Genomic DNA, 54,482 nt, shown 5'->3' with positions numbered 1-54,482 from the left:
CGAACGCGGGACCGCGCTCGGCCGGGTCCTTCGGGAACGGCACGTGATGGAATTTCACACCGTGCGCCTCGGTCATCGCCGCCAGATCCGGATGGTTGCCGATCACCGCCTCGATGGTGGCGGGCAGCTCGCCGCTGGCGGCGCGTCCGAGCAGGTCGTGCAGGCAGTGTCCGTCCTTGCTGACCAGCAGGACCGCGCGGCGGCGCTCGCGGGAATCCAGCAGTTGCCATTCGGTTTCCGGACCCAGGTCGGCCGCCACCCCGGCGAACCGGTCCCGCAGTTCCTCGATCGAGAACGGCACCGTCGCGGCCTTGATCGCCTGACGCGTGAAGAACCACCCGGTGTCGAGGTCGGAATGATAGCCCGCCTCCACGATCGAGCCGCCGAACTCGGCGATGAACGACGTGATCCCCGCGATGATGCCGGGGCGATCCAGGCACCCCAGCGTCAATACATAGCGGCGGTCGTCCGTAACGGGTGGAGCGGAACTCATGCCCCCATCCTCCCAGGTGCGCTGCGGGGGATTTGCCGCGGCGTCGGAAATGCGCCGCACCGTTCCAGGCTGCGGGAGTGCCGGTCATCGACCCGTGGGTCTGGCGAACGGGATGGATCAGAGATCGTAAAACGGGTCGGCGTAATGGAATTCGCCGACTATTTGCGAGTCGTAGGCCGACAGCGAGCGGACCTGGAAATGGCTGATCCAGGCGGGCTCGTCGGGGGTGATGCCGAGGCGGGCGGCGGGGACGAAGCCGAAGCGGGGGTAGAACTCCAGGCTGCCGAGCAGGCCGACCAGCGGTTCGTCGAGGGCGTCGGCGGCGCCGAGGGCCGCGTGCATGAGTGCCGAGCCGACGCCTGCCCCTTGATGGTCGGCGAGCACGCCGATCGGGCCGAGCGCCAGCACCGGGAACGGGCCGACCGTGGCCCTGGTCAGGCACAGGTGGCCGACCACGCTGTCGTGCTCGATCGCCACCAGCGAGAGCGTCGGGATCCAGCCCTCGTCGCTTCGCAAGCGGTCGATGAGGCCCACCTCGGGCGGATCCGCGCTGCCGCGGTCATCGGACGCGTCGGTGCCATCGGAATCGATGGCGGTGGCATAGTGCGGTGCGAATGCGCTGCGATGCACCGCCGCGATCGCAGCGGCGTCGTCGGCGCGTTCGCGACGGATCAGCACGGTCGTCTCCTCCCGAACGAAGTAGGGCCCATCCGCACACGTTAGTCAGTCGGCCGTGGCGTCACGCTCTCCGATGCGCCATCAGCTACGAGTGTGCGTGAAGCGCCTCCAGGTACGCAACGGAATTCGCCCACGGAACCGGTCTGGCGTTCGGTGTGCCAGACTCTCACCCCATGGCAGAATCCGCGTCGCTGACCAGGTCGGAAGTGGCCGCAATGATCGACCATACGCTGCTGGCCCCGGAGGCGACTCCCGCCGAAGTCGCCGCGCTGGTCGAGGAGGCGCGCGGGTTGGGCGTGCTCGCGATCTGCGTGTCGCCGTCCATGTTGCCGGTGCTCGCGCCGGGGCTCGTGGTCGCGACGGTCGCCGGATTCCCGTCGGGCAAACATCATTCGCTGGTGAAGGGCGCCGAGGCGCGGCTCGCGGTGGACCAGGGAGCGGGCGAGGTCGACATGGTGATCGATGTCGGCGCGGCGCGTGCCGGGGATTACACGGCGGTGCTCTCCGACATCGTCACGGTGCGCGAGGCCGTCGGCGATCGAGCGCTGTTGAAAGTGATCATCGAATCCGCCGCGCTGTCGGATCAGGCGATTGTCGAGGTGTGCCGGGTCGCCGAGCGCGCCGGAGCCGATTTCGTGAAGACGTCCACGGGTTTTCACCCCGCCGGTGGCGCCAGCGCCCACGCGGTGCGGCTGATGGCGGAGACGGTCGGCGGGCGGCTCGGCGTCAAGGCCAGCGGCGGAATCCGCACCGCCGAGGCCGCGGCCGAGATGATCGCGGCGGGCGCGACCCGGCTCGGGCTGTCGAAATCCCGTGACGTGCTCGACGGCTTTCCGGCCTGACCCACCCGGAATCTGTTCGGCGGTCTAGGCATTCGGTCCACCCCGCGGCGTGTCCGGCGATCGGCCCGAATGCCTTGCGGCCACCAGGATTCAGCAGCGCGCCCCGGAACTGTCGCCCGCGGACTCCAGCTGGGAGTGTCCACCGGCCAGCTTGACGTCGACGCCGGAATCGGTGACCTTCAGATCCGTCGCCGACATGCCGAGCGGATAGCTCTGCAGGCTCCGGGTGAAGATATCGACGATGCTCTGCGCCAGATCCGACGGCACTCCGATGCCGAGCAGTTGCGCCGACATGGTCTCCACCTCCACCGTCCCGTTCTGGATCTGCGGCTTCAGCTGAAGCTCCGCCAGACCGCCGAGCACGGCCAGGGTGAGCATGCCCGAGCTCTCCGACGAGCTCACCCCGGTGACCAGACCGCCGAGCGTCTCCTTGATGCCCTCGTTGCTCCAGGTGACGTCGGCGGAGGAGCTGCCGATCGTGCTCCCGTTCCGGTCGGCGACGTCGACGTCCCGGAAGACGGCGTGCACCACCATCCCGACGGCTGGGCCGAATCTGGTGTCGTCGCTGTTCACCCGCACCGAAGGCACCTTGCCGTCGATCCAGGTGACCAGCATCGGCTTGGGACCGAAGCTCACATCGATCTTCGACCCCATGTCCTTCTCGAATTGCGTGCTGATACAGCTCGCCACCGAGTGCCTGGCGTATGCCTCTCCGCCGACCAAGACCGTCGCGAGCAGAATCGCTACCACGGTCAGGGCGATCAGCAGGGCCCGCCGGTTGATCGTCGAGGTGGACGGCGTGTTCGTACTCATGGTGGCGATTCTTCCCGACCTTTCTGTGCCGTTTCTGTGGAGGCATTGAGGGGTTCGAATGTGACATGCAGCACAAACGCCGAGCGTAGCCTGGTGCGCATGGCTGGCGATGCGGCAAGCCGCGCGATCGGATCCGCGGAACAAGGATGGCGTGTTCTGCGCCGATGGGCCGGGCGGCACGCCGGTTTCTTCACCACCAGGCAGGCCCTGCGCACCGGGTGCGCGGCGCGGGTGCGGGACGGGCTCGGCGATGGTTCGGTGACCAGGGCCGGGACGGACGGCCTGCTGCGGCTGGCCGGATGGCCGGAGGGCCCGCTGGACGAGTACGCGATGTGGTCGGCCTGGTTCGACGGGGCCGCGGTCGTCTCCCATCACAGCGCGGCCGAGTTGCACGGCCTCGGCAGGCTGCGCCCCCGGTTCCTCCACCTGTCGGTGCGCGCGGGCCACCCGCAGGCGCCGCCGCGGTTGGTGGTCCTGCGCCGCGCGCTGACCGGCGCCGAGGTGGAATCGGCCGGTCCCTTCCTGGTGACGACGCCGGTGCGCACGGTGCTCGACCTGGCCGAGGCCGGTATCGGGCAGGCCGCGTTGAACGAGGTGGTCGCCGACGCGGTCGCCATCGACCGCTGTGCGGGCCGGGAGATCAGCGACGCCGGTGCGGGACTGGCGCCACGCGCGGCCAGAAGGGTGTATCGCGCGCTCGCCGTCGCGTGACGGCGATCAACCCATGCCGACCGGCGCCACGGCCGACCACGGCACCGACAGCACGTTGTCGCGCAGGCGGCGGCGGTAGTGGCGGATCGGGAAGCCTTCCTCGCGCAGCGACCGCGCGGCGGCGCGCCAGCGCACCCGGGGACCGTAGGGAGCCAGCGGCGCGGCGCGGGCCCACGCGCGGTCCGCGGCGGCGAGCAGCGCGTGGATCGGCTCGCCGGGGACGTTGCGGTGGATCAACGCCTTCGGCAGCCGTTCGGCGAGATCGGAGGGCCGCTCCACGGTGAACGGATCCCAGGCCAGCGTGAGTGAGCGCGGGCCGTCCCGGTCGAGCAGGACCCAGGCGCAGCGCCTGCCCACTTCGTCGCAGGTGCCGTCGACCAGCAGACCGTCCGGCGCCAGCCCGGACCGGATGGTCGACCAGGCATCGGATACGGCCGATTCCGGATATTGCCGCAACACATTGAACGCGCGCACCAGAACCGGTCGCAGCCCCGCCAGTTCGAATCCGCCGCGGGCGAAGGTCACGCCGTCGCGGCCGGGCACCACACGCTGCGGATCGATCTCCAGACCCACTACCCGCACGTCGGCGCGCACCATGCGCAGCCGCGCGGCCAGCTCGAACGTGGTCCACGGGCTGGCGCCGTACCCGAGGTCGACCACGAGCGGATCGGCCGCCTCGCGCAACCGGGCGGCGACGAATTCGTCGTTGATCAGCCAGCGATCGCTGCGGCGGAGGCGGTTGACTGCGGTGGTGCCACGGGTGATGGTGCCGACCGGTTTGGTCAGCGGGTGGGGTGGTGTTCTTCCAGCCACTGAACCGTGAACTCGGCCTCGCCGCGGAACAGGTCGACCAGGTTCACCAGCATCAGCTGCTCCAGGCGCGGTCCGACCATGGGGATGAAGACCTTCGCTTCCGAGGAGAAGCGCATGGTGCAGCCGGTTTCGGTGGGGAAGAGGCGGATGGCGCCGCCGAGGTTGCCCGGCCCGGCCGGAATCGACGCCGAATACTTGCCGGTGATCTCGTCCGCCGCGTAGGGGCCGTAGCTCTCCTTGCGGGTGATCACCATGTCCTTGCGCAGCACCGTCTGCGCGAGCTCCGGCAGCATCTCGCGGGGCAGGATGTGGTGCAGTTCGATGTCGATGCCGCCGTCGCCCGCCTCCAGCTTGACCACCTCGTTGCCGGGGGTGTATTTCCGCATCTCTTCGATCCGCGCTTCCCAGTAGTCACGGTTCGACAGCGCCGCGTACAGCTCTTTTGTGGTGTGCAGCGGATAGCGGGCGGAGTAGTCCAGTCGGCGTGCCATGGGCTCACAGGTTACTGGGTCCGGTAACAGGTACCTCGGCGGGCGGGTGGTGTGCGGAGATCACACAAACGCGGTTACCGGCAGATGTGGCCGGACCCGGTGTCGGCTTTGCGGTGCGGATCAGTGCGACGCGATCCACTTCTCGGTGAATTCCGCCTCGTTCTTCAGCAGCTCGGTGAGGTGCTCGTCGATCGCCTTCTCGATCTTGCCGCCGAACAGCGGAATCTTGACCTCGATGGTGCCCTCGACCGTGACGGCGGCGCCGGAGCCGTCGGCGGACAGCACGATGGTGCCGCGCACCTGGGCGGGCGCGCCCTCGACGCGCGCTTCGAAGGAGGCCGTGTCGCCGTTCCAGTGCTCGACACGGGGGATGACCAGGTCACCGGGGCGTACCGCGGTGATCGCGGGCGGCAGCTTTTCAGCGGCGATGGCCTGCACCATCTCGACGTCCACTCGCTCGCCGCTGACGGTGACCGACTCCAGCCGGGCATTGGAGCCGCCGACCTCGGTGATGCGGTCCTTCCAGTACTGCTCATCCGCGAAGGCCGCGCGGACGGCGGCGGGGGAATGCGAGTAGCGGGCCGTATACGCCAGCGGTGTAGCCATGGGTCCACACGCTACCGTGCGGCGCGCGAACTACACGAGCGGTGGCATCGGACCTGCTCGCGTAGTGCACCGCACGCTACCGTGTGGCGTGCGAACTTCACGTTTGGTGCTGTCGGATCTCCTCGCCGACACCGGCGCGCGGCTGCGCGAGGACGTGCGGCTGGCGGAACTGACCACACTGCGGGTGGGCGGACCCGCCTTGGTCGCCGAGTGCGCGACGACCGAAGCGCTGGTCGCGACGGTGCGCGCGCTGGACGCCGCGGGCGTGCCGGCGCTGCTGCTGGCCGGCGGCTCGAATCTGCTTGTCGGCGATGACGGTTTCGACGGCGTTGTGGTCCGGGTCGCCACCACCGGCGTCGAGATCGGCGCCGACGGCGTGGTCGCGGAGGCCGGAGCAAACTGGGACGACGTGGTGGACGCCACAGTCGCCGCCGGATTCGGCGGGCTGGAATGCCTGTCCGGCATTCCCGGTTCGGCGGGTGCGACGCCGGTGCAGAACGTCGGCGCGTACGGCGCCGAGGTGGCGAACCTGCTGCGCCGAGTGCGTCTGCTGGACCGCGCCAGCGGTGCGATCCGCTGGGTGGCGCCGGAGGAGCTCGGGTTCGGCTATCGCACCAGCGTGTTGAAGCACCGCGACGACGCCGTGGTGCTCGCGGTCGATTTCGCGTTGCGCACCGACGGTTCCAGCGTGCCGCTGCGCTACGGCGAACTGGCCACCACGCTGGGCGCCGAGGTGGGCGAATCCCGGCCCGCGCCGCAGGTCAGGGACGCGGTGCTGCGGCTGCGCGCGGGCAAGGGCATGGTGCTCGACCCGGCCGACCACGACACCTGGAGCGCGGGATCGTTCTTCACCAACCCGGTGGTCGCCCAGGATCGGGTGGCGCAGGTTCGAGCCGCGATCGCCGCGCATGTGGGCGATGTCACGGTGCCGACCTACCCGGCGGTGGGCGGAGTCAAGTTCTCCGCGGGTTGGCTGATCGAGCGGGCGGGATTCGCGAAAGGGTTCCCCGGCGCGGAGGCACCGGCCCGGTTGTCGACGAAACACACACTGGCGCTGACCAATCGCGGCAGCGCCAGCGCGGCCGACCTGGTGGCGCTGGCCAGAACAGTGCGCGACGGCGTCGCCCACCGCTTCGGGATCCGTCTGGAGCCGGAACCGGTAACCGTCGGCATCGCACTGTGATGATCCCTACTCCCGACTGGATGCGACCCAACGTGACATCTGGTTTCGTGAGCACAGGGGTAACTCACCGGGTACGCCCACAACTCGAGGAGTACCCAACGTAGGACCTGAACGTACGCCCTGCGCCACCCAACTAGTACGGCCTGAAGACGCGGAGAGGCGGGGGAGCGAGGAGGGGGAGCGAGAGCGACGCCACACGCTGCGAGGACGGGTCCGGCCTTGCGCCGCGCGTAAATTCGACACAGTGAGCGACCGACAGATGATGCCCCGCGCGGCGGCCGCGGCGTCGGCCGTGCTGCTGGTAGTCGTCGCCCTGGTATGCGGATGCACGATCGACCGCGGCGCGGCAGGCGGCCGCGACGACGGGCCGATCGCCAAGGTGACGTTGGTTCCCGCCGACGACGCCGCGAACGTCAACCCGACCGCGCCGGTCTCGGTGTCGATCAGCGACGGCACGATCGACCAGATCGCGCTGACCAACGCCGCGGGCAAGCAGGTCCGCGGTGAACTCGCCCCGGACAAGCGCGGTTACACCATCACCGAGCCGCTCGGCTACGACGCCACCTACACCTGGTCGGGCACCGCGGTAGGGACCGACGGCAAGCCGATTCCGATCGAGGGTTCGTTCCGCACGCTCGCGCCGAAGAACACGGTCCCCGCGACCATCAATATCGGCGACAACCAGGAGGTCGGCATCGCCGCACCGATCATCCTGCAATTCAAGTCGTCCGTGCCGAACAAAGCCGCGGTGGAGAAGGCGCTCACGGTAACCACCGACCCGCCCACCGAGGGCGCGTGGGCTTGGTTTCCGGACGACGGCGGTTCGCGGGTGCACTGGCGCCCGAAGAATTACTGGGCACCCGGCACCACCGTGCACGTCTCCGCTCGGCTCTACGGCCTCGACCTGGGTGGCGGCAATTACGGCTATTCCGATCTGACCTCCGATTTCCGCATCGGCCGCAGCCAGATCGTCAAGGCGAACGCGCCGAGCCACCGCATGCAGGTGGTCCGCGACGGACAGACCGTGTTCGATTTCGCGGTCAGCTATGGCGAGGGCAACGAGCCGCGCAACGTCACCCGGTCCGGCATTCACGTGGTCACCGAGAAATACGAAGACTTCATGATGTCGAATCCGCCGTATTACACCAATGTCCGCGAACGCTGGGCGGTCCGCATTTCCAACAACGGCGAATTCATCCACGCCAATCCGGAATCGCTTTCCGCACAGGGTTCGGCGAACGTCACCAACGGCTGTATCAATCTCTCGCCCGCCGACGCACAGGTCTATTTCCCCACCGCGCTCTACGGCGATCCGGTCGAGGTGACCGGGACGTCGATCCCGCTCTCCGCTGCCGACGGCGACCTCTACGACTGGACCATCGACTGGAACACCTGGAAGAGCATGTCGGCGTTGCAGGGCGCACCGTCGGCGGTGGTGTCGGCGACGCCGGTGCCGCCGCAACCGGCCGGCGGCCGCTGAGGTGCCGGCGGCGCCTGAGACACGGTCGTAGCCGCAGCACACGGCGCGGTCAGTTGAGATATTTGGCACTGCCGACCGCGTTGGGCTCCTGTTCCCGTTCGATGTGGTGGTCGGCGGCGCGTTCGGCGCGGACCGCATCGTGCCGTTCGGCGAGCAGGTCGCGGATCTCGATCAGCAGTTCGATCTCGGTGGGCTCGGCCGCCTTGGTGGTGCCGAAGCGGTTCTTGATCGTCTTCATCGGCAGGATCAGCACGAAATACAGCACGGCCGCGACCATGACGAAATCGATGGTCGCCGTGATGATCGGCCCGATGGCGATGAACGTGGCGGGCTTGGAGGCAATCAGCTGCACGCCGAGGCCCAGCTCATTGGTGCTGCCGAAGACGGCGAGCAAAGGATTGATGATGCCTTTCGTCACCGAGGTCACCACGGCGGTGAACGCGGTGCCCATGACGACGGCGACCGCGAGATCGATGACGTTCCCGCGCATCAGGAAGTCTTTGAATCCTTTGAGCATGAGCCGAACCACTCCCATCCGATGTCCTGCGTTCGGTCCCCCGGATGCTAACGGCTCGGGTCGGCCTCCTAGCCGCGACGGGCGAATCGACCCGGGTCGGCCTGGTCGCGCGGCTTCACGATGATCTGGTCCAGGTTCACGTGCGGGGGCCGCGACGCCACGAAACCGACGATCTCCGCGATGTCCTGGGCGACCAGCGGGTCGATGCCCTCGTACACCTTCGCGGCGCGCTCGGCGTCGCCGCCGAAGCGCACCAGGGAGAACTCGGTTTCCACCGCACCGGGGGCGATTTCGGTCAGCCGCACCGGCTGTCCGAGCAGCTCGCCGCGCAAGGTTCGGTGCAGCACGGCCTGCGCGTGCTTCGCTGAGGTGTAGCCGGATCCGTTGTCGTAGGCGGTGAACGCGGCCACCGACGTGATGGTGACGATCAATCCGTCACCGGAGTCGATCAGCTTCGGCAGTAAGCCCTTCGTGACGCGCAGGGTGCCGAGCACGTTGGTCTCCCACATCCAGCGCCAGTCGTCCAGGTCGGCCTCCGCGACCGGCGCCAGGCCCTTCGCGCCGCCCGCGTTGTTGACCAGCACGTCGACGCGTTCCACCGCGTCGGTGAACGAGCGCACCGACTCCTCGGAGGTGACGTCGAGTTCCACTGCGGTGCCGCCGATCTCGTCGGCGAGGCGGTGCAGCCGGTCGAGCCTGCGGGCGCCGACGTAGACGTGATAGCCCTGCGCGGCCAGCTGCCGGGCGGTGGCCTCTCCGATTCCCGAGCTGGCTCCGGTGACGACGGCGGTGCGAGTACTCATGCCCGTGATCCTAAGTGCGCGATGTTTGCCACGGCCGAGCTGTCGCCGGGATCACGGTTAGCCTGAGTTCCATGCCTATTCGGGATGTGCTGAGCGCGGACGGAACGACCATCGTCTACCGGGTGAGCGGGCCGGAGGGCGCCCGCCCGCTGGTGCTGCTGCACGGCTGGTCGGCGAATCTGCGCTGCTGGGGCGCGGCCGCGGACGACCTCGCCGCGCACTTCCGGGTGGTCGCCGTCGACCTGCGCGGCCACGGCTACTCCGACGCGCCCGCCGCGGGCTACGACGATCCGAAGAATTGGGCCGCCGACGTCGCTGCGGTGCTGGCCGCCGAGGGCATCGCGTCCGGCGCGGTGTTGCTCGGCTGGTCCTACGGCGGGATCGTGCTGTCGGATTACCTGACCGCCTACGGTACGGATGCCGTCGCGGGGGTGGTCTACAGCGGCTCGATGGCGAACATCGGCCCAGGTGTGCCGGGTGCGGCGACCGGGAGCCTGATGCGTGAGGCGATTCCCGGCGTGTTCGACGAGAGCGCGGGCCGCGCGGTGCGGGCCTTCGGTGCGTTCGGCAATGCCAACACCGGGCCGGGACCGGACAAAGGGCCGGACGCCCAGCGGCTGTTCGGGGCCAGCCTCGCCACGCCGCCCGCGGTGCGCAAAGCGCTGTTCTACCGGACCGTCGACAACACCGAAACGCTACGTACGCTGGACATTCCGGTACTCGTCCTGCACGGGACCGAGGACAGGGTTGTCCCGATCGAGAACGGCCGCTACATCGTCGACACGGCCCCGGACGCGCGCGCGTCGTTCTGGGACGGCGCCCAGCACGGCCTGTTCATCGAGGATCGCCCACGGTTCGTCGCCGAGGTGAGCGCGTTCGCCGCTGACCTGTGATCCCGGGCATCTGCTGTGTGATAGCTCTCACTTGGTGCGGTCAGGGCGTCTGAGACCGGCACGGCGCCGTGCACTATGGAGGTGTGAGTCAGCGCCTGGACCTACGGCCGAACCGTATCGCCGTGCTATCGGTGCACACCTCACCACTCGCCCAGCCAGGGACCGGCGACGCGGGCGGTATGAACGTCTATGTCCTGCAAACAGCCGTTGAGCTGGCTCGACGCGGCACCGAGGTGGAAATCTTCACCCGCGCCACCGCCTCGAACCTCCCGCCCGTCCAGGAGGCCGCACCCGGCGTGCTGGTGCGCAACGTGGTGGCCGGACCGTTCGAGGGGCTGGACAAGCAGGATCTGCCCACGCAGCTGTGCCCGTTCACGGCGGAGGTGCTGCGCCAGGAGGCCAGGCACCTGCCCGGGTACTACGACCTGGTGCACTCGCACTACTGGCTGTCCGGTCAGGTCGGCTGGCTGGCCAGGGACCGCTGGCGGGTACCGCTTGTGCACACCGCGCACACGCTCGCGGCGGTGAAGAACGCCGCACTGGCCGAAGGCGACTGTCCGGAACCGGCGACCCGCGAGATCGGCGAGAAGCAGGTGATCGCGGAGTCGGATCGGCTGGTCGCCAATACCGCCGAGGAGGCCCGTCAGCTGGTCGAGCTCTACGGCGCCGACGCCGAGCGGATCGACGTGGTGCCGCCCGGCGCGGATATGACCTGCTATCGCCCCGGCGACCGGACCGCCGCGCGGGTGGCGCTCGGGCTGGCCGCCGACGAGCGGATCGTCGCGTTCGTCGGCCGCATCCAGCCGCTGAAGGCGCCCGACGTGCTGGTGCGTGCCGCGGCCGAAGTGCTGCGCGAGGATCCGGAGCGCGCGCTGCGCGTCCTCATCGTCGGTGGACCGTCCGGCAGCGGCCTCGAGCGACCCGACGCGCTGATCGAGCTGGCCGCCGAACTGGGCATCGCCGACCGGGTCAGCTTCCTGCCTCCGCAGCCGCCGGACCGGCTGGTGCTGGTCTATCGCGCCGCCGACCTGGTCGCGGTACCGAGCTACAACGAGTCCTTCGGCTTGGTCGCCATCGAGGCGCAGGCCAGCGGCACCCCGGTGCTCGCAGCCGACGTCGGCGGTCTCGGCACGGCCGTGCGGCACGACGTCTCCGGCCTGCTCGTCTCCGGGCACCGCACCTCGGACTGGGCGAACGCGCTGCGCCGCCTGCTCGACGACCCGGATCGGCTGCACCGGATGAGCGAGCGAGCCGTCGCGCACGCCGCGAACTTCTCCTGGGCGCACACCGCCGACGGTTTGCTCGCCAGCTACTCCGCGGCGCTGGCCGGTTTCCGCGACGATCGCGCGGTGCTCGGCGGTCGTGGCCTCGCGCACAGCGTGTTGCGCGACGACGCCCACGACCCGCTCTCCGTCGAGCGCAGTAGCCTGGCCGGCGAACGGACGGCCGCTCTCCTCGGGGAGAGCAGCCAGGCCAGGTCGCGGGCGCTGTGGCGGCGCCGGATGGGAGTACGCCGGTGAACGAGGTACAGGCGACCGCGCAGCTCATCAACGAGACGCTGCGCGAGAGGGAGATCGAGTACACCCGCCCCGGCGACGAGACTTTCGTCGTCGTGCTGCCCGGCGAGCGCAAACTCAAGACCACGGTGATGCTCACGGTGGGCAAGCACGGGATCCGCGTCGAAGCGTTCGTCTGCCGCAAGCCGGACGAGAACTTCGAGGGCGTCTACAAATTCCTGCTGCGCCGCAACCGCAGGCTCTACGCCGTCGCCTACACGCTGGACCGGATCGGCGACATCTACCTTGTCGGCCGGATGGCCGCGCACGCCGTCACCCCTGACGAACTGGATCGGGTGTTCGGCCAGATCCTCGAGGCGGTCGACGCCGATTTCAATGTGCTGCTGGAACTCGGTTTCGCCGAATCCATTCGGCGCGAATGGAAGTGGCGCGTCTCGCGAGGCGAGTCGTTGCAGAACCTGCGCGCCTTCGAGCATCTGGTCGACTCGGCCGACAAGCCCTGAGCCGGTCGGTCGCCGGAACCGGTGCGCGGGCTCGGGTCCTGGGTGACAATCTCCGGTGGCTCGGATCGGCGAAGGGGCACGGCGTTGACAGTTCTCGCTCTGGATATCGGCGCGACGAAGTTCGCGGCTGGGGTAGTGCACCCCGGGTATGCGGTGCGCGATGTGCGGCAGGTGGACGTGCCGCGGACGGGCGTGTGGGACGCCTGTCGCGGACTGCTGCTCGAGGTGGCGGGCGCGGAGCCGGTCGTCGCCGTTGGGATCGGTTCGGCCGGGCCGGTGGACGTGCGGACCGGTGTGACGGGGCCGTTGAACATCCCCGAGTGGAAAGCGGGATTCCGGATCGTCGCCGCCGTGCAGGAACTGTTCCTCTCGGCCGCGATTCGATTCGCCATGGACGGCGCCTGCCTGGCGTTGGCCGAGCACCGCGTCGGCGCGCTGCGCGGCGTACCCGACGCGCTGGCGATGACCGTGTCGTCGGGGATCGGCGGCGGGCTGATCGCGGACGGCAAGGTGCTGCTCGGGCGCACCGGCAACGCCGGGCATGTCGGGCACATCGTCGTGCCGGGCTGGGACACGCCGTGCGGCTGCGGCGGAGTCGGCTGTGTCGAGGCGGTCGCGAGCGGCATGTCGTCGGTGCGCTGGGCGCGCGAGCAGGGGTGGCCGGGCGGCACCGGCGTGCAGCTGGCCGAGGACGCCCACGCGGGCGACCGGATCGCCATCGCCGCACTGCATCGGGCGGGCACGGCGCTCGGCACGGCCATCGCCTCCGCCGCCGCTCTCCTGGACATCGACCGAGTGGTGATAGGCGGCGGCTTCGCGCAATCCGGTGCGCCGCTGTGGGATCCATTGCGCGCCGCGGTTGACCAGCACGCCCGGCTGAACTTCCTGCGAGAACTGCGCGTGGAGCAGTCCCGCGTCACCCACGGCGCCACGCTGGTGGGTGCGGGCGTGCTCGCCATGGAGCAAGCGGTCTGACTTCGCACTCCTCCCGTCCGGCCCGTCGGGGCCGTGGCGGGGAACCGATGGGACCTGGCCGAGCGCGCATGGGAGGATGACGGCATGACGTACACCCTCGTGCTGCTGCGCCACGGCGAAAGCGAATGGAACGCCCTGAACCTGTTCACCGGCTGGGTGGACGTGCACCTGACCGACAAGGGCATCGCCGAGGGCAAGCGGGCCGGGGAGCTGCTGGCCGAGCACGGCATCCTGCCCGACATCGTCTACACCTCGCTGCTGCGCCGCGCGATCTCCACCGCGAACATCGCGCTGGACGCCGCCGACCGGCACTGGATTCCGGTGGTCCGCGACTGGCGGCTCAACGAGCGGCACTACGGCGAACTGCAGGGCAAGAACAAGGCCCAGATCCGGGAGAAGTACGGCGACGAGCAGTTCATGCTGTGGCGTCGCAGCTACGACACCCCGCCGCCGCCGATCGACCCGGCCAACGAGTACAGCCAGGAGGGCGACGCGCGGTACGCGGGCATCGACGTCCCGAAGACCGAGTGCCTGCTCGACGTGGTGAACCGGATGGTCCCGTACTGGGAGTCGACCATCTCCAAGGACCTGCTCTCCGGCAAGACCGTGCTGGTCGCCGCGCACGGCAACTCGCTGCGCGCGCTGGTCAAGCACCTCGACCGGATCTCCGACGAGGACATCGCGGGCCTGAACATCCCCACCGGCATCCCGCTGCGCTACGAGCTCGACGAGAACCTGCGCCCGGTGCGTCCGCACGAGTACCTGGACCCGGAAGCGGCGGCCGCGGGCGCCGCCGCCGTCGCGGGCCAGGGCGGTAAGTAACCTCCGAAACGCGAACCCCAACGCGCTGCCACTCGATCGGGTGGCAGCGCGTTGTCTTTCCGTTCGCCGACTGTTCGGGACGGGTGTGCGCCGACGACACGCCGGATGGGTGAACGCCAGTCGGCGGTGGCGCCGTCTACGGTTCCTGCTGTGAGGGAGGATTCCGGCGACGAGTGTGGGTAGCGGTCGCTGTGACCAGCACAGAAAGCGGCGGTGTTCGGCATCGGTCAGGTTATGTGAACTGTCATTCCGAACAAAGTTGGTGTTACCCGCTGTTGTTACCGACAAGTAGGTCGGTACACTCTCGTCCGTTCGACCAGCCGAGAGGTGGATCACGTCCAATGAAGCACGCGTTGCGGGCCACAGTGGCGGCACTAGCCGTTGCCGTGCTCGCCCCCTTCCTCACCAGTGGCGCCGCCGCCGTGCCGTCGACCGGCCCCGACGGCGGCCTGGCCGGAGCCGCTTGGGCTTCCACTCAGGACGCCATCCAGCAGTACCCGAACATCCACATCCAGTGGGACGTCCCCATCACGATGAGTGACGGCACCGTCCTGAAGGGCAATGTCTACCGGCCCGCGGAGGCCTCCGGCCGCCCGATCGACACCCCGACGCCGACGGTGGTCAACCTGACGCCCTACACCAAGCTGGTGTCGAACCTGGCCGATCACGCGCAGTCCATTCCCGGCCTGTCCGACGCGCTGATCGAGCTGTTCCGGCAGATCGATATGAGCGGCACCCCGCTGTCCGGCGTCACCGACCTCACCAAGGCGTTCGGCGGCGGCGAACTGCGCAACTTCACCGTCGACCGCCAGCTGATCAAGAGCGGCTACTCGCAGGTGGTCGTCGACGTGCGCGGGACAGGCTTCTCCCAGGGCACCTGGGACATGCTGCGCGGCCGTGAGCAGCAGGACACCGTCGAGGTGATCGACTGGGCGTCGCGCCAGCCGTGGTCCAACGGGCGCATCGGCATGAACGGCATCTCCTACTCCGGGATCACCCAGGTGCAGGCCGCCGAGAAGCGCCCGCCCGCCCTCCAGGCGATCTTCCCGGTCGTGCCGGGCAGCGACCTGGTCAACGACGTGCTCGCGCCCGGCGGCGGCTTCGGCTTCAACTTCATCCCGCTGTGGCTCACCGCGATCAACGGACTCAAGCTGATCCCCGACCTGGCGTCCGTGCTCACCGGGCAGCTCGACACCACCTGGCTGGCCGACCGCGCCCGAGACCCGTTGACGTTCATGGACGTCCTGCTCAACGTCTACACCACCGCGCGGATGGAGGATCTCGACCCGCGCGCCAAGGAACTGCTCACCGACGGCTCGCGGCCGCGCCAGGACTGGCTGGGCGATCCCAGCCGGATCCAGACGCCGACCTTCGTCACCGGCGGCTGGCACGACCTGTTCGCCTACTCGGAATCCAAGATCTACAACGCGATCGCGCTGCCGCCAGGGCGGAAACAGCTCCTGATGGGCAACACCTACCACATCAACTCGGGCAACGAGTACGGCAAGCCGGGCTTGCCGCCGCGGCTGGACGTGCTGCAGCGCGCGTGGTTCGACCGGTGGCTCAAGGACATCGACAACGGCATCGAGCAGTACGGCCCGGTCACGGTGCGCCAGCAGGGCGGCGGCTGGATCACCACCGACTCGTTCGCCGTGCCGTCCGACGACGCGGCTTCCGGTGCGGTGCACCGCAGGATGTACTTGTCCGCCGCGCCCAGCGGCACGGCGAACAGCCTCTACGACGGCTCGCTCACCCCGGAGGCTACCGGCGAGACCGCGCGGCTGACCGTCGCGCCCGGCATGACCAGCATGTGCTCCAACGACGCCGCGCAGGGCAGCGCGGGCGCGCTGTCGGTGATCGACGGCTGCGCGAAGGACTCCAGGATCCAGGAGCTGAACGGGCTGACCTTCACCAGCGCCCCGGTCGCCGAGCCCACCTCGGTGTCCGGCCGGATCGCGGTGCGGCTCAACACTGTTCAGGACGCCGCCGACGGCTACTGGGTGGTCACGGTGAACGACGTCGCGCCGGACGGCCAGTCGAGCGTGCTGTCGTCGGGCCAGCTCATGGCGTCGCTGCGCGCGATCGACGACGCGAACAGCACCAAGTCCGCCAACGGCGACTACACCGACCCGCGGCCGTTCACCTCCCTGGATCAGCGGCAGCTGACGGTCCCCGGCGAGGCGACCACGCTGGACATCGCGCTGCCCGCCACCGAGGCGATCCTCCAGCCGGGCCACCGCCTGCGGGTCGACGTGTACGCGGGCAACTTCCCCAAGGGCCTGCCGATCCTGCCGATGCTCATCGACACCGGCCTGCGGCCACAGCATGTGCAGCTGGATCCCGATCGGCCGAGCTTCGTCAACATCCCGCTGCGCGGCAATCCGGGCTGGTAGACCCGGCCGGGGTGCGAGCGTGCACCCGTCGCCCATCTCACTCCGGGAGGTATGGGCGAGGGTGCACGCTCCGGTCGGCGCCCGCCGATCACGCTGTGGCGGTAGTCAGTCGACGACGGCGAACGCGGCATCCAGCGGCGGGAACATCGCGCGCGCATCGTGCCCGGCGAACCACAGGCCGACGGTGAACACCGACATCGCCTCCAGATACTTGGCGCGGTGCAGCCCACCGGCCGGGATCGCGTGCAGATCGAGGTCTTCGGCAAGCGTCGCGACCAGTCCCACCGCGGTCGCGTCGTCGCCGCAGATCGGCACGGCCAGGCGACGCCCATCGAACGTCCGCTCCCGCGACTGCCACACTTCCGCGGCACACAGGTTGAAGGCCTTCACCACGTGCGCTCCGGGCGCCTGCGCCGCGATCCGTTCGGCCACAGCGTCTTCCGCGAGCACGAAGGCGGTCGATCCCTCCGGTGCCGCCGCGTCCGGGGCGAAGGCGTTGGTGCAGTCGATCACGGTCCGACCGACCAGCAGTTCCCTGGTCGCGTCCAGCACTTCGGTCAAAGCGGAGACCGGCAGTGCCAGCACCACGACATCGCCGAAACCGGCGGCCTCGGTGATGGTTCCGGCCTGCGCACCGAGCTCGGCGGCGAGTTCCGCCGCGGCGTCGGCCGACCGGGCGCCGACGAGCACTTGGTGCCCGGCCTTGCTCCAACCGCCGCCAAGTGCCCTTGCCATCGCACCCGCGCCGATGATTCCGATTCGCATTGCAACTCCTCACTCGAAAAGCGTTCGGCATCGACGCTACGAATTCCGATAGGCACCTCGGGGTGCGCAACGTCGGTGGCAAGCTGGAGCGGTGAGCGCAGCCCCGACCGAACCGAGCACCGCCGAGCGGGTCGAATTCGCGCCCTACGGCGACTTCGAATCCGACTGCCCGGCCCGGATGGGTGTGGACATCTTCGGCAACTCCTGGTTGCCGGTGGTCGTGTACATGCTGCGCGAGGGTCCGATGCGCCCCGGCGAGCTGCGCGCGGCGATCGGCGGGATCAGCCAGAAGATGCTGACCCAGACCCTGCGCCGCATGGAACAGATGACGCTGGTGCGCCGCCACCGCTACGCCGAGGCACCGCCCCGGGTGGAATACGAGCTGACCGCGGCGGGCGAAGACCTGCTGATCCCCATCTATGCCCTCGGCGACTGGGTGGACAAACACGGCAGGGCGGTGAACCAGGCGCTGGCCGAGGCGGACCTCGAAGCAGACTGACCGGCCGGTGAATACGTCCCGGAAACGCGCCATCTAACACCGCGTAAACGTGCGGCTAACGGGGTCATAAGGTGCTATGACCTGCGCGAAACATCGTGTACCCGGAGTTGGCCGACCGGTCGGCGACCGTACGATTCAAGTGTGAGTGTTCCCCAGGCCGTGCTCTTGGCAGTCGTCGCGGCTGTCGTCGGCCTGGCAGTCGGCGGGCTACTGATCCCGTATGTCAATGCCAGGCAGGCCGCCCGCAGGCAAGCTGAGTCCGGCCTCACCATGTCGCAGGTCCTCGACCTGATCGTGCTCGCCTCCGAGAGCGGCATCGCGGTGGTCGACGAATACCGCGACGTCGTGCTGGTCAACCCGCGCGCGGAGGAACTCGGCCTGGTCCGCAACCGTCTGCTCGACGAGCGTGCCTGGGCCGCGGTGGAGAAAGTGCTCGCCACCGGCGAGTCCGCCGAGTTCGACCTGACCGCCAAGAACCCCGTTCCCGGCCGCGGGCGCATCGCCGTGCGCGGTGTCGCCAGGCAACTGTCGCGCGAAGAGACCACGTTCACCGTGCTGTTCGCCGACGACGATTCCGAGCAGGCGCGCATGGAAGCCACCCGGCGCGACTTCGTCGCCAACGTCAGCCATGAGCTCAAGACCCCGGTCGGCGCGATGAGCCTGCTGGCCGAAGCTCTGCTGGAATCGGCGGAGGACCCGGAGGCCGTGCGTCACTTCGGTCAGCGCGTGCTCGGCGAATCCCGCCGCCTCGGCAAGATGGTGACCGAACTCATCGCGCTCTCGCGCCTCCAGGGCGCGGAGAAGCTGCCCGAGCTGGAAGTGGTCGACGTGGACACGGTGGTGATGCAGGCGGTCGACCGCTCGCGCACCGCCGCCGAGGCCGCGGGTATCACGGTCAGCACCGACCGGCCGAGCGGTCTCGAGGTGCTCGGCGATGAAACGCTGCTGGTCACCGCCCTGTCCAACCTGGTGGAGAACGCCATCGCCTACTCGCCGCCCGGCTCGCACGTGTCGGTGAGCCGCTCGCTGCGGGGCGATCACGTCGCGATGGCGGTCACCGACCGCGGCATCGGCATCGCCAAGGAAGACCAGGAGCGGGTGTTCGAACGATTCTTCCGGTCCGACAAGGCGCGTTCCCGCGCCACCGGCGGAACCGGGCTCGGCCTGGCTATCGTCAAACACGTGGCCGCCAACCACAACGGGGAAATCACCCTGTGGAGCAAGTTGGGCACCGGATCGACGTTCACCTTGCGTATACCCGCTCACCACGAAGCAGGCGCCGACGACGACCACGACGGCACTGTGGTGAGCACGATAGAAACAAGCCCGCGTCCCTCGGGTCCGGGCCGACCGAATGGTGTGGAGGCACGCAGATGACGAGTGTTCTGATCGTCGAGGATGAGGAGTCGCTGGCCGATCCGCTCGCGTTCCTGCTGCGCAAGGAGGGTTTCGAGGTCACCGTGGTCGGTGACGGGCCGTCCGCGCTCGCCGAGTTCGACCGGTCCGGGGCGGACATCGTCCTGCTCGATCTCATGCTGCCCGGCATGAGCGGCACGGACGTGTGCAAGCAGCTGCGCACCCGCAGCGGCGTCCCGGTGATCATGGTCACCGCGCGCGACAGCGAAATCGATAAGGTGGTCGGCCTGGAACTCGGCGCTGACGACTACGTCACCAAGCCGTATTCCGCGCGCGAGCTCATCGCGCGCATCCGCGCGGTGCTGCGCCGCGGCGCGGGCGACGAGCTGGACGGTTCCAGCGAGAGCGGCGTGCTGGAGGCCGGTCCGGTCCGGATGGACGTCGACCGGCACACCGTCATGGTGAACGGCAAGCCGGTCACGTTGCCGCTCAAGGAATTCGACCTGCTGGAATACCTGCTGCGCAATTCCGGGCGAGTGCTCACCCGCGGTCAGCTGATCGACCGCGTGTGGGGCGCGGACTATGTCGGCGACACCAAGACCCTGGATGTGCACGTCAAGCGGCTGCGCTCGAAGATCGAGGCCGACCCGGCCAAGCCGGAACACCTGGTCACCGTCCGCGGCCTCGGCTACAAACTCGAAGCGTAAGCACACACCGGGTGACACCCCATGTGCTCACGAAGGCAACAACTGATTTCGTGAGCACATGGGTAACTCCCCGGGCACGCCCAGAACACGAGTGGCACCCAACGCAGGACCTGAACGCGAATCCCGCACTCCTCACTAGTACGGCCTGAAGACCCGGAGAGGCGGATCAGCCGAGGGCGCTGCGGCGCCCTCGGCTGTCTTGCGTCCTATACGTCAGGGGAAGTAGATCCAGGTGGTGCCGAGCGGGGTTTCGGTCTTCTGCAGGGTGATCCAGCCCAGATCGTCTTCCTGCATGCAGTCGTAGAGGTCAGCGGTGTTGGTGCCGCGGCAGGCGATGGTGTGCGAGGTGCCGTACGGGCTCGCGATCAGCAGCTTGCCCGCTGCCTTGGCGTTGACCGCCGCCGGGTCGGTGGCCGCCACGAACTCCGAGGTGAAGTCGTAGAACTTGTGCGGGTCGCCGTTCGGCTCCGCGTGGGCTACTCCGGTCAGCGAGATGGCGGCGCCCAGTGCGATGGTCGCCACGGTGAGAACTTTCTTCGACATAGCGGCACATCAAACCCCATTCGGGTGAAGCTCGCATGGCGAGGGAGTGAACCCGCCGCGTGCACGGGCGCAGCGAGCGAGCGCTCGGCCGGCAAACGATCAGGCGGACGGGCGGGTGGAATCGCGCATCCGCTCGGCGTGCACGGTGGCCGGATGCACGGCGATCAGGCCCAGACCTTCCCTGCGCTTGCAGTGTCTGGCCAGCTCCTCGTAGGCGGGCGCACCGATCAGCTCGGTCAGCTCCGGCGCGTAGGTCTGCCAGACCGGTCTGCTGCCGACGTGGGCGTCGGGGGAGCCGGAGCAGTACCAGTCCAGGTCGGCTCCGCCCGGACCCCAGCCGCGGCGGTCGTACTCGGTGATCGTGGTGCGCAGGATCTGCACGCCGTCGGGACGGTCCACCCAGTCCTGGGTGCGCCGGATGGGGAGCTGCCAGCACACGTCCGGCTTCACCTCCAGCGGTTCGATGCCGCGGCGCAGGGCCATGGTGTGCAAGGCGCAGCCGACGCCGCCCGCGAAGCCGGGACGGTTCAGGAAGATGCACGCGCCGTCGAACCGGCGGGTGCGCAGCGCGGGCTCGTCGTCCAGTTCGTCGAGCTCCAGATAGCCGTTCTTGGTGACCTTGCCGTCCGCGTTCGTGGCCTCGTCCCGCAGCTGCCAATCCTGCGGTGTGAGCATTTTCACAGCGCGTTGCAGTCGCTTGCGGTCGTCGTCGTCGGAGAGGAAGGCGCCGTGCGAGCAGCATCCGTCGTCCGGCCGGTCGGCCAGAATGCCCTGACAGGCGGGGGTGCCGAACACGCACGTCCATCTCGACAGCAGCCAGGTCAAATCGGCGACGATCAGATGCTCGTCGTTTGCCGGATCGACGAACTCGATCCATTCCCGGGGAAAGTCGAGATCGACTTCGGGGGCCGGGTCGATCTTCCTCGCTGGTCGGGACCGGGTCGGGCTGCTCGCGGATGCGCCTACCGTCACGAATTAGGACGCTAACAGTTCGATCGCCTGGGCTGAAGTGCCGCGGCACCCAGTACCGTGTTCATGTGCGGCTTGGGGTACTCGACGTCGGAAGCAATACCGTTCACCTGCTGGTGGTGGACGCGCATCGTGGCGGTCACCCCCTGCCCATGAGCTCGACGAAGGCGACCTTGCGGCTGTCGGAGAACATCGACGACGCCGGCCGCATCACCGAGGTGGGCGCGCAGCGGCTGATCGACACCGTCGCGGAATTCGCCAGCATCGCCCAGACCTCCGGGTGCGTGGAGCTGATGCCGTTCGCCACCTCGGCGCTGCGCGAGGCGACCAACTCCGACGAGGTGCTCGCCGAGGTGCGCGCGTCCACCGGCGTCGACCTGCGGGTACTGTCCGGCGTCGATGAGGCGCGGCTGACTTTCCTCGCGGTGCGCCGATGGTACGGCTGGAGCGCAGGGCGCATTCTCAATCTGGACATCGGTGGCGGATCGCTGGAGATGACCAACGGCGGCGACGAGGAACCGGACGTCGCGTTGTCGCTGCAACTGGGTGCGGGCCGCTTGACGAGGGAGTGGCTGCGCGAGGATCCGCCGGGCAAGCGCCGGGTGGCCGTGCTGCGCGACTGGCTCGACGCCGAGCTGGTGGTTCCGGCGAAGAAGCTGCTCGAGCCGGGCAAACCCGACCTCGCCGTCGGCACGTCGAAGACGTTTCGATCGCTGGCCAGACTGACCGGGGCGGCTCCTTCCGGCGCGGGCCCACGGGTGCGCCGTACACTGACCAGCTCAGGTCTGCGCCAACTGATTGCGTTCATCTCGCGGATGACGGCGTCGGACCGTGCAGAATTGGAAGGCGTAAGTTCCGATCGGTCACAGCAATTGGTGGCTGGCGCACTGGTCGCGGAGGCGAGTATGCGGGCACTGTCGCTGGATACGTTGGAGATTTGTCCGTGGGCGCTGCGCGAAGGACTCATCCTGCGCAAACTGGATACCGATATGAATGGTGGACCCGAAGCAATCTACTCGGCGGGCCCGGCGGCCGCGGACGGTAAGCCGGCGCCCGGTGGTGGCGCGCCGCTGTCGGGCCCGATCGGGACGGTGTCGTCATGAGTGAGGATTCCAAACAGCTGTCGGTCGCGGAGCTGCTGGCACGCAACGGCCAGCAGGGCGGCGCCTCGTCCGGCGGCGGCAGACGCCGCCGCAGCGGCCGTGGCATCTCCGTCGCCGAGCTGACCGGTGACCTGCCGGTCATCCGGGAGGGCGGCGGGCATTCCGCGCACGCCGCGCCCGATTCCGTCGCGGAGGAGCCCGCCTACGCGCCGCCCTCATACGACCCGCCCGGGCCCGAGCCGATTTCCTACGCCCCGGAACCCGAACCGGATCCCGCCGCGTATTCGCCCATCTCGGGCCCGATTTCGATGTACGACCCGCTGGCCGGTTATGCCCAGCCGGAACCGCCGCGGGCCGACGAGCCGTCCCAGGGCGACTATCCGAGCCCCGGTTGGTCGAGCAGGGTGATGCCGGGCCGGGAGATGCCCTCCGCCACACGGCACAGCTCGCCATACGATCCGCTCTCGCCCGATACGCCGGTGTCCGAACTGTTTTCGGCCGCGCCGGTCCCGTACCAGCCGGACCCGCTGTCCAGTGGCGCCGTGCCGGAGACGCCGCCGCGCTCCGGGCGCAGGCGCAGACGGGAGGAGCCGGAGGAGGAAGCTTGGCAGGGCATCCCCCCCGAGCCGTCCGGCCGGGACGCGCTGCCCGGCCACGGTGCCGCCGAGTTCGGCCGCAGCCGCCACGGGGAATTCGACGAGCCCGGCTTCGGCCGGTCCGAGCGCAGCCAGTCGTATGGGTTTCCCGAGCACAACGGTGTCCAGGGCGGCCGCGCGGCAAGGCGCAGAGCGGCCGAGGCGGCGGAGGCGGCCGACGCGGTCGAGGAACTCGGGCCCGCCACCGCGGCCTGGTCACCGGCCACGGGCGGCTTCGCACCCGAGTCCGAGCCGCTCCCGCTGCCCGACGCACGGTCGAAGCCGGGACGTCCGCTTCCCCCCGACCCGCAGCCGGAGGCGCACCGGCGACCATCCCGGGGCAACGCCACGGGCGAGAACGGCCTTCCGGCCTGGTCCGCCCGCCGCCACAAGTCGCCCGACCCGGCGCCGGAGTCCGGCGGGATCCCGACGGCCGCGTGGTCGCTGGCCAGCCAGGACCAGCAACTGGTATCCGGGCAGACGGTCGCGGGCGACCTGCTGCGGGACGGCATGGAGCGGGCGGAGCGCGCCGGAACCGGCCGCGGCAGGCGCGGCGCCGCTCGTTCGGCGGTCGACGTCGAGGAGCTGGACGGCGCCACCGATGTCTACGAGCCGATCGACCTGGACATCGAGGACGAGGAGAGCGAAGCCGACGAGCGGCCTCGGTCGGCGCTGCGGGAACGCGCGATGTCGCCGCGTCGGTCGCGGGCGGCCAAGAAGGCGGAAGACGACGCCAACCGGCGCCAATGGATGATCCTGGGCGGCCAGAGTACCGGCGCGGCAATCGCGGGAATGTTGCTGTTCAAGGGTTTCGAGCGCATGTGGGAGATGCTGCCCTGGGTGGCGCTGGCCCTGGCGATGATCGTGATTCTCGGCTTGGTGGCTCTCGTGCGGATTCTGCGCAGGACCGACGACATCCTCAGCACTGTGATAGCCGTAGTCGTGGGCATCTTCGTCACGTTGGGGCCACTAGCCTTTCTCCTCAGCACGAACTGAGTAGGAGCGGCCGTGGGGAACATCGGGCAGGCAGGCGAGAACGGGACGTGGCAGGCGGACTCGTGGACCGAAGCCGGTTCGCCGGACAAGCCAGCGCCTCGGTCGACGCCGATCCAGGTGGGCCTGTCCACGGCGTCGGTGTACCCGCAGAACGCCGAGGCCGCGTTCCGCTACGCGGCCGAACTCGGTTACGACGGCGTCGAACTGATGGTCTGGGCCGAACCGGCGAGTCAGAGCATCGCCACCGTGCAGACCTACTCGCGCCGATACGGTGTCCCAGTGCTCGCCGTGCACGCGCCTTGCCTGCTGATCTCGCAGCGGGTTTGGGGCTCGGATCCGATCGCGAAACTCGAGCGGAGCGTGTACACCGCGGAGGCGCTCGGCGCGCGCACCGTGGTGGTGCACCCGCCGTTCCGCTGGCAGCGCCGCTACGCGGCGGGGTTCGCCGCCCAGGTGGCCGAGCTGGAGGAGAACAGCCCGATCATCGTCGCGGTGGAGAACATGTTCCCGATGCGGGCGGACACGCTGTTCGGCAGGCGGGAAGGCGCGGTCAAACGCTTGGCCCGGCGCGGAGGGCCCGGTCCGGCGCTCACCGCGTTCAGCCCGTCCTACGACCCCACCGACACCGGCTTCCGGCACTACACCCTCGATCTGTCGCACACCGCGACCGCGGGCGCCGATCCCCTGGCGCTGGCCGCCCGCATGGGTCCCGGTCTGGCCCACCTGCACCTGGCCGACGGCCGCGGCGCCGCCCACGACGAACACCTGATTCCCGGTGAGGGCACCCAGCCGTGCGCCGAGGTCTGCGCGAGTCTGGTCCGCACCGGCTTCACCGGCCACGCGGTGGCGGAGATCAACACGCAGAACGCCCGCACCACCCAGGACCGGGCCGCCATGCTGCACCGCACGCTGGCGTTCGCGCGCAGGCACTTGAACGTGTCCGCGGCCGCGCCCGCGTCGACCGGGGCCAACCACGCCTCGGCAGAGCCGCCGATGTGACGATCGTCCCAACCTCCGACTGAGAGAAGTTTCCGGCTGGACGCTGCGTTGTACGCTGTACGAACGTTGCTCCGGCGGCATCGCACCGCGCATGCGAGGCCCCGGCGCCGATGGAGGACAGGAGTGAGGATGACGACGGAGCTGACGGCCGACCTCGGCCCGGCTGCCACGACCGACGCGCCGTTCAGCCGGGTGTGCGCGCTGACCGAACTGGCGCCTGCCGCCCCTGACACCGGACGCTACCTGGGCGTCATCGACGAGATCTGGACGATCGGACCGAAGGTGCACGGCGGGACGATGGTCGCGGGCAGCGCCGCGGCAGCGACCAACTGGCTGCGTGCGACCGATCCGGCGCTGGTCGGCATGGCTCCGATCGCCGCGAGCTCGGACTTTCTCGGCGCACCGAATCCCGGCGAGGTCACCTACGAGGTGCGTGTCCGCAAGATCGGCCGCCAGATCTGCCTGGCCGACACCGATCTCATCCAGGACGGCCGCGTCCTGGTGCGCACCGCCCTGACCTTCAGCCGCCTGGACGACGCCGATCCGGTCTACGCGCCGCAGCACACCGACATGCCCGTGCTGCCGCCTGCCGACGCGATCGGCTACGAGCCCGGTTCGACGATGGGCGAGGTGGTGCACGTGGGCCAGGGCGCCGACATCTACCTGGACCGCGAGTGGGCCCGCTTCCTGGCGGGCGAGCGGGGCGAACCGCGCCTGCGGCTGTGGATGCGTCCGCGGCCGGGCGACGAGCAGGACCCCGACGTCGCCATGTTCTTCGCGATGATGACCGCGGACATGAGCCCGCCCGTGCCGGTGAACCTCGGTCACTTCGGCTGGGCGCCCACCGTGCAGATGACCACCTACCTGCGCCGCAGGCCCGCCCCGGGCTGGCTGCGGATCATCGCGACCACGCACGAGGTCGGCGGGCGGATGTTCGACGAGGACCAGTTGGTGCTCGACTCGACCGGGGCCGTGGTCGCGCAGAGTCGCCAGCTGGCGCTCGTTCCCCAGCGCTGAGCGCGCGGGCGCGCCGTCTAGCCTTGACACCCATGACGAGAATTGCGGTGATCGGCGGCGGCCGCATCGGTGAGGCGTTGGTCGCCGGGTTGCTGGAGTCCGGGCGGCTGACCAAGGATCTGGTCGTCGTGGAGACGCATCGGGAACGGGCCGATCTGATCGCCGATCGTCTCGGCATCCGGGTGACCGACGACGTGGCCGATGCGGCGGTCGGCGCCGACCTGCTGGTGATCGCGGTGAAGCCGGGCGATGTGGACGGGGTCCTCGCCTCGCTGGCGAAGGCCGAGTTGGGCGACCGGGATCAGGTGCTTGTCTCGTTGGCTGCTGGTGTGCCGACCACCCGGTTGGAGGGCAAGTTGTCCGCCGGGTTCCCGGTGGTACGGGTGATGGCGAATACGCCGATGCTGGTCGGTCAGGGTATGAGCGTGATCGCGCCCGGTCGCTACGCGCGCGAAGAGCACCTGGAGTTGGTGACCGAGGTGCTCGCCGCGGTCGGCAAGGTGGTGACCGTCGCGGAGAGCCAGATGGACGCGGTCACCGCCGTGTCCGGCTCGGGGCCCGCCTACTTCTTCCTGGTCGTCGAGGCCATGGTGGAGGCGGGTGTCGGACTCGGACTGACCCGGGATGTCGCCACCCGGCTGGTGGTGCAGACCATGGTGGGCTCGGCCGCGCTGCTGGACGAATCCGGCCAGACCGCCGCGGAACTGCGCGCCGCGGTCACCTCGCCCGCGGGCACCACCGCGGCCGCGATGCGCGAGTTGGAGCGCGGTGGACTGCGCTCGTCTTTCCTGGAGGCGTTGTTCGCGGCCAAGCAACGGTCAGCCGAACAGGGCGCGTCAGCGGAATGACCGGTCTGTTTCCGATCGGAAAACCCGATTTCTCACTCCCGTCGCAGTAACACCACTGGTCCCGCTAAGCTTCAAGGAGCACGTGCGTGTCTGTTCCGCCGGTGGGGAAGCCGGCGGCGCGGACGTGCCGGAGGTCAATGGTGCAATGATGTCTTCAAATAAGATGTCTGCAAGTTCCGGAGCGTCCGGCGGCTCCGGTTCAGCAGGCGGTCGGGGGAATTCCCGGGCACAGCGTGAGACCGCAACGCAGGGGCAATCCGTGCTCGGCGGCGGCACTCAATTTCTCACCGTCGCCGAAGTGGCGAATCTGATGCGGGTGTCCAAGATGACGGTGTACCGGCTGGTGCACTCGGGCGAGTTGCCCGCCGTACGCGTCGGTCGCTCCTTCCGCGTGCACGCCAAGGCGGTGCACGACTATCTGGAAACGTCGTATTTCGACGCTGGATGAGGCGGTTTCGGGACCACGGAGGCGGGCCGGTACGATAGCTCTTCGGTTCGTGTTCGCCCGCCGGTGGCATCGCTGTTGGTTGCCTCGTGGTCTCCGGCGGCGCGGACACGGGGCGTGAGCTTGCCGAGCGACCCCGGCTGGTCGGCCGGGGCCTCGGCGGACGGACGTCCGGCAATCGCGCACGGCGAACGTGCGCGCCGAGTAGAGAGAACGCGAGGACAACCCTATGGGTTCTGTGATCAAGAAGCGCCGCAAGCGCATGTCGAAGAAGAAGCACCGCAAGCTGCTTCGCCGCACGCGTGTTCAGCGGCGCAAACTCGGCAAGTGAGTGTCGCTGCGCGGTAGCTGCGAAGGCCCGTCACCAATAGGTGACGGGCCTTTCGTTTGAAACTTGAAATTTTGGAATCGCCATTTGTATCACGTGACTGAAGTCATCGTTAGATCCTGGTTAATACTCTCGGTGAGCGGGTAGGCACCCGCTACGCTAGGACCGGGAATAAACACAAGACGGCTTGCCGATGGGAAGCGGGTGCCGGTGGGTTCTGAGGGTCGGGAAGGACACACACCGAAGGTCGTGCTGGTCACCGGGGCCAGCAGGTTCTTCGGCGGCACGGTTGTCGCGCGGCTCGCCCAGGATCCCCGCATCGAGCGCATTCTCGCCGTCGACACGATGACACCCGGCCGAGAGTTGCAGCGGCGCATGGGCCGCGCGGAATTCGTGCGCGCCGACATCCGAAACCCCTTGATCCGTAAGGTGATCGATGGTGGTGACGTGGACACCGTGGTGCACACCGCGGTGCTGGCTCGCCCGCCCGCGGGCGGCGGTCGCGCGGTGATGAAGGATCTGAACGTCCTCGGCGCGATGCAGCTGTTCGCGGTGTGCCAGAAGGCGCCATCGGTGCGCCGGGTGGTGCTGCGCTCCTCGTCGGCGGTGTACGGGTGCAGTGCCAAGGATCCGGCGAAATTCAGCGAGGAAATGAGCGCGCGCACGCCGCCGCGGGGTGGGTTCGCGCGCGACCTGATCGATATAGAGGGTTATGTTCGCGGGCTCGCCCGCCGACGCCCCGATATCGCCACGTCAATTCTGCGATTCGCCCCGATCGTCGGTCCCCGGCTGGCCGCCCGCGGCGTGCAATATCTGCGTTCGCCGGTGACCCCCACCGTATTCGGCCGGGACGCCAGGATGCAGCTGTTGCACGAGGAGGACGCGGTGGCCGCGCTGACTCTCGCGGCGCGCACCACGGCGAGCGGCACGTACAACATCGCGGGCGACGGCGCGCTGTCGCTGTCGCAGGCGGTCCGGCGGGCGGGGCGGATCGAATTGCCGGTGCCGTTCACGGTGTTCCGCACCGCGGGGCGCCTGCTGATGGGCCCGGTGATGCGGGAGTTCTCCACCGAACAGCTCGATTATTTCCACTTCGGATGTGGCCTGGACACCACGCGGATGCGGACCGAACTCGGGTTCGAGCCGCGCTGGACGACGGTGCAGGCGTTCGACGACTTCATCGGGGGCGCAGCGTTGCGGCCCGTGGTCGATCCAGCGTGGATCGACGCCGCAGAACACAAACTGCTCGGCCTGCTCGGGGCCGGTACGGGAGCACACCAATGAGTGACGTAGCGAAGGTCATCCAACTCCACGACGTCCAGGTGGAGCCGCGCCAGCGGCCGGCGCCACGACGGCTGTCCACTCCCAGTCCGGTGACATCGCTGCAGGAGCGGCGCGCCGCGGTGGCGCCGCCCGCGCCGCGGTCGGTGTCGGACATGGTGCGTGGCGCGCTCGGCAAACAGGTCAGCAAGACCGCCGATTTCGCTCGCCGCAGGCTCACCGGCGATTACCAGGTCGACGAGTTCGGCTTCGACGAGCACCTGCTCGAGTCGCTCATCCTGCCCGCGCTGCGCCCGCTGTCGGACCTGTGGTTCCGGGTGGAGGTCAGCGGGATGGAGAACATCCCGGAAGCCGGTGGCGCGTTGATCGTGGCCAACCACGCGGGCACCGTGCCGCTGGACGGCCTGATGCTCCAGCTGGCCGTGCACGACCGGCACCCCAAACAGCGTGCGCTGCGCCTCCTCGCCGCCGACCTGATCTTCGAGCTGCCCGTCCTCGGCGTCCTGGCCCGCAAGGCCGGGCACACGCTCGCCTGCCGCGAGGACGCCGAGCGCCTGCTGCGCTCCGGCGAGCTGACCGGTGTGTTCCCGGAAGGCTTCAAAGGCGTCGGCAAGCAGTACACCGACCGCTACAAGCTGCAGCGCTTCGGCCGCGGCGGTTTCGTCGCCGCGGCGGTGCGCACCGGCGCGCCGATCATCCCGTGCTCCATCGTCGGTTCCGAGGAGATCTACCCGAAGCTGGCCGATCTGAAGCCCCTGGCCCGGCTGCTCGGACTGCCCTACTTCCCGGTGACGCCGCTGTTCCCGCACCTGGGCGTGCTCGGCGCGGTGCCGTTGCCGTCGAAGTGGTACATCGAGTTCGGCACCCCCATCCCGACCACCGCCTACGAGCCGGAGGCGGCCGACGACCCGATGACCATGTTCGAGATCACCGACCAGGTGCGCGAGACCATCCAGCAGACGCTCTACAAGCTGCTCACCAAGCGCCGCAACGTTTTCACGGGGTAAGCGGCTAGCTGCCGTCGCGGCGGCGGGTCACCGCCGCGGCCACGGCGCCACCGGCCGCGCCAAGGGCTAGTGCGGTCGGCACGCCGATCTTGGCCGCCTTGCGGCCGGTCCGGAAATCGCGGATCTCCCAGCCCCGGTTCTTGGCCACCTCGCGCAGATCCGAATCCGGGTTGATCGCCACCGCCGTTCCGACCAGCGACAGCATCGGCACGTCGTTGTGGCTGTCGGAGTAGGCGGTGCACCGCTTGAGGTTCAGGCCCTCGCGGATCGCCAGCGTGCGGACCGCGTGCGCCTTGCCGAGGCCGTGCAGGATGTCACCGACCAGGCGTCCGGTGAACTTCCCGTCCACGCTTTCGGCGACGGTGCCGAGCGCACCGGTCAGCCCGAGCCGTTTCGCGATCACCTGAGCCAATTCCACCGGTGTCGCGGTCACCAGCCATACCTGCTGGCCCGCGTCCAGGTGCATCTGCGCGAGCGCGCGGGTGCCCGGCCAGATCTTGTCGGCGATGATCTCGTCGTAGATCTCCTCACCGAGCGCGGCCAGTTCGGCGGTGGAGCGCCCGGCGATGAACGCCAGCGCCTTTTCCTTGCCGCTGGCCATGTCGGTGCTGCTCTCCTTGCCGGTGACCCGGAATTTCACCTGCTTCCAGGCGACGTCCACCAGATCGGAGGTCTTGAAATACTTGCGCGCGGCCAGCCCTCGGGCGAAATGGACGATCGACGCGCCCTGCACCATGGTGTTGTCGACGTCGAAGAATGCCGCCGCGGTCAGGTCGCGCGGCGCCTCCGGTCCCGCGGCTTCCGCCTCGCCCGCGGCCAACTCCGCGTCGTGCAACGTCAACGCGGCGTCCGCGCTCGCCTCACCCGCCAGGTTGGCGCGCAATTCCTCTTCGCTCGGGCCGAAGGGGCTGCGCGAGATACGGGCGAGCTGGTCCTGCAGCCCCTGGCCCATCTGGCTCAGATTCCACCGCGCCGGAAACTCACCGAATCGTCCCGCGATGAATCCGGCCCTTGCCACCTTCGATCGTTCCGGCACCAGTACCTCCGCCCGTCGCGCGAACCATGTCAACAGTAGCGGGATCGGGTGACAGTCACGGCAGAAGGCGGCGTGCGACACAATCGAAGGGCGCGTACCGAGCCTTCAGGCCGCGTGGACCCCCGATTAAATATCCGCATGACCAATCCCACACATTCGGTGACATTGCTTACCCGCGCCGGCTGCGGGCTGTGTGCGACGGCGCTGGAACAGCTGCGTGTGATCTGCGGCGAATTCGGTATCGAACCGGGCACCGTCGACGTCGACGAAGCCGCCGCAACCGACCCTGGCCTGCGCGCGGAGTACGGCGACCGGCTTCCTGTCGTGCTGCTCGACGGCCGCGAACACAGCTATTTCGATGTCGACGAGGCCCGATTGCGCGCCGACCTGACGCGCTGAGCGGAGCGTTTCCGGCCCGTTTCGGCCGCTGCGGGAGGTCAGGACGGAAAATGAGGCCAATTTCACCGACTTTGTGCAGGGCTTCACAAGCAGTTACGGTGGTGGCACGCGACCCGCATGCCGAGGCTGCGGAGCCGCCCCGAAATCCGAAACTTCGACACCCATGGCACCGGACCGTCCCCGGGTCAGAGGGTCGAGCGACGAACCGGTGCCCGAGGCGCCGGGACGAGGAGCCGACGACGTGACAGAGCAGCATGAGGCGCCAGGCGGCGTCTCCGGCAGGGCTCTGCAGAAAGACATCCCGCAGGCCACCGTCGCGCGGCTGGCTACCTATCTCCGGGTCCTCGCCATGTTGGCCGACGACGGTGTTGCCATCGTATCGAGTGAGGAACTGGCTGTCGCGGCGGGTGTCAATTCGGCCAAATTGCGCAAGGATCTGTCCTTCCTCGGCCCCAACGGAGTTCGCGGCGTCGGGTACGACGTGGCCAAGTTGCGCTCCAGGATCGAGGACGTGCTCGGCCTGTCGAAGGGCCACCGCGTTGTGCTGGTCGGCGCGGGCAATCTGGGCCGGGCGCTGGTCGGGTACGGCGGCTTCCGGCGGCGCGGATTCAGCGTGGTCGGCATCTTCGACAGCCACACCGAGGTGATCGGCATGACGGTCGCCGGGCTGGTGGTGCGCGACGTCGCCGAGCTGGCCGAAGCGGTCGCCGAGCTGGAGCCGACCATCGCGGTCATCACCGTCCCCGACGACGCGGCCCAGGACGTCTGCGACCGGCTCGTCGCGGCCGGCGTGCAGTCGATCCTGAGTTTCGCCCCGTGCGAGCTGGTCGCCCCGGCGTCGGTCGAGGTGCGCCGCGTGGATCTGGCCGTCGAAATGCAAATGCTTTCCTTCGAACGGGTGCGCAACGCGGAACAGACCTCGCTACCCGAGGTCGCGCACGGCGGGGCGGGCCGTATCGGTCGTCACCTGCCTGCGCCGCACGCGGGGTCCGCGCACCCGGCACTTCAGCACTCGGCAACCCCGCATACGGCAACGGAGCCAAGCAGCAAGGGATCGGTGGTCACACCATGAGTGAGCGCAGCGAGCGAGTCCATCAGCGCGGTACGACGGTGCCGAGCGTTAGCGAGGCCAAGGCATGAGTGTTCTCCTTGTCGGCATCTCGCACCGCAGTGCGCCGGTATCGGTGCTGGAGAAGGTCGCCATCACCGATGCCGACCGGCCGAAACTGATCGACCGCCTGCTCGCCTCCAGCCACGTGTCCGAGGCGATGATCGTCTCCACCTGCAACCGGGTGGAGGTCTACGCGGTGGTCGACGCCTTCCACGGCGGCCTGGCCGAGATCGGCGACCTGCTGACCAAGCACTCCGGCCTGCCGCTGCCCGATCTGACCAAGCACGCCTACGTCCGCTACGCCGAGGCCGCCGCCGAGCACCTGTTCGCGGTGGCCAGCGGCCTGGACTCGATGGTGGTCGGCGAGCAGCAGGTGCTCAGTCAGATTCGCGGCGCGTACGCCTCCGCCGACGCGCAGCAGGCCGTCGGGCGGACCCTGCACGAGCTGGCCCAGCACGGACTGCGGGTCGGCAAGCGGGTGCACGCCGAAACCGGGATCGATCGCGCCGGCGCGTCGGTGGTGTCGGTGGCGCTGGATCGCGCACAGCACGTGCTCGGGCCGCTGGCCGGTCGGACGGCCGCGGTCGTCGGAGCGGGCGCCATGGGCGGCCTTGCGGTCGCGCATCTTTCCCGCGCGGGGATCGGCCGGATCATCGTGGTCAACCGCACCATCGGGCGGGCGCGCAGGCTCGCCGAGACCGCGCGCACGCACGGTGTGACGGCCGAGGCGAAGGAACTGTCCCGGCTCACCGAGGCGATGGCCGCGGCGGACGTGGTGGTCACCTGTACCGGCGCGGTAGGCGCGGTCGTGACGCTCGCCGACACCCACCGCGCGCTGACCGACCGCGAACGCGGCGAGGAATTCGCCACGGTGGAGCGGCCGCTGGTGTTCTGCGATCTCGGCCTGCCCCGCGACGTCGAGCACGCCGTGGCCGGGCTGCCCGGCGTCACCCTCATCGACATCGAGACGTTGCAGCGCGATCCCGCGGCGGGCGCCGCCGCCGACGACACGGCGGCCGCCCGCTCGATCGTCGCCGAGGAACTCGCCAAATACCTCGCCGGACAGCGGATGGCGGAGGTCACCCCGACCGTTGCCGCGCTACGCCAGCGCGCCGCGGAGGTGGTCGAGGCCGAACTGCTCCGGTTGGATTCGCGGCTGCCCGGCCTGGCCGACCCCGAGCGCGACGAGGTCGCGCGCACGGTGCGCCGTGTGGTCGACAAGCTGCTGCACGCGCCGACCGTGCGGGTCAAGCAGTTGGCGTCCACGCCGGGCGGCGACAGCTACGCCGAGGCCCTGCGCGAGCTCTTCGAACTGAAACCGGGTGCGGCGCAGGCGGTCGCCGCGCCGATGGAGATCACCGCGCTCGCCGGTGATCGCGCCGAGATCACACTGGCCGACGGGGAGATCGCGCTGGCCGACGACTTCACCGCGGGCCATCGCGGCGAGGAACAGGGGCAGACGGCATGACGATGGTGCACCACCAGGGCAACGAGACAGCGCGACCCGATCGCGCGCCTTGGCGTATCGGCACCCGGGGGAGCCTGCTCGCGCTCACCCAGGCGGGCACGGTGCGCGACGCGCTGATCGCCGCCGGGCACCCGGCCGAACTCGTGGTGATCAAGACCGCAGGAGACCTGTCCGCCGATCCGGTGCAGAAGATCGGCGTCGGCGTGTTCACCTCCGCATTGCGCGACGAACTGGCCTCGGGCGCGATCGACATCGCGGTGCATTCCTACAAGGATCTGCCGACCGCCCAGGACCCGCGCTTCACCATCGCCGCCATCCCGCCCAGGGAGGATCCGCGCGACGCCTTGGTCGCGCGCGACGGACTGGTGCTGGGCGAGCTGCCGGCGGGAGCGAAGGTCGGCACCTCCGCGCCGCGTCGCGCAGCGCAACTGCGGGCGCTCGGCCTCGGCCTGGACATCGTCCCGCTGCGGGGCAATCTCGACACCCGCCTGCGCAAGGTCAGCGAGGGTGAGCTGGACGCCGTCGTGGTGGCCAGAGCCGGGCTGGCCCGCATCGAGCGGCTGGACGCGGTCACCGAGGCGCTGGAGCCGGTGCAGATGCTGCCCGCTCCCGCCCAGGGCGCGCTGGCGGTGGAGTGCCGCAGCGATGACGCCGCCGTCGTGGAGATCCTGACCGGCCTGGACGACGCGGCCACCCGCGCGTCCGTGCTTGCCGAACGGTCGCTGCTGGCCGAGCTGGAGGCCGGCTGCACCGCGCCGATCGGCGCGCTGGCCGAGGTGGTCGAGTCGCTCGACGACGAAGGCCGGATCGTGGACGAGCTCTCGCTGCGCGCGTGCGCGGCGGCCGTCGACGGGTCCGACGTGTTACGGGCGTCGGTGGTCGGCGCTCCGGCGGACGCGGCAGAGCTCGGCCGCGCGTTGGCCCGCGAGTTGCTCGACATGGGCGCGCGCGAGCTGCTCGCCACCGAACCGGACGACGGTTCCCCCATTCGGGCGGTGCGTCCGCCCGCCACAGACTTGCCCAACCCCAGCCCCATGGAGAACAGCCGATGAGTGAGCGAATCCTCACCGCGCCTTCGGGCATGCCGGAGCCGAGCGCAAGCGAGGTGCGGGCATGAGCCGAGGCACGAAGAAGCACCCCGGTCGGATCCTTTTCGTCGGATCGGGTCCGGGTGACCCGGCGCTGCTCACCGTGCGCGCGCGTGAGGTGATCGGACGGGCGACGCTGGCATTCACCGATCCGGACGTCGACAAGGGCGTGCTGGCCTTGATCGGCACCGACGTCGAGCCCGGCCCGGACGGCGAGCGCCCGGTCGACGTGCGACCTGCGCTCGGCGAGCCCGCCGAAGTGGCCAAAACGCTGATCGCCGAGGCGCGCGGCGGCCACGACGTGGTGCGCGTGGTCGCGGGCGACCCGCTGACCACCGACTCGGTGATCGCCGAGGTCAACGCCGTCACCCGGTCGCACATGGTGTTCGAGGTGCTGCCGGGCCTGCCCAACGGCTCGGCGGTGCCCAGCTACGCGGGCATCGCGCTGGGCTCGGGGCACACCGAGGCCGATGTGCGCGGCGAGGTCGACTGGGCCGCGCTGGCGGCTGCCCCCGGCCCGCTCGTGCTGCACGCGACCTCAGGGCACCTGGCCGAGACCGCGAGCGCCTTGGTCGAGCACGGCATGGCGCCGCAGACCCCGGTGGCCGTGACCGTGCGGGGCACCACCCGCCAGCAGCGCACCATCGAGGCCACCTTGGCCACGCTGAACAGCGCGGCCTCCGAGCTGGTCGGCCCGCTGGTGGTGACCATCGGCAAGGTGGTCGCGCAGCGCTCGAAGATGTCGTGGTGGGAGTCGCGCGCGCTGTACGGCTGGACCGTGCTGGTGCCGCGCACCAAGGACCAGGCCGCCGAGATGAGCGAGCGGCTGGTCACGCACGGCGCCATCCCGATGGAGGTGCCGACCATCGCCGTCGAGCCGCCGCGCAGCCCCGCTCAGATGGAGCGCGCGGTCAAGGGCTTGGTCGACGGACGCTACCAGTGGGTGGTGTTCACCTCCACCAACGCGGTGCGCGCGGTGTGGGAGAAGTTCGCCGAGTTCGGCTTGGACGCTCGGGCGTTCTCCGGTGTGAAGATCGCCTGCGTCGGCGAGGCCACCGCGGACAAGGTGCGCTCGTTCGGCATCAACCCGGAACTGGTGCCCAGCGGTGAGCAGTCATCCGAGGGGCTGCTTGCCGACTTCCCGCCCTACGACGACGTTTTCGACCCGGTGAACCGGGTGCTGCTGCCGCGCGCGGACATCGCCACCGAGACGCTGGCCGAGGGCCTGCGCGACCGCGGCTGGGAGATCGACGACGTCACGGCCTACCGGACGGTGCGCGCGTCGCCGCCGCCCGCGGAGACGCGCGAGATGATCAAGACCGGCGGCTTCGACGCGGTCCTGTTCACCTCGTCCTCCACGGTGCGCAATCTGGTCGGCATCGCGGGCAAGCCGCACGCGCGCACGATCGTGGCGTGCATCGGCCCCAAGACCGCCGAAACGGCCATCGAGTTCGGCCTGCGCGTGGACGTGCAGCCCGAGGTGGCCCAGGTCGGTCCGCTGGTCGAGGCACTCGCGGAGCACGCGGCGCGCCTGCGCGCCGAGGGGCTCCTGCCGCCGCCGCGCAAGAAGAGCCGCCGCAGCCGCTGAGGTGTGCGGCTCGCGTCCGAGCGACCGCCGCTTGCGACTTCGTCGCTTGCGCGTCGGCCACTCGGACGCGAGCCGCACCCATCGGTCTCAGTACCTCCTGCGCATCAGCGTGCGGACCATGGTGCAGGTGGCGTCGGAGGGCGGTCGGATGCCGATCACCTCGGCGGTGTGCCTGATCCGCTTGTTGGTGGCGTAACTCGGTGCGTAGACGCCCGAGTCGAGCAGTGCGATCGCCAGGCGCATCGCCTTCAGGCGCCGGTTGTGCATGACGTACCACGCCCGGGGGCGGCCCGGCGGCAGCGGGCGCTTCTGCAACGGCGTGTAGGGGCGATCGATGAGAACGGTTTGTGGTGTGCGCACTGGCATCCCTCCCGTGGCGATCGGGGGCGGGCGAGCCCCCTCGAACGTACCTTCGATTCTACCGTGGGGGACCGACAAACTCCGCTGGCCACAAGGCTTTTCACGTGCCACGCGGTGCCACGGCTCACAGATCGTGCAGCAGCCGCAGCGACTGTGGATGGCCGAGGGCGGCGGCGCGTTCCAGCCACTGCCTGGCTTCCTGCTGCGCCCGCGTACAGCCGGTCGCGATCTCGGCGGCGGCCCGCAGCACCTCGGGGTCGGCTGAATCACCTGCGACATAAGGCGTGTCCGCCGCGCGCAGCAAGAGCGCGAGGTGGAACATCGAGTCCGGATCCCCCGCATCGGCGCCTTTGCGCAGCCACCGCTCGCCCTCGCCGCGGTCACCGCGATCCACGTGCAGGGCGCCGAGCACCGCCATAGCGTCGGTCCTGCCGCGGCGCGCGGCCTCGGTGAGCAGAGCTATCGCACGGTCGAATTCGCCGCGCCGGGCCAGATGCAGGCCGAGAGTGCGCATGGCCGTGGGGTTTCCGGCCCGCACAGCGCGTTCGTACCAGCGCTCCGCCGCCGCGTCGTCACCGCGCCGATTCGCGAGAACGCCCATGTTGCACAGGGCTTCGGGCAGCCCGTTCTCGGCCGCGGGCCGCAACCAGCGCTCGGCCTCGTCCAGATACCCACGCTCCAGGTGCAGCAGACCCACGTGCACACCCGCGGGCTCGTCGCCGCGCGCGGCGGCCTGCTCCAACCAGCGGATCCCCTCGCCGATCCGCCCGTCGGCGCCGAGCAGCGCGCCGAGCATCGTCATGGCGGGCACGCTGCCGCCCGCGACGGCTCGGCGCAGCCAGCGTTCGGCGCCCGCCGCGTCGCCCGCCTCCCACAGTGCTTCGGCGCGCCGCCGCATGGCGAGCAGTTCCATCTCGCTCGGCGGATCGGTCATGTCGGCATTCCTGCCCGGTCGCGGTCAGCGGAGGCCATGCCGCCGATCATCGCGGTTGTTCGAGCGGGGCCGGGTACCCGTGCTCGCGTGCGTAAGCGGCCAGCTGCGCGTCGTAGTTGCTCAGGCTGTCCAGCAGCCAGGTATGTCCAGTGTCCTTGACCACCACGATTGGTCCACGGGTGCCCGGTGGCAGCGTGGGCATCGCGCCGTCGGTGTACCAGGACGTGGTCGACCACGGAAAGATGAACGCCCAGCCGATGTCGCAGACCCGCTGCGGCGGTCCGAGCTGGAGAGGATCGGCCGGAGTGCTGTGCCGTGCGCTGTGCGCGGCGAGCAGGTGCCGCGCGCTGTTGCGGGCCACCCGCACGTCCAGCGGCCCGGCGGCGGTGTCCGGGAACGGCAGATTCGCCTGGGCCTCGGCCAGTAGCCGCCGGCCCGCCTCCGCAGTCACCGGGCACGGCCTGCTCTGCAAGCGGAGGAAAACGGTGTGGGCGGTGTCGGAGTACCGCAGCCCGGCGAAGACATCCTCGGTGCGGCCCATCAGGTGCGTGCCGCGGCTGCGGACCCATTCGGGCTCGTCGCGGTAGATGCCGAGGGTGGCGAACGCGGCGTACGCGCCGGGCATCAGCTGGGGATCGGCCCATTGCCGCGCGACGAACTCCACGAAGATGTTCTGCCCGGTGCCGTCGGCGGCGCGCCAGGCCCGCAGCGCGGTCGCGGGCGGGGGCAGGCCGCCGGTCAGCACCGGCCACCAGTCCGACAGCAGCACCGCCACCCACGATTCGAAGTCGGCGGCTCTGGCCAGCGAGATATCGATGTGCGGATCGGGCATCCTGTCCCCCAGCGAGGTCTCGCGGAAAAGACGCGGCCGGACGAAGTCTGTCATCAGCCCACGCCGGGCTGAGCGAAGGCTCGAGGCATCCGCTCGTGTGCCGGGCCGAGCGAAGGTCAGGCAGCCGTCTAGTCGGAGTATGCGCCTCGAGGGGTCTCCCCGGTGTGATTTCACCCACACCGAGACAGGAGCTGATCGCCCTTCTCGGCTCGGGTGTCGAGCGATCCAGGTGTCTGCGATGCGGTGCCAGCGAGAGTCGATTACGGCGACTTCAAAGGGCTCCAAGTCGCTGCCGAAGACTCTCCGGCTGCCACCCAACGCAACCAGTTCGGCCCAGCTCCCGGTTTCGAGCGCAGCGAGACCGAGCATTGCCCGTGAACCCGCAGTGCCGCAGGCACTGCAAAACAAGCACAGGCGTATCGTGCGATTCATGACCGGAATGGACCGCCCGCGGCGGTTGCGCCGTACCCCGGCTTTGCGTCGCCTCGTGGCCGAAACAACACTGGAACCACGGCAATTGGTGTTACCGATGTTCGTCGCCGACGGCCTCGAGGAACCGCGCGCGATCGGCTCGATGCCAGGAGTGGTGCAGCATTCGCTCGACTCGCTGCGCAAGTCCGCCGTCGAGGCGGTCACGGCGGGCGTCGGGGGGATCATGCTGTTCGGCGTGCCCCGCCCCGAGGACAAGGACGCCGTCGGCAGTCAGGCCAGCGATCCGCACGGCATCCTCAACCGCGGCCTGCGCGCTCTCGCCGACGAGGTGGGTGATTCGACCGTGGTCATGGCCGACACCTGTCTGGACGAGTTCACCGACCACGGTCACTGCGGCGTGCTGGCCGCCGACGGCGCGGTCGACAACGACGCCACGCTGGACCGCTATGTCGAGATGTCCCTCGCGCAGGCCGAGGCGGGCGCCGACCTGCTCGGCACCAGTGGCATGATGGACGGCCAGGTCGGCGCGATCCGGCGCGGACTGGACGAGGCCGGGCGCACCGACACCGGCATCCTGGCCTACGCCGCGAAGTACGCCTCGGCGTTCTACGGCCCGTTCCGTGAGGCCGTCGGTTCCTCGCTGCAAGGCGACCGGCGCACCTACCAGCAGGACCCGGCCAATCGCCGCGAGTCGATCCGCGAACTGGAGCTGGACCTCGCCGAGGGGGCGGACATCGTCATGGTGAAGCCGGCCATGTCGTACCTGGACATCCTGCGCGAGGTCGCCGATCGCTCGACCGTCCCGGTCGCCGCGTATCAGATCTCCGGTGAGTACGCGATGATCACCGCCGCCGCCGAGCGCGGATGGATCGATCGCCGCGGCGCCATCCTCGAGTCGTTGCTCGGTATCCGCCGGGCGGGTGCGGACATCGTGCTCACCTACTGGGCCACCGAGGCCGCGCACTGGCTGTCGTGACGAACATGGCGGGGCCGTTCGGCGTTCGACCGGCCCGCGTTCCGATGCCGGAGGATGTCGGCACCGCGCGGCAGTTGTGGTGGGGTGTGCTCGGATTCGGCGTCGTGCAGCTGATCGCGTCGGTCATCGCGGCCTTGGAGCGGCGGCGCGCCTTCGCCGAAGAGGTCTTCGAACAGGCCAGGGCGAAGGACCCGCAGGTGACGATGGCCAGCGCGGAGCTCATGGTGTCGCTGGTGTACGTGTTCGTGGTGCTGATCGGGCTGGGCGTCGCGGCGCTCGCGCTGGTGATCGTGCACCAGTTCGGGCGCGGCAAGCTCTGGGCGCGCACCGTCCTGACGGTGCTGGGTGTCTGGGTCGTGGTGGTCGGCGTGGGTGCGCTGCTGGCGATCGACGCGGTGACCGGGACAGCGTCGCTGGTGGCGGGCGGTGCATCGATCGTGCAGGCCGTGCTCGCGTCCGGCGCGATCTATCTGTCGCATCGTCCGGAGTCCACCGCGTACTTCCAGCTGGGCGGACGCTGAACCCGATCGGTGGAACACGTTCCCAGTTTGTCCGAGACAGACCGGCATGTATGGTGAGGGTTGTCACAGTGGACATGGGAACCGGAAGTCATTTGTCATGCGTTGTCTTACGTTTCGTGCGGGACCTGGGCAGATGGCTTCGGAGGATCGGAGGCATCGATGCGAGTGGTGATCCAGCAGCCGCACAGCATTCGGCGGGATCTGGCCGTACTGAGCCTGCTGATTCTGTTCGCCGTGCTGACCGTCGCCGTGCTGCTGCTGCCCGGCCTGAGTCGCTGATCCTGCTTTCCGTCGTGTCGCCGCGCGCCGCCGTGATGGGCTAGGTGTGACCGCCGCGACCGTTTTGTTCGCCGAACCGGGCGCCCGCTGGCGTGCAGTGTTCTACGGGCCGATTCTGTGCCTGCTCATTCTCGTCCTCGAACTGGTCACGGGCGGTTCCGTGCACTGGTTCGCCCTGTTCTTCTGCGCCGCCCTGATCGCGGCCTTCGTCGCGCTGCAAGTGCTCGCCGGTAAGCGGCACGTCAGCGTCGAGCTCACTGAGACAACGCTGCGCTCTGGCACCGAGACGCTGCCGCTGACCTCGATCGCGGAAGTGCTTCCCGAGCGCGACGAGGACTCCTGGGACGACGAACCGTGGGAGTCGGCCAGGGCGCTCGGAGAATTGACCGGCGTGCCGCGCCGCCGGACCGGCATCGGACTGCGGCTGGCCGACGATACGCTGGTGCAGGCATGGGCCAAGGACCACAAAGCGCTGCGGGCGGCGTTGACCGGAGCCGTGCGGCGCGGCGAGAACGGAGCGGACCGATGAGGCGCTGGATCGTCGCGGTGCTCGTGGAACTCGACTTGGTCCTGCTCACGCTGGTGGCGGCGGGGCTGAGCTGGCGCAACAGCGTGCGCACCATCGACTTCGCGCCCGCCGGCGACGCGCCGGGGTTCACCGCGATCCGTTACGCCGCGCCCTGGCAGCTGTTGGCCGCGGTGCTCGTCGCGGTGGCCGGAGTGCTCGCGATCGATGCGGCGGCCCGGCTCGTACGCGGTCTCCGCGGCCAGGCCGGAACCAGCCGCTGACCGGGCCTCGGCATACGCGCTTCGTTTGACCCCCGCGATGACGGGAACGCCGAATTCATGAAACCACCTGTACGACGAACACTTTTCGGCGCGGTGGCGGCGGGCGTGATCGGTATCACGGCAGCGGTTCCGGCCGCCGCATCCGCCGAAACCGTTAGCGCGCCGCCTGTTCCGGTGCTGCCCGCGTTCGCCGCCACCCCGCCCGCGCCGTTGCTGCATGCGCTGCCCGCGCCGTTGGCGTGCCTGGTGACAACCGGATTCGCCGCTTTCTGCCTCGGCATCACGTAGCCCAAATGACGTGTGAAGCTGCGGACGCCGCGCGTCTGGGCTACCGTGCAACCGCGTGTCGTCCGGTGCGCACATCCGGCGACCGCGCGCTTTGCCAGGAATGTTCCTGCGGCCGTTAGTATTTCGGCCGTAATGCGGAACACATGTGATGAAGGAAAGTGTTTGATGAACCGGTTCGCCGTAAAGATCTGTGCCGCGTTTGCCGTGGCCGCCGCCCTCGGGATCGGGGCAGCGCCGGCCGGCGCGAACTCCGGTCTTCCGCTGGAAGACGCGACCGCCGTCGACGCGCCGATCTTCGTGCCGGATTCGGGTTCCGCCGGGCCATACAACTCGTTCATGTGCATGTTGCACACCATGTCCGCGCAGGTTCCCTGCATGTACACCTGACCGCGGACCCGCGGCGCCCTCAGCCCCAGTGCTGGTAGATGTCCAGCACGCGGCCGTCGCGGGTACCGGGGGCATTGAGGTAGACGGTGATCGTCCCGTCCGGATGGCCTGCCGCCTCCATCAGCACTTGGCGCAGGGAGGCGTACACCCTGCCGTGCTGGTCGCGGTAGATCTCGGAGTCGGCCTTCAGACCGGCCCCGATGCGGTTGGGCGGGATGACCATGGTGACGACGGCCGGAATGGGTCCGCCGGCCAGCGTCGTGGTCGCCACATGGTCCAGATGGATGCCGACGCGCAAGTTGTCGAGTTGATCGACCGGCTCCGCGGCGGCGGAACCGGCGCCCAGTGCCGCAGTGGCGCAGGCGACCGCGGTGAGTAAACCCGCACTGACGATGGCAATCCGCATGCAGACCCTCCCAGCCGGTGGACGATGGCTCCCCGACATTACGCATCGGCAACCCTCCAGCGATCGAAATTCGCGCGAACCTGATCTCGGCGTGTTGCGGGCCGGCTGCGGCCTGCGTCACTGCACTACACCCTGTCGTCGAACCATTTCAGCGGTGCTGAGAGACTGGAGCACGTGAGTTCTTCTCCGCGTGTGACCAGTGCGGCGGTGCCGGTCTCCGCTCAGCTCTTCGACCGGGCGAGTTCGGTGATTCCGGGTGGCGTCAACTCTCCGGTGCGGGCCTTCCGATCCGTCGGCGGCACACCGCGATTCATCGCCTCGGCCGACGGCTGCACACTCGTCGACGCCGACGGAAACGAGTACGTCGATCTGGTCTGCTCCTGGGGCCCGATGATTCTCGGCCACGCGCACCCCGAGGTCGTCGAGGCGGTGCGGCGCGCGGCATCCGGCGGGCTATCTTTCGGTGCGCCGACCGAGGCGGAGATCGAGCTGGCCGAGACGATCGTGCGGCGGGTCGCGCCGGTGGAGCGGGTGCGCCTGGTGAACTCCGGGACCGAGGCCACCATGAGCGCGGTCCGGCTGGCTCGCGGCTACACCGGACGCACCAAGATCATCAAGTTCGCCGGCTGCTACCACGGCCACGTCGACGCGCTGCTCGCCGACGCCGGATCCGGCGTCGCCACCCTCGGACTGCCCACCTCGCCCGGCGTCACGGGCGCCCAGGCCGCCGACACCATCGTGCTGCCCTACAACGACCTGGACGCCGTTGCCGCCGCGTTCGCCGCCGATCCCGGCGAGATCGCGTGCGTGATCACCGAGGCGGCGGCGGGCAACATGGGCGCGGTCGCACCACTGCCCGGGTTCAACGCGGGTCTGCGCGCACTGACCACCGAGCACGGCGCGCTGCTGATCATGGACGAGGTGATGACCGGCTTCCGGGTCAGCGGCGCGGGCTGGTTCGGCCGGGAGGGCGTCGCGGGCGACCTGTACACCTTCGGCAAGGTGATGAGCGGCGGCCTGCCCGCCGCCGCGTTCGGCGGGCGCGCCGAGATCATGAACCATCTCGCCCCGCTCGGGCCGGTCTACCAGGCGGGCACGCTGTCCGGTAACCCGGTCGCGGTGGCCGCGGGCCTGGCCACCCTGCGCGCGGCCGACGACGAGGTCTACGCGGCCCTGGATCGCAACGCCGAGCGGCTCGGCGGTTTGTTCCGCGACGCGCTGACCGCGGCGGGGGTCGGGCACCAGGTTCAATTCGCGGGCAATATGGTGAGCGTGTTCTTCGCCGAACGCCCGGTCACCGATTACGCCGCCGCCAAGGCGAGCGAGACGTGGCGCTATCCAGCGTTCTTCCACGCTCTGCTCGACGGTGGCGTGTATGCGCCGCCGAGCGCGTTCGAAGCCTGGTTCGTCTCCGCGGCGCTCGACGAGAACGCATTCGACCGTATCGCTGCCGCCCTGCCCGCCGCCGCGCACGCGGCGGCGGCCGCCACCCCAGAAGGACCCCGCGCGTGAGCTCCGATCTCGATCAATCCGATGCCGACCGGCGTGAGCCAGCCAAGCCCGCCGAGACCAGTGCCGTCGCCGCGGGCATCGAATCCGCCGCTGCCCCGGCGCCGGTCGTCGATCCGGTAGCGGAGGCGACCGTGATCGACGCGGGTGAGCAGTTCGCCGCCGCGAGCGCCGCCACCGAGTCGGCGGCGGCCGACCTGGAGGTCGTGGAATCGAGCGTGGTGGACGCGGGCGCCCACTTCGCGGCGGCCGCGGCGCCGACGACGCAGGTCGCCGCCGCGCGTAAAGAGGCGAAGACCGCTCCCGCCGGGAACGCGGTCTCGGCCGAGCCCGCCGACAGCCAGGACCCGGTCGCCGAGCGGGTGCACGACGGTGGCACCGCGCCGATCGAGACGATCGTGCACGTGTTGCGGCACGGTGAGGTGCACAACCCGAACGGCATCCTCTACGGGCGTCTGCCCGGATTCAGTCTCTCGGTGGCGGGCCGCGCGCAAGCGGCCGCGGTCGCCCGGACGCTGGCCGATCACGACATCGCCTTGGTGATCGCCTCGCCGCTGCAGCGGGCGCAGGAGACCGCCGAGGCGATCGCCGTGCAGCACGACCTGCTCGTGCGGACCGACGAGAACCTCATCGAGGCGGGCAACACCTTCGAGGGCCTGCGCGTCTCGGTCGGCGACGGCGCGCTGCGCAAACCGCGGCACTGGTGGAAGCTGCGCGACCCGTTCACCCCGTCCTGGGGCGAGCCCTACTTGCAGATCGCGCACCGCATGCTGGCCGCGGTGAACAAGGCGCGGGTGGAAGCGGCCGGACGTGAGGCGGTGCTGGTCTCCCACCAGCTGCCCGTGTGGACGCTGCGCCGATTCCTGCAGGGACAGCGGCTCTGGCACGACCCGCGGCAGCGGCAGTGCTCGCTCGCGTCGCTGACCTCGCTGGTCTATCACGGCGACACGCTCGTCGACATCGTCTACTCCGAGCCGGCGGGCGGCTCCGACCCCTCGGTACACGGCGCATGACTCGCTGCACCGGGTCCGCCACCTCGCCCGTTACGCGCACCGGGCGGGTGCTGCCGGTGCTGCTCGCGTGCGTGGCCCTGGTCGCCGCGCTCGCCGGGTGCTCGACCGGTTCGGACGCGGTGGCCTCGGGCGGCACCTTCGAATTCGTCTCGCCCGGCGGCAAGACCGATATCCTCTACGATCCGCCCGCCTCGCGCGGCACCATCGGCAAGCTGGCCGGTCCGGACCTGATGACGGCGGGCAAGACCGCGTCGGTCGAGGACTACCCGGGCAAGGTCGTGGTGCTCAACCTGTGGGGCCAGTGGTGCGGTCCGTGCCGTGCCGAGGCGCCCGCCCTGGAGAAGGTCTACGAGGCCACCAAGGACAAGGGCGTCGCGTTCCTCGGCATCAACGTCCGCGATCCACAGCAGGACAAGGCCCAAGATTTCGTGGTCGACAACAAGGTCGGCTACCCGTCCATCTACGACCCGTCGATGCGCACTCTGCTTGCGCTCGGCGGGAACTTCCCAACCAGTGTCATCCCCACCACCCTGGTCCTCGACCGGCAACACCGGGTCGCCGCGGTCTTCCTGCGGTCCCTGCTCGCCGAGGACCTGCAACCGGTGGTCGAACGTATCGCCGCGGAGGAATCACAGTGAATCGCGACCGTCGTACCCGTCACCTGCGTGCCTGCCGGCCACGGCAGGGCGCCCGGCGCATCGGCGGCGGATGGGCCGTCGACGACCGGTGGGCCGGAATCGCCACCGTGCCGCGCAGCGTAGCCGCCGACTCGCTGCTGGACTTCGCCGTGCTCGAGGTGGCCGAGGAGCCCGCCGCCACCGAGCGGAAGGTGTCGTTGCGCCGCGGGGCGGGACGAGCGCCAGAAGACGCGCGGGAGGACTCGGTGTGAGACCTGAGCACCCCGCGCCGCGAACCGGGGAGGCCAGCTGATGCTGCTCGCCGGAGTCGGTGAATCGTTCCAGCAGACGGCGGCCTCCGGTCCGCTGCTGCTGGCGCTCGGCGCGTGCCTGCTCGCCGGTCTGGTGTCGTTCGCCTCGCCGTGCGTGGTGCCGCTCGTCCCCGGGTACCTGTCGTATCTGGCCGGACTGGTCGGTGCGGAGGCGCCGCCCGCCACCGTCGCGGAGGCCACCGGCACCCGCGCGTCCCGGGCCGGGGCGACCGCCGTCGCGCAACCGCTTCGCTCGGGACGGATGCGGGTCGCCGGTGCGGCCGGGCTGTTCGTCGCCGGGTTCACCGTGGTCTTCGTGCTCGCGACCGCCACGGTGTTCGGCGTCATCCAGACTCTCAACGTGAACCGCGAACTGCTGCAGCGGATCGGCGGCGTGGTGACGATCCTGATGGGCCTGGTGTTCATCGGCCTGGTGCCCGCGTTGCAGCGCGACACCAGGATGGAGCCGCGCAGGCTCACCAGCCTCATGGGCGCGCCGCTGCTCGGCGGAGTGTTCGCGCTCGGGTGGACGCCGTGTCTCGGCCCGACGCTGTCCGGCGTCATGGCGGTGGCGGCGGGCACCGACGGGACCACGGCCGTGCGCGGCGTCACGCTGATCGTCGCCTACTGTCTGGGCCTCGGCCTGCCGTTCGTCGTGCTCGCTTTCGGGTCGGCGAGCGCGCTACGCGGGGTCGGCTGGCTGCGCCGCAACTCCCGCACCATCCAGATCATCGGGGGCATGCTGCTCGTCGCGGTGGGCGCCGCGCTGGTCACCGGAGCGTGGGACCAGTTCGTCGCCTGGGTGCGCGACGCGTTCGTCTCCGAGGTGACCTTGCCGATATGACCGTGACCCACCAGCCGACGACCGAGAACTCGGCGGGGCCGCCGCGCCAATCCCTGGCCGGACGGGCTTGGGCGCTCATGCGCAACACCTGGCGTGGGCTGACCAGCATGCGCACCGCCCTGGTGCTGCTGTTTCTGCTCGCGCTGGCCGCTATCCCCGGCGCGCTGCTGCCGCAGCGCAACCTCAACGAGCAGAAGGTCGCCCAGTACATCGCCGACCGGCCCACGCTCGGTCCGTGGATGGACCGCTTCGAGCTGTTCGATGTGTTCTCCAGCTTCTGGTTCACCGCGATCTACGTCCTGCTGTTCATCTCGCTGGTCGGTTGCATCCTGCCGCGCACGCTCGATCACTATCGCGCCCTGCGCACACCGCCGGTGCGGGCGCCACGCAATCTGACCAGGCTGCCGCACCACTACTCCGGCCACGTCGCGCGGTCGCCCCGTGCGGTGATCGACCACGCGCGCTCCCAGCTGCGCGGTTGGCGCACCGAGGTACGGCCCGGCAACCGCGACGGTGAACTGGCGCTCTCGGCGGAGAAGGGCTACACCCGCGAACTCGGCAATCTGGTGTTCCATCTAGCGCTGGTCGGGCTGCTGGTCGCCATCGCGGTGGGCAAGCTGTTCGGTTACGAGGGCAGCGTCATCGTCCTGGCGAACAACGGGCCCGGCTTCTGCACCACCTCGCCCGCGGTGTTCGACTCGTTCAAGGCGGGCAACGTCAACGACGGCACCGGCATGACCCCGATCTGCGTGCGGGTCGAGAAGTTCCGGGCCGACTACCTGACCAACGGGCAGGCCGAGATGTTCACCGCCGATCTGGCCTACCAGGCGGGCGAGGATCTGCGGACGAACACCTGGCGCGACACCCAGGTGCAGGTGAACCACCCGCTGCGCGTCGCCGGTGACCGCCTCTACCTGCAGGGCCACGGCTACGCGCCGACCTTCACGGTCACCTTCCCCAATGGGCAGACGCGCACCGAGTCCATCCAATGGCGTCCGGACGACGCGTCGACGTTTCTGTCCAGCGGCGTGCTGCGGATCGACCCGCCCGGCGGCATGTACGCCACCGATGAGGAACGCCGCAAGAACCAGATCGCCATCGAGGGCCTGTTCGCGCCCACCGCCATGTTCCACGGATCGCTGCTGAGCTCGGCGTTTCCCGCGATGAATGACCCGGCCGTCGCGGTCGACATCTATCGCGGCGACACCGGGCTGGACACCGGCAAGCCGCAGTCGCTGTTCGCGCTGGATCCCGAGCAGGTCAAGCAGGGCAGGTTGACCAAGGAGGCCAGGGTCAATCTGCGCCCCGGCGAGTCCACCACGCTGCCGAACGGCACCAAGGTCACTTTCGACGGCGCGCAGGAGTTCGTGAACTTGCAGGTCTCGCACGATCCCGCGCAGCAGTGGGTGCTGGTGAGCGCGCTGCTGATGATGGCGGGCCTGCTGGTCTCGCTGCTGATCAAGCGCAGGCGGATCTGGGTGCGGGTGTACCCGGCCGACGACGAAGCCGGTACCGTTGACAAACGACGCACTGTAGTAGAGATGGGCGGGCTCGCCAGGACCGATCAGGCAGGCTGGGGCGACGAGTTCGACCGACTGCGCGGGCGCCTGCTCGACGAGCAGCCGGACGCCGAGACCACCGCGGCGCGTGGCGCCGAAACCACGGGAGAGTGACCATGCCGATCGACGAGACCATCGCCAGGTACAGCGATTTCGCGTTCAAGACGGCGATCGTGGTGTACGCACTGGTGCTGGTGCTGCTGATCTGGCAGTACGCGACGGCGCGCAGCCGCAAGGTCGCCGACCGCGAATTGGTGACGGTGGGCGGCGGATCGACGCCGCAGGGGCCGGGCCGAGTCGTCGAGCCCGAGCGGACGCCGTTGTCGGAGCGGCTCGGCAACATGGCGTTCTCGGTGCTGATGGTCGCCATAGCCCTGCATGTGGGCTCGATCGTGTTGCGCGGCTTCGCGACTCATCGGTTCCCGCTGGGCAACATGTACGAGTTCGTCACCATGGCTACGGCCGCCGCCGTGCTGGTGGGGCTGCTGTTCCTGCGTGAGCAGCGCTACCGCGCGATGTGGGCGTTCCTGCTGGTCCCGGTGCTCATCCTGCTGTTCCTCGCGGGCACCGTGCTCTACGCCGACGCCGCGCCCGTGGTGCCCGCGCTGAAGTCGTTCTGGCTGCCCATACATGTCACCATCGTCAGCGTCGGCAGCGGTGTGTTCCTGTTCGCGGGCGTGGCCAGCATGCTGTTCCTGTACCGCCTGCGCCAGCCTGACGGCCAGGAGTCGAACAACGTCCTCGGCGCCATCGCCCGCCGCTTGCCCGACGCCCGCACCCTGGACCGCCTGGCCTACAAGGCCACCATCATCGGCTTCCCGCTGTTCGGCGCCGGCGTCATCCTGGGCGCGATCTGGGCCGAGGCCGCCTGGGGCCGCTTCTGGGGCTGGGACCCCAAGGAAACCTGCTCCTTCATCGCCTGGGTCCTCTACGCCGCCTACCTGCACGCCCGCGCCACCTCCGGCTGGCGCGACACCAAGGCCGCCTGGATCAACATCGCCGCCTTCGTCGCGATGTTGTTCAACTTGTTCATCATCAACATGGTGATCAGCGGATTGCACTCCTACGCAGGACTCAACTAGCGCCTGCGACCGCCACCGGCTCGACTCCTCGATACGCATAGCGCTGTGACGCTGGCTCGTGAGGTCAGCGCGATTGCCACCGTGCGCGCATATGGCCTCGACATCGGCCACGTTCAGCTCCCGGACGGAATTCGTCCGCTCCGTGCTGCCAACTACATCGTCGTCGCCGAGTGGACCCACCAGAACACGGACGGAATCGAGATCGACCACCCGTTCCCGATCAGCATCCCCTGGACCGAACTCGAATACTGACGGAGAGTCCAGCCACCAGCGGTGAGTTCAGTGAAGCCGCTGCCCACGATGGTCTGAGTTGTTACCGCCGATGCGTTCGTTGGACAGGACCGGTGAGTGATACGCCTCCCGCCGGATAGCCCGGCCGTTGCCGCGTCAGGTGCGCTGCCGCTGGCAGCGATCAGAGCCGGTTGACGCAGACGACGTAATGGCGCTGCCGGTAGACGATTCCGCTGTCGGCTGAGCCGCAGGCGTTGACGTCGACGGTGTTCTGTTTGATGTCGATCACGCGCACACCGGTCGGGGTGGGGGTCGCGCAGTCCAGGCGCTTCGGGTTGCCGGGGGTCACTTCCATGCAGCCACCGACGACCCAGTCGATGTCCAGGCACAGCGCGGCTGCCGTTGCGCCCTGCAGGGTTTCGTTGTAGGTGTGGTCGGCGTCGGTAGGACACTGGCTGTTTGCCGGGGCCTTCTCGAAGACCTTGTACGTCGAGTTGGGGGCGCCGCAGGCGGCCTTGTCGATTCCGCCGGAGCCGCCGAGTTGCACGCAGTCGCCGATGTTCACCTGCAAACTCGTGGCGTCCTTGTTGGACGCGCCGCGCATCGCCGAGGTGGTCGGCAACTCCTCGGTGGTGGTCGGCAGTTCCTCGGTGGTGGTCGGTGGTAGCGCCGATGTGGTTGTCGCGTTGCCGGTCTGGGCGGCGTTGGCCGGTTCCTCCTTGGGACCCGACATCGACACCGCTGCGGCCACCACGAGGCCCGCTGCCAGCGCGGTCCCCGCCATGAAGGCAATCAGGGTAAGACCGGCACGGATACGTTGGCGCGACACGTCACGTCCTCCACAGCTGTAACCTTCGAACCCACGCCTGAGCCGACCCGAAGTTGTGAATTTGCGGATTGAAGAACCTTGCCATGCATACACTACGCGGCGCGTCCGCGTCGAGTTTTCGTTCCCAGGGGCAGTGATTTGCCCTCACAGTTAACTCGCTCGACGTCGTCGTCAGCCGAACTGATCACAATCGCATAACGAACCTTCGCGAGACGTATGCCGATCGCCAAGTCTGGCAACAAGCTACGGGCGCTGTACAGTCACACGCCATCCGGCCTCGGGCGCCGGAGGTCTCGGTGAGAAGGAATTCCAGAATGAAGTTCGGCACTCTTGCCGCCATAGCGCTCACGGCGGTTGCCGCCGTGGGCATCACAGCGGGGGCCGCGAACGCGCAACCCGTGGAAGCGGATAAGGAGACAGCGACAGTCGGCGCGGAGCAGGGCATCGACTACCGCACCACGGTCTCCCGCGAAACCGGCACTATCACCACCGCTGTCGAGCACGGCACCTTCGCGGTGGTCGACGACGGTACCAAGATCAAACTGACTTCCGACACCGGCGCCGTGGTCGCCGAGGTGCCGCTGACCTTCCAGGTTTCCGGAAGCAAGCTGGCGGTCGGGCACGAGATCAGCGACAACGGAAGGCGTCTCGCGCTCACGCCGGTGGCGGACGCGAAGGAGATCGGCGAGATGCAGCCGATCAGCTCGATGAATCGCCTCATCGCCGAACTGAACAAGAACGTCGTCGGCGTGGTCGGCGGCGCGCTGCTCGGCGGTCTGCTCGGAGCCCTGATCGGCCTGGGCTTCTTCAGCATCATCACCGGCCCGATCGGCCTGGTCGTCGGCGCGATCGCGGGCGGAGCCATCCAGGGTGGGCAGCCCTTCACGGACGCCTTGCTGGCGGTCGTCAGCGGCGAACCCTGATCGACCGCTCGGATCGGCTGAGGCAGGCGCACCGCAGCGCGCCTGCCTCACCCCGACCGAACGGCCGATATCGGTGCTGCCCGGCGGAATGAGGGAGTTACCTCGCCGGGACTACGGCATAGCGGAATGCTCGGCGCAGCGCGGAGCAATGGGGGAACACACGCCGGAGCTCGCTGGGCGCGTGTGGACGCGGACGAACCGCGTCAGCGTTCGGCGGAACCGGACTCGCCGTCGCGGTGCTGGCGGGACAGCCGCCAGAGGAACTCCGGGTCGTCGTCGGGTCCGATGATGCGCTTGCGCTGTGGTGAACGCGTTTGCGGGAGAGTGGGTCCGGTCCGCTCGGGGCCGAACGCCTTCCAGCACAACACCGCGATTGCCACCACTGCGATGAGTGCCAACAGGTACGTCACGTCGCTCACCTCCTGATTACGAGGGTAGTCGCGGACGTGACTTCAGCACACCGCAGACGCGAAATCCGCCTGCGGGCGAGCGCGGGCCCGGCGACGACGGGCCCGCGCCCCCTGCGATCAGCGTGCGGTCGCCTCGGTGGTCAGCGACTTGAGCAGCTGGAGTACTTCCGATTCGCGGAACCGGCGATGTCCGCCCGGTGTGCGCAGCGACCCGAGGCGCCCGGCGTGAGCCCAGCGCGTCACGGTCTTGGGGTCGACGTGGAACAGGGCAGCAACCTGGCCCGGAGTCAGCAGGGTGTCCTGGCCGCCGACGGTGATCGCAGTCATAGCAAACCTCTCCGTTCTCGACAGTTCCCTCATCAGATGGCGCCATCGTCGCACTGAAACCCCTAGGTACTCGAACCACCTACAGTTGGTAAAGGGGAGGTAATAGACAAAACGGATGTGCGCCTCACCCCCGGCATTGGGCGTGCACCGGGGGCGGGCAACAGCTTCGCATAGGCTGACGGATGTGCGTGACGCAACTCCACCAGAAAAGGCTTCCGGACAGCAAACCGCTGGCGTTGGTCGTCGGCTGGCCCGGAATCTGGCGCTTTATACCGTCGCGAGGTTGGGTCTCGTGGTAGTGCTCGCCGCCCTGATCGTGCTGGCCGCCCAGCTGGTGTCGGTGGACGTCCCGCCGGCGGTCGCGGCGCTGTTCGCCTTGATCATCGCGATGCCGCTGTCGCTGGCCCTGTTCAAGCGGCTGCGCGCCAAGGTCAACGAGGACATCGCCCTGGTCGACGAGCGCAGGCGGCGGGACAAAGCCCAGCTGCGGGCGCGGCTACGCGGCGAGGAGCCGCCCAATCCTCCGGACGCGGGGTCGCCTTCGTGAGGTCCTGCGACCACACCACCCCGCGCGACTGGGTCGACAACGCGGTGCGGCTGATCGACGCCGACGCCCAGCGCAGCGCGGACACCCACCTGCTGCGCTACCCGCTGCCCGCGGAGTGGAACGTGCAGCTGTATCTCAAGGACGAGTCCACCCACATCACCGGCAGTCTCAAGCATCGCCTGGCTCGCTCGCTGTTCCTGTACGCGATCTGCAACGGCTGGATCACCGAGGGCACCACGGTGGTGGAGGCGTCTTCCGGTTCGACCGCGATCAGCGAGGCCTACTTCGCGAAACTGCTCGGCCTCGACTTCGTCGCGGTGATGCCGGCGAGCACCTCACCGCAGAAGATCGCGCTGATCGAAGCGCAGGGCGGCCGCTGTCATTTCGTCCAGCGCCCGCCGGACATGTACACCGAGGCGGCGCGGCTGGCCGCCGAATGCGGCGGTCACTACATGGACCAGTTCACCCACGCCGAGCGCGCCACCGACTGGCGCGGCAACAACAACATCGCCGAATCGATCTTCGAGCAGATGGCGTTGGAGACCCATCCGGTGCCGGAGTGGATCGTGGTCGGCGCCGGCACCGGCGGCACCAGCGCCACGATCGGCCGTTACATCCGTTATCGCAGGCACGCAACGAAATTGGCCGTGGTCGATCCGGAGAACTCCGCGTTCTTCGGCGGTTACGAGACCGGCGACGCGGGCTACCAGACCGGAATGCCCTCCCGTATCGAGGGGATCGGCCGCCCCCGGGTGGAGCCGTCGTTCGTGGGGCAGGTGGTGGACCGGATGTTCGAGGTGCCCGACGCGGCGTCCATCGCGGCCGCGCGCCATGCGAGCGCTCGGCTCGGCCGCCGCGTCGGCGGATCGACCGGAACCAATCTGTGGGGCGTGTTCGCTCTGATCGGCGAGATGATCGCCGAGGGCTGTCGCGGCAGCGTGGTCACGCTGCTCTGTGACGGTGGCGATCGTTACGCGGGAACGTATTTCGACGACGACTGGGTCGCGTCCCAGGGGCTGAGCCTGGGCGAGCCGACCGCGGTCCTGGACAAGTTCCTGGCGACCGGAATCTGGGACGCCTGAGCGGTTCGACAGTTCGCCGATAGCGGAATGGGGCTCCTGCGCGTCCTCGGTTGTCAATTTTGATTGACACCACTCGCTGGCGTCAATCAAAATTGACGACATGACGGAAGCAACCACACTGGCGGCCGCCGCGGGCAGCCCCGACCCCAAGGTCGGACTGCGCGCGGTGCTCGCACTACGCAGGCTGCTCGAACGTCTCGAGGCGATCCAGGTGGCCAATGCCCGTGCCCAGGGCTGGTCCTGGCAGGCGATCGCCGAGGCGCTCGAGGTCAG

General features: G+C 69.3%; 64 protein-coding genes (2 of these 64 running past the window's edge). 45 read left to right on the top strand and 19 right to left on the bottom strand.

The features are described 5' to 3' along the window. Nucleotides 1-493: the 5' portion of a formyltetrahydrofolate deformylase gene (gene purU, locus ON34_RS25540; protein WP_040784244.1), read on the bottom strand. 398 nt of this gene lie to the left of the window's left edge; only the first 493 of its 891 coding nucleotides appear in the window; its start codon is at nt 491-493; its stop codon lies beyond the left edge, outside the window. Nucleotides 494-610: 117 nt separating this feature from the next. After that, complete coding sequence (locus ON34_RS25535) at nt 611-1,171, bottom strand: GNAT family N-acetyltransferase (protein ID WP_040783976.1); 561 nt, start codon at nt 1,169-1,171, stop codon at nt 611-613. A gap of 173 nt (nt 1,172-1,344) precedes the next feature. Between ON34_RS25535 and deoC the strand changes: the two genes are divergently transcribed. After that, nucleotides 1,345-2,013: a deoxyribose-phosphate aldolase gene (deoC, locus tag ON34_RS25530; RefSeq protein ID WP_040783974.1), complete on the top strand. Its 669-nt coding sequence runs from the start codon at nt 1,345-1,347 to the stop codon at nt 2,011-2,013. A 90-nt stretch (nt 2,014-2,103) separates the two neighbouring features. On the opposite strand, the gene ON34_RS25525 is transcribed toward deoC, so the two are convergent. Further along, the gene (locus ON34_RS25525; protein ID WP_063821739.1) at nt 2,104-2,826 is read right to left on the bottom strand and encodes an LmeA family phospholipid-binding protein; all 723 of its coding nucleotides are present in this window, start codon (nt 2,824-2,826) and stop codon (nt 2,104-2,106) included. Nucleotides 2,827-2,925: 99 nt separating this feature from the next. Here ON34_RS25525 and ON34_RS25520 point away from each other — a divergent pair, with 99 nt between their 5' ends. After that, nucleotides 2,926-3,537 (top strand): hypothetical protein, encoded by a 612-nt coding sequence (locus tag ON34_RS25520; protein WP_040784241.1) that lies wholly within the window; start codon nt 2,926-2,928, stop codon nt 3,535-3,537. A 6-nt stretch (nt 3,538-3,543) separates the two neighbouring features. Here ON34_RS25520 and ON34_RS25515 read toward each other — a convergent pair whose 3' ends face one another. The 3 genes from ON34_RS25515 to ON34_RS25505 form a co-directional block, all read right to left on the bottom strand. Continuing rightward, nucleotides 3,544-4,350, bottom strand: coding sequence for a class I SAM-dependent methyltransferase (locus ON34_RS25515; protein ID WP_373291979.1), 807 nt, complete (start codon nt 4,348-4,350; stop codon nt 3,544-3,546). Continuing rightward, a complete protein-coding gene (locus ON34_RS25510) occupies nt 4,320-4,841 on the bottom strand; it encodes a DUF2505 domain-containing protein (protein WP_040783972.1) in 522 nt (173 codons plus the stop codon). The genes ON34_RS25515 and ON34_RS25510 overlap by 31 nt, the downstream gene beginning before the upstream one ends. Nucleotides 4,842-4,961: 120 nt before the next feature. Next, on the bottom strand, nt 4,962-5,447 hold the full coding sequence (locus tag ON34_RS25505; RefSeq protein ID WP_040783969.1) for a DUF2505 domain-containing protein: 486 nt from the start codon (nt 5,445-5,447) through the stop codon (nt 4,962-4,964). Nucleotides 5,448-5,589: 142 nt separating this feature from the next. On the opposite strand from ON34_RS25505, the gene ON34_RS25500 reads away from it, so the two are divergent. Both ON34_RS25500 and ON34_RS25495 read left to right on the top strand, forming a co-directional pair. Next, a complete protein-coding gene (locus ON34_RS25500) occupies nt 5,590-6,630 on the top strand; it encodes a UDP-N-acetylmuramate dehydrogenase (protein ID WP_040784239.1) in 1,041 nt (346 codons plus the stop codon). Nucleotides 6,631-6,889: 259 nt separating this feature from the next. Further along, entirely contained in the window at nt 6,890-8,110 is a 1,221-nt protein-coding gene (locus ON34_RS25495; RefSeq protein WP_040783967.1) for a L,D-transpeptidase, read from the top strand. Between the two features lie 49 nt (nt 8,111-8,159). Here the strand turns inward: ON34_RS25495 and mscL are convergent, their stop codons facing one another. Together mscL and ON34_RS25485 are read right to left on the bottom strand one after the other, a co-directional pair. Then, the gene (gene mscL / locus ON34_RS25490; RefSeq protein ID WP_051023128.1) at nt 8,160-8,627 is read right to left on the bottom strand and encodes a large conductance mechanosensitive channel protein MscL; all 468 of its coding nucleotides are present in this window, start codon (nt 8,625-8,627) and stop codon (nt 8,160-8,162) included. A gap of 68 nt (nt 8,628-8,695) precedes the next feature. Then, entirely contained in the window at nt 8,696-9,430 is a 735-nt protein-coding gene (locus tag ON34_RS25485) for an SDR family NAD(P)-dependent oxidoreductase (RefSeq protein ID WP_040783965.1), read from the bottom strand. 71 nt (nt 9,431-9,501) lie between these two features. Between ON34_RS25485 and ON34_RS25480 the strand changes: the two genes are divergently transcribed. The 6 genes from ON34_RS25480 to ON34_RS25455 all read left to right on the top strand — a co-directional run bounded on the left by ON34_RS25480 (nt 9,502) and on the right by ON34_RS25455 (nt 16,533). Further along, the gene (locus ON34_RS25480; protein ID WP_040783963.1) at nt 9,502-10,323 is read left to right on the top strand and encodes an alpha/beta fold hydrolase; all 822 of its coding nucleotides are present in this window, start codon (nt 9,502-9,504) and stop codon (nt 10,321-10,323) included. Between the two features lie 83 nt (nt 10,324-10,406). After that, the gene (gene mshA, locus ON34_RS25475; RefSeq protein ID WP_040783961.1) at nt 10,407-11,843 is read left to right on the top strand and encodes a D-inositol-3-phosphate glycosyltransferase; all 1,437 of its coding nucleotides are present in this window, start codon (nt 10,407-10,409) and stop codon (nt 11,841-11,843) included. Next, the gene (locus tag ON34_RS25470) at nt 11,840-12,343 is read left to right on the top strand and encodes a type III secretion system chaperone family protein (protein WP_040783959.1); all 504 of its coding nucleotides are present in this window, start codon (nt 11,840-11,842) and stop codon (nt 12,341-12,343) included. Before mshA ends, ON34_RS25470 begins: the two co-directional genes overlap by 4 nt. Before the next feature lie 84 nt (nt 12,344-12,427). Beyond that, the gene (locus tag ON34_RS25465; RefSeq protein WP_040783956.1) at nt 12,428-13,318 is read left to right on the top strand and encodes an ROK family protein; all 891 of its coding nucleotides are present in this window, start codon (nt 12,428-12,430) and stop codon (nt 13,316-13,318) included. Between the two features lie 84 nt (nt 13,319-13,402). After that, nucleotides 13,403-14,140, top strand: a complete 738-nt coding sequence (locus ON34_RS25460; RefSeq protein WP_040784235.1) for a phosphoglyceromutase — start codon at nt 13,403-13,405, stop codon at nt 14,138-14,140. Between the two features lie 341 nt (nt 14,141-14,481). Continuing rightward, the gene (locus tag ON34_RS25455) at nt 14,482-16,533 is read left to right on the top strand and encodes a CocE/NonD family hydrolase (protein WP_040783954.1); all 2,052 of its coding nucleotides are present in this window, start codon (nt 14,482-14,484) and stop codon (nt 16,531-16,533) included. Between the two features lie 105 nt (nt 16,534-16,638). Here the strand turns inward: ON34_RS25455 and ON34_RS25450 are convergent, their stop codons facing one another. Continuing rightward, entirely contained in the window at nt 16,639-17,298 is a 660-nt protein-coding gene (locus ON34_RS25450) for an NADPH-dependent F420 reductase (protein ID WP_040783952.1), read from the bottom strand. Nucleotides 17,299-17,389: 91 nt separating this feature from the next. Here ON34_RS25450 and ON34_RS25445 point away from each other — a divergent pair, with 91 nt between their 5' ends. The 3 genes from ON34_RS25445 (at nt 17,390) to ON34_RS25435 (ending at nt 19,860) form a co-directional block, all read left to right on the top strand. After that, nucleotides 17,390-17,797, top strand: a complete 408-nt coding sequence (locus ON34_RS25445) for a winged helix-turn-helix transcriptional regulator (RefSeq protein WP_040783949.1) — start codon at nt 17,390-17,392, stop codon at nt 17,795-17,797. A gap of 141 nt (nt 17,798-17,938) precedes the next feature. Beyond that, complete coding sequence (locus ON34_RS25440) at nt 17,939-19,174, top strand: sensor histidine kinase (RefSeq protein ID WP_040783946.1); 1,236 nt, start codon at nt 17,939-17,941, stop codon at nt 19,172-19,174. Next, on the top strand, nt 19,171-19,860 hold the full coding sequence (locus ON34_RS25435) for a winged helix-turn-helix domain-containing protein (RefSeq protein ID WP_040783943.1): 690 nt from the start codon (nt 19,171-19,173) through the stop codon (nt 19,858-19,860). Before ON34_RS25440 ends, ON34_RS25435 begins: the two co-directional genes overlap by 4 nt. 213 nt (nt 19,861-20,073) lie before the next feature. On the opposite strand, the gene ON34_RS25430 is transcribed toward ON34_RS25435, so the two are convergent. Then, a complete protein-coding gene (locus ON34_RS25430) occupies nt 20,074-20,403 on the bottom strand; it encodes a hypothetical protein (protein ID WP_040783941.1) in 330 nt (109 codons plus the stop codon). Nucleotides 20,404-20,502: 99 nt separating this feature from the next. Then, nucleotides 20,503-21,375: a DUF3109 family protein gene (locus ON34_RS25425; RefSeq protein ID WP_051023091.1), complete on the bottom strand. Its 873-nt coding sequence runs from the start codon at nt 21,373-21,375 to the stop codon at nt 20,503-20,505. Nucleotides 21,376-21,440: 65 nt separating this feature from the next. Here ON34_RS25425 and ON34_RS25420 point away from each other — a divergent pair, with 65 nt between their 5' ends. The 9 genes from ON34_RS25420 to ON34_RS25385 all read left to right on the top strand — a co-directional run bounded on the left by ON34_RS25420 (nt 21,441) and on the right by ON34_RS25385 (nt 30,031). Next, nucleotides 21,441-22,475 (top strand): Ppx/GppA family phosphatase, encoded by a 1,035-nt coding sequence (locus ON34_RS25420; RefSeq protein ID WP_040783939.1) that lies wholly within the window; start codon nt 21,441-21,443, stop codon nt 22,473-22,475. After that, the gene (locus tag ON34_RS37825; RefSeq protein WP_051023090.1) at nt 22,472-24,106 is read left to right on the top strand and encodes an Rv0497 family membrane protein; all 1,635 of its coding nucleotides are present in this window, start codon (nt 22,472-22,474) and stop codon (nt 24,104-24,106) included. Before ON34_RS25420 ends, ON34_RS37825 begins: the two co-directional genes overlap by 4 nt. Before the next feature lie 117 nt (nt 24,107-24,223). Continuing rightward, entirely contained in the window at nt 24,224-25,105 is an 882-nt protein-coding gene (locus tag ON34_RS25410; protein ID WP_051023118.1) for a sugar phosphate isomerase/epimerase family protein, read from the top strand. Between the two features lie 129 nt (nt 25,106-25,234). Beyond that, nucleotides 25,235-26,122, top strand: coding sequence for a thioesterase family protein (locus ON34_RS25405; RefSeq protein ID WP_083889762.1), 888 nt, complete (start codon nt 25,235-25,237; stop codon nt 26,120-26,122). A 32-nt stretch (nt 26,123-26,154) separates the two neighbouring features. After that, a complete protein-coding gene (proC, locus tag ON34_RS25400) occupies nt 26,155-26,970 on the top strand; it encodes a pyrroline-5-carboxylate reductase (RefSeq protein WP_040783936.1) in 816 nt (271 codons plus the stop codon). Between the two features lie 163 nt (nt 26,971-27,133). Next, on the top strand, nt 27,134-27,418 hold the full coding sequence (locus ON34_RS25395; RefSeq protein WP_245548187.1) for a helix-turn-helix domain-containing protein: 285 nt from the start codon (nt 27,134-27,136) through the stop codon (nt 27,416-27,418). A 226-nt stretch (nt 27,419-27,644) separates the two neighbouring features. Continuing rightward, entirely contained in the window at nt 27,645-27,746 is a 102-nt protein-coding gene (locus ON34_RS34980; protein ID WP_003402602.1) for a 30S ribosomal protein bS22, read from the top strand. 207 nt (nt 27,747-27,953) lie between these two features. Next, the gene (locus ON34_RS25390; protein WP_051023116.1) at nt 27,954-29,027 is read left to right on the top strand and encodes an NAD-dependent epimerase/dehydratase family protein; all 1,074 of its coding nucleotides are present in this window, start codon (nt 27,954-27,956) and stop codon (nt 29,025-29,027) included. Continuing rightward, entirely contained in the window at nt 29,024-30,031 is a 1,008-nt protein-coding gene (locus tag ON34_RS25385) for a lysophospholipid acyltransferase family protein (protein WP_040783930.1), read from the top strand. Before ON34_RS25390 ends, ON34_RS25385 begins: the two co-directional genes overlap by 4 nt. Nucleotides 30,032-30,035: 4 nt before the next feature. Here the strand turns inward: ON34_RS25385 and ON34_RS25380 are convergent, their stop codons facing one another. After that, nucleotides 30,036-30,983: an HAD family hydrolase gene (locus ON34_RS25380; protein WP_051023115.1), complete on the bottom strand. Its 948-nt coding sequence runs from the start codon at nt 30,981-30,983 to the stop codon at nt 30,036-30,038. Between the two features lie 222 nt (nt 30,984-31,205). On the opposite strand from ON34_RS25380, the gene ON34_RS25375 reads away from it, so the two are divergent. The 5 genes from ON34_RS25375 (at nt 31,206) to ON34_RS25355 (ending at nt 36,721) form a co-directional block, all read left to right on the top strand. Beyond that, a complete protein-coding gene (locus ON34_RS25375; RefSeq protein WP_040783927.1) occupies nt 31,206-31,466 on the top strand; it encodes a glutaredoxin family protein in 261 nt (86 codons plus the stop codon). 241 nt (nt 31,467-31,707) lie between these two features. Continuing rightward, entirely contained in the window at nt 31,708-32,538 is an 831-nt protein-coding gene (locus ON34_RS25370) for a redox-sensing transcriptional repressor Rex (RefSeq protein WP_245548186.1), read from the top strand. Between the two features lie 64 nt (nt 32,539-32,602). Continuing rightward, nucleotides 32,603-34,045: a glutamyl-tRNA reductase gene (locus ON34_RS25365; protein WP_040783925.1), complete on the top strand. Its 1,443-nt coding sequence runs from the start codon at nt 32,603-32,605 to the stop codon at nt 34,043-34,045. Beyond that, complete coding sequence (hemC, locus tag ON34_RS25360) at nt 34,042-35,097, top strand: hydroxymethylbilane synthase (RefSeq protein ID WP_040783922.1); 1,056 nt, start codon at nt 34,042-34,044, stop codon at nt 35,095-35,097. The genes ON34_RS25365 and hemC overlap by 4 nt, the downstream gene beginning before the upstream one ends. Nucleotides 35,098-35,158: 61 nt before the next feature. Beyond that, the gene (locus ON34_RS25355; RefSeq protein ID WP_040783919.1) at nt 35,159-36,721 is read left to right on the top strand and encodes a bifunctional uroporphyrinogen-III C-methyltransferase/uroporphyrinogen-III synthase; all 1,563 of its coding nucleotides are present in this window, start codon (nt 35,159-35,161) and stop codon (nt 36,719-36,721) included. A gap of 87 nt (nt 36,722-36,808) precedes the next feature. On the opposite strand, the gene ON34_RS25350 is transcribed toward ON34_RS25355, so the two are convergent. The 3 genes from ON34_RS25350 to ON34_RS25340 all read right to left on the bottom strand — a co-directional run bounded on the left by ON34_RS25350 (nt 36,809) and on the right by ON34_RS25340 (nt 38,901). Further along, complete coding sequence (locus ON34_RS25350; protein ID WP_245548185.1) at nt 36,809-37,081, bottom strand: hypothetical protein; 273 nt, start codon at nt 37,079-37,081, stop codon at nt 36,809-36,811. Between the two features lie 124 nt (nt 37,082-37,205). Next, entirely contained in the window at nt 37,206-38,015 is an 810-nt protein-coding gene (locus ON34_RS25345) for a tetratricopeptide repeat protein (RefSeq protein WP_051023086.1), read from the bottom strand. Between the two features lie 46 nt (nt 38,016-38,061). Beyond that, nucleotides 38,062-38,901 (bottom strand): hypothetical protein, encoded by an 840-nt coding sequence (locus ON34_RS25340; protein WP_040783914.1) that lies wholly within the window; start codon nt 38,899-38,901, stop codon nt 38,062-38,064. A gap of 376 nt (nt 38,902-39,277) precedes the next feature. Between ON34_RS25340 and hemB the strand changes: the two genes are divergently transcribed. From hemB to ON34_RS25310, 6 genes are all read left to right on the top strand, one after another. After that, entirely contained in the window at nt 39,278-40,255 is a 978-nt protein-coding gene (gene hemB / locus ON34_RS25335) for a porphobilinogen synthase (protein ID WP_040784210.1), read from the top strand. A gap of 5 nt (nt 40,256-40,260) precedes the next feature. After that, nucleotides 40,261-40,776, top strand: a complete 516-nt coding sequence (locus ON34_RS25330; RefSeq protein WP_040784206.1) for a hypothetical protein — start codon at nt 40,261-40,263, stop codon at nt 40,774-40,776. Between the two features lie 325 nt (nt 40,777-41,101). Continuing rightward, complete coding sequence (mce1N, locus tag ON34_RS25325) at nt 41,102-41,584, top strand: transport-regulating membrane protein Mce1N (protein ID WP_040783912.1); 483 nt, start codon at nt 41,102-41,104, stop codon at nt 41,582-41,584. Next, nucleotides 41,581-41,844, top strand: a complete 264-nt coding sequence (locus ON34_RS25320; protein ID WP_040783910.1) for a hypothetical protein — start codon at nt 41,581-41,583, stop codon at nt 41,842-41,844. Before mce1N ends, ON34_RS25320 begins: the two co-directional genes overlap by 4 nt. Nucleotides 41,845-41,901: 57 nt before the next feature. Then, a complete protein-coding gene (locus ON34_RS25315; RefSeq protein WP_157172427.1) occupies nt 41,902-42,132 on the top strand; it encodes a hypothetical protein in 231 nt (76 codons plus the stop codon). A gap of 165 nt (nt 42,133-42,297) precedes the next feature. Beyond that, on the top strand, nt 42,298-42,519 hold the full coding sequence (locus tag ON34_RS25310) for a hypothetical protein (protein WP_040783908.1): 222 nt from the start codon (nt 42,298-42,300) through the stop codon (nt 42,517-42,519). A 19-nt stretch (nt 42,520-42,538) separates the two neighbouring features. On the opposite strand, the gene ON34_RS25305 is transcribed toward ON34_RS25310, so the two are convergent. Then, nucleotides 42,539-42,925, bottom strand: coding sequence for a hypothetical protein (locus tag ON34_RS25305; protein WP_040783907.1), 387 nt, complete (start codon nt 42,923-42,925; stop codon nt 42,539-42,541). Nucleotides 42,926-43,099: 174 nt separating this feature from the next. Here ON34_RS25305 and hemL point away from each other — a divergent pair, with 174 nt between their 5' ends. From hemL to ON34_RS25265, 8 genes are all read left to right on the top strand, one after another. Next, nucleotides 43,100-44,437, top strand: a complete 1,338-nt coding sequence (hemL, locus tag ON34_RS25300; protein WP_040783905.1) for a glutamate-1-semialdehyde 2,1-aminomutase — start codon at nt 43,100-43,102, stop codon at nt 44,435-44,437. A 359-nt stretch (nt 44,438-44,796) separates the two neighbouring features. Continuing rightward, nucleotides 44,797-45,447, top strand: a complete 651-nt coding sequence (locus tag ON34_RS25295; RefSeq protein ID WP_040784204.1) for a histidine phosphatase family protein — start codon at nt 44,797-44,799, stop codon at nt 45,445-45,447. Further along, nucleotides 45,444-46,085, top strand: coding sequence for a TlpA disulfide reductase family protein (locus tag ON34_RS25290; RefSeq protein ID WP_083889760.1), 642 nt, complete (start codon nt 45,444-45,446; stop codon nt 46,083-46,085). The genes ON34_RS25295 and ON34_RS25290 overlap by 4 nt, the downstream gene beginning before the upstream one ends. Beyond that, nucleotides 46,082-46,336, top strand: a complete 255-nt coding sequence (locus ON34_RS25285; RefSeq protein ID WP_040783902.1) for a hypothetical protein — start codon at nt 46,082-46,084, stop codon at nt 46,334-46,336. The genes ON34_RS25290 and ON34_RS25285 overlap by 4 nt, the downstream gene beginning before the upstream one ends. A gap of 40 nt (nt 46,337-46,376) precedes the next feature. Beyond that, nucleotides 46,377-47,219: a cytochrome c biogenesis CcdA family protein gene (locus tag ON34_RS25280; protein ID WP_040783900.1), complete on the top strand. Its 843-nt coding sequence runs from the start codon at nt 46,377-46,379 to the stop codon at nt 47,217-47,219. Continuing rightward, nucleotides 47,216-48,892, top strand: a complete 1,677-nt coding sequence (gene resB / locus ON34_RS25275) for a cytochrome c biogenesis protein ResB (RefSeq protein WP_040783896.1) — start codon at nt 47,216-47,218, stop codon at nt 48,890-48,892. The genes ON34_RS25280 and resB overlap by 4 nt, the downstream gene beginning before the upstream one ends. Before the next feature lie 2 nt (nt 48,893-48,894). Further along, nucleotides 48,895-49,860, top strand: a complete 966-nt coding sequence (gene ccsB / locus ON34_RS25270; protein ID WP_040783894.1) for a c-type cytochrome biogenesis protein CcsB — start codon at nt 48,895-48,897, stop codon at nt 49,858-49,860. A 45-nt stretch (nt 49,861-49,905) separates the two neighbouring features. Next, nucleotides 49,906-50,112: a hypothetical protein gene (locus ON34_RS25265; protein WP_040783891.1), complete on the top strand. Its 207-nt coding sequence runs from the start codon at nt 49,906-49,908 to the stop codon at nt 50,110-50,112. A gap of 160 nt (nt 50,113-50,272) precedes the next feature. Here the strand turns inward: ON34_RS25265 and lppU are convergent, their stop codons facing one another. Further along, a complete protein-coding gene (gene lppU, locus ON34_RS25260; RefSeq protein ID WP_051023083.1) occupies nt 50,273-50,920 on the bottom strand; it encodes an LppU family putative lipoprotein in 648 nt (215 codons plus the stop codon). 314 nt (nt 50,921-51,234) lie between these two features. Here lppU and ON34_RS25255 point away from each other — a divergent pair, with 314 nt between their 5' ends. After that, entirely contained in the window at nt 51,235-51,843 is a 609-nt protein-coding gene (locus tag ON34_RS25255; protein ID WP_040783888.1) for a DUF8020 domain-containing protein, read from the top strand. A 203-nt stretch (nt 51,844-52,046) separates the two neighbouring features. Here ON34_RS25255 and ON34_RS25250 read toward each other — a convergent pair whose 3' ends face one another. Then, nucleotides 52,047-52,253, bottom strand: a complete 207-nt coding sequence (locus ON34_RS25250; RefSeq protein ID WP_040784196.1) for a hypothetical protein — start codon at nt 52,251-52,253, stop codon at nt 52,047-52,049. A 117-nt stretch (nt 52,254-52,370) separates the two neighbouring features. After that, the gene (locus ON34_RS25245) at nt 52,371-52,580 is read right to left on the bottom strand and encodes a BldC family transcriptional regulator (RefSeq protein ID WP_040783886.1); all 210 of its coding nucleotides are present in this window, start codon (nt 52,578-52,580) and stop codon (nt 52,371-52,373) included. A 184-nt stretch (nt 52,581-52,764) separates the two neighbouring features. Here ON34_RS25245 and ON34_RS25240 point away from each other — a divergent pair, with 184 nt between their 5' ends. The 3 genes from ON34_RS25240 to ON34_RS25230 all read left to right on the top strand — a co-directional run. Beyond that, nucleotides 52,765-53,127, top strand: coding sequence for a DUF4229 domain-containing protein (locus ON34_RS25240; RefSeq protein ID WP_040783883.1), 363 nt, complete (start codon nt 52,765-52,767; stop codon nt 53,125-53,127). Then, on the top strand, nt 53,124-54,209 hold the full coding sequence (gene cds1, locus ON34_RS25235; protein WP_040783881.1) for an L-cysteine desulfhydrase Cds1: 1,086 nt from the start codon (nt 53,124-53,126) through the stop codon (nt 54,207-54,209). The genes ON34_RS25240 and cds1 overlap by 4 nt, the downstream gene beginning before the upstream one ends. A gap of 100 nt (nt 54,210-54,309) precedes the next feature. Next, on the top strand, nt 54,310-54,482 hold the 5' portion of the coding sequence (locus ON34_RS25230; RefSeq protein ID WP_040783879.1) for a helix-turn-helix domain-containing protein. Its footprint extends 49 nt past the window's final position; 173 of the gene's 222 nt are visible here — the first part of the coding sequence; the start codon lies at nt 54,310-54,312; its stop codon lies beyond the right edge, outside the window.

The sequence above is a fragment of the Nocardia pneumoniae NBRC 100136 genome, from assembly GCF_000308755.1.
GTDB lineage: Bacteria > Actinomycetota > Actinomycetes > Mycobacteriales > Mycobacteriaceae > Nocardia > Nocardia pneumoniae.
The sequence above is the reverse complement of the archived record's forward strand: the minus strand, read 5'-3'. Positions and strand labels throughout refer to the sequence as shown.

Bases quoted from the DNA above. Each gene is read 5' to 3' on its own strand.
- deoC (WP_040783974.1), top strand. From the start codon at position 1,345: ATGGCAGAATCCGCGTCGCTGACCAGGTCGGAAGTGGCCGCAATGATC.
- ON34_RS25525 (WP_063821739.1), bottom strand. From the start codon at position 2,826: ATGAGTACGAACACGCCGTCCACCTCGACGATCAACCGGCGGGCCCTG.
- ON34_RS25520 (WP_040784241.1), top strand. From the start codon at position 2,926: ATGGCTGGCGATGCGGCAAGCCGCGCGATCGGATCCGCGGAACAAGGA.
- ON34_RS25510 (WP_040783972.1), bottom strand. From the start codon at position 4,841: ATGGCACGCCGACTGGACTACTCCGCCCGCTATCCGCTGCACACCACA.
- ON34_RS25505 (WP_040783969.1), bottom strand. From the start codon at position 5,447: ATGGCTACACCGCTGGCGTATACGGCCCGCTACTCGCATTCCCCCGCC.
- ON34_RS25495 (WP_040783967.1), top strand. From the start codon at position 6,890: ATGATGCCCCGCGCGGCGGCCGCGGCGTCGGCCGTGCTGCTGGTAGTC.
- mscL (WP_051023128.1), bottom strand. From the start codon at position 8,627: ATGCTCAAAGGATTCAAAGACTTCCTGATGCGCGGGAACGTCATCGAT.
- ON34_RS25485 (WP_040783965.1), bottom strand. From the start codon at position 9,430: ATGAGTACTCGCACCGCCGTCGTCACCGGAGCCAGCTCGGGAATCGGA.
- ON34_RS25480 (WP_040783963.1), top strand. From the start codon at position 9,502: ATGCCTATTCGGGATGTGCTGAGCGCGGACGGAACGACCATCGTCTAC.
- ON34_RS25460 (WP_040784235.1), top strand. From the start codon at position 13,403: ATGACGTACACCCTCGTGCTGCTGCGCCACGGCGAAAGCGAATGGAAC.
- ON34_RS25455 (WP_040783954.1), top strand. From the start codon at position 14,482: ATGAAGCACGCGTTGCGGGCCACAGTGGCGGCACTAGCCGTTGCCGTG.
- ON34_RS25450 (WP_040783952.1), bottom strand. From the start codon at position 17,298: ATGCGAATCGGAATCATCGGCGCGGGTGCGATGGCAAGGGCACTTGGC.
- ON34_RS25435 (WP_040783943.1), top strand. From the start codon at position 19,171: ATGACGAGTGTTCTGATCGTCGAGGATGAGGAGTCGCTGGCCGATCCG.
- ON34_RS25430 (WP_040783941.1), bottom strand. From the start codon at position 20,403: ATGTCGAAGAAAGTTCTCACCGTGGCGACCATCGCACTGGGCGCCGCC.
- ON34_RS37825 (WP_051023090.1), top strand. From the start codon at position 22,472: ATGAGTGAGGATTCCAAACAGCTGTCGGTCGCGGAGCTGCTGGCACGC.
- ON34_RS25405 (WP_083889762.1), top strand. From the start codon at position 25,235: ATGACGACGGAGCTGACGGCCGACCTCGGCCCGGCTGCCACGACCGAC.
- proC (WP_040783936.1), top strand. From the start codon at position 26,155: ATGACGAGAATTGCGGTGATCGGCGGCGGCCGCATCGGTGAGGCGTTG.
- ON34_RS25395 (WP_245548187.1), top strand. From the start codon at position 27,134: ATGTCTGCAAGTTCCGGAGCGTCCGGCGGCTCCGGTTCAGCAGGCGGT.
- ON34_RS34980 (WP_003402602.1), top strand. From the start codon at position 27,645: ATGGGTTCTGTGATCAAGAAGCGCCGCAAGCGCATGTCGAAGAAGAAG.
- ON34_RS25385 (WP_040783930.1), top strand. From the start codon at position 29,024: ATGAGTGACGTAGCGAAGGTCATCCAACTCCACGACGTCCAGGTGGAG.
- ON34_RS25380 (WP_051023115.1), bottom strand. From the start codon at position 30,983: ATGGGCCAGGGGCTGCAGGACCAGCTCGCCCGTATCTCGCGCAGCCCC.
- ON34_RS25375 (WP_040783927.1), top strand. From the start codon at position 31,206: ATGACCAATCCCACACATTCGGTGACATTGCTTACCCGCGCCGGCTGC.
- ON34_RS25365 (WP_040783925.1), top strand. From the start codon at position 32,603: ATGAGTGTTCTCCTTGTCGGCATCTCGCACCGCAGTGCGCCGGTATCG.
- hemC (WP_040783922.1), top strand. From the start codon at position 34,042: ATGACGATGGTGCACCACCAGGGCAACGAGACAGCGCGACCCGATCGC.
- ON34_RS25355 (WP_040783919.1), top strand. From the start codon at position 35,159: ATGAGCCGAGGCACGAAGAAGCACCCCGGTCGGATCCTTTTCGTCGGA.
- ON34_RS25345 (WP_051023086.1), bottom strand. From the start codon at position 38,015: ATGACCGATCCGCCGAGCGAGATGGAACTGCTCGCCATGCGGCGGCGC.
- ON34_RS25340 (WP_040783914.1), bottom strand. From the start codon at position 38,901: ATGACAGACTTCGTCCGGCCGCGTCTTTTCCGCGAGACCTCGCTGGGG.
- hemB (WP_040784210.1), top strand. From the start codon at position 39,278: ATGACCGGAATGGACCGCCCGCGGCGGTTGCGCCGTACCCCGGCTTTG.
- ON34_RS25330 (WP_040784206.1), top strand. From the start codon at position 40,261: ATGGCGGGGCCGTTCGGCGTTCGACCGGCCCGCGTTCCGATGCCGGAG.
- ON34_RS25320 (WP_040783910.1), top strand. From the start codon at position 41,581: ATGAGGCGCTGGATCGTCGCGGTGCTCGTGGAACTCGACTTGGTCCTG.
- ON34_RS25315 (WP_157172427.1), top strand. From the start codon at position 41,902: ATGAAACCACCTGTACGACGAACACTTTTCGGCGCGGTGGCGGCGGGC.
- ON34_RS25310 (WP_040783908.1), top strand. From the start codon at position 42,298: ATGAACCGGTTCGCCGTAAAGATCTGTGCCGCGTTTGCCGTGGCCGCC.
- ON34_RS25305 (WP_040783907.1), bottom strand. From the start codon at position 42,925: ATGCGGATTGCCATCGTCAGTGCGGGTTTACTCACCGCGGTCGCCTGC.
- ON34_RS25290 (WP_083889760.1), top strand. From the start codon at position 45,444: ATGACTCGCTGCACCGGGTCCGCCACCTCGCCCGTTACGCGCACCGGG.
- ON34_RS25280 (WP_040783900.1), top strand. From the start codon at position 46,377: ATGCTGCTCGCCGGAGTCGGTGAATCGTTCCAGCAGACGGCGGCCTCC.
- resB (WP_040783896.1), top strand. From the start codon at position 47,216: ATGACCGTGACCCACCAGCCGACGACCGAGAACTCGGCGGGGCCGCCG.
- ccsB (WP_040783894.1), top strand. From the start codon at position 48,895: ATGCCGATCGACGAGACCATCGCCAGGTACAGCGATTTCGCGTTCAAG.
- ON34_RS25255 (WP_040783888.1), top strand. From the start codon at position 51,235: ATGAAGTTCGGCACTCTTGCCGCCATAGCGCTCACGGCGGTTGCCGCC.
- ON34_RS25245 (WP_040783886.1), bottom strand. From the start codon at position 52,580: ATGACTGCGATCACCGTCGGCGGCCAGGACACCCTGCTGACTCCGGGC.